This window comes from Sphingomonas limnosediminicola (assembly GCF_039537965.1).
GTDB lineage: Bacteria > Pseudomonadota > Alphaproteobacteria > Sphingomonadales > Sphingomonadaceae > Sphingomicrobium > Sphingomicrobium limnosediminicola.
This window is the reverse complement of record NZ_BAABBM010000001.1, coordinates 2,007,989-2,060,376: the sequence shown is the minus strand read 5'-3', so window position 1 is coordinate 2,060,376 and position 52,388 is coordinate 2,007,989. Positions and strand designations below refer to the sequence as shown.

Annotated in this window: 64 protein-coding genes (2 of these 64 running past the window's edge); 31 read left to right on the top strand and 33 right to left on the bottom strand. The window is 63.4% G+C overall.

The genetic code is table 11. The features are described from left to right. The 3 genes from ABD704_RS10440 to ABD704_RS10430 all read left to right on the top strand — a co-directional run. Positions 1-494, top strand: the 3' portion of a protein-coding gene (locus ABD704_RS10440) for a hypothetical protein (protein ID WP_344699617.1). 193 nt of this gene lie to the left of the window's left edge; only the last 494 of its 687 coding nucleotides appear in the window; the start codon falls outside the window, past its left edge; it ends in the stop codon at positions 492-494. 204 nt (positions 495-698) lie between these two features. Beyond that, complete coding sequence (locus tag ABD704_RS10435) at positions 699-1,442, top strand: Crp/Fnr family transcriptional regulator (RefSeq protein WP_344699616.1); 744 nt, start codon at positions 699-701, stop codon at positions 1,440-1,442. A gap of 144 nt (positions 1,443-1,586) precedes the next feature. Beyond that, entirely contained in the window at positions 1,587-2,270 is a 684-nt protein-coding gene (locus tag ABD704_RS10430; protein ID WP_344699615.1) for a DUF3313 family protein, read from the top strand. 147 nt (positions 2,271-2,417) lie between these two features. Here ABD704_RS10430 and ABD704_RS10425 read toward each other — a convergent pair whose 3' ends face one another. After that, positions 2,418-2,795, bottom strand: coding sequence for a hypothetical protein (locus tag ABD704_RS10425; RefSeq protein ID WP_344699614.1), 378 nt, complete (start codon positions 2,793-2,795; stop codon positions 2,418-2,420). Between the two features lie 186 nt (positions 2,796-2,981). Here ABD704_RS10425 and ABD704_RS10420 point away from each other — a divergent pair, with 186 nt between their 5' ends. Beyond that, positions 2,982-5,288 carry a bifunctional salicylyl-CoA 5-hydroxylase/oxidoreductase gene (locus ABD704_RS10420; protein ID WP_344699613.1) on the top strand — a complete coding sequence of 769 codons (2,307 nt, stop codon included), beginning with the start codon at positions 2,982-2,984 and terminating at the stop codon, positions 5,286-5,288. On the opposite strand, the gene ABD704_RS10415 is transcribed toward ABD704_RS10420, so the two are convergent. The 4 genes from ABD704_RS10415 to lepA form a co-directional block, all read right to left on the bottom strand. Beyond that, positions 5,285-5,563 (bottom strand): PilZ domain-containing protein, encoded by a 279-nt coding sequence (locus tag ABD704_RS10415; protein WP_344699612.1) that lies wholly within the window; start codon positions 5,561-5,563, stop codon positions 5,285-5,287. The two genes, ABD704_RS10420 and ABD704_RS10415, sit on opposite strands and share 4 nt — an antisense overlap. Positions 5,564-5,765: 202 nt before the next feature. Next, on the bottom strand, positions 5,766-6,065 hold the full coding sequence (locus ABD704_RS10410; RefSeq protein WP_344699611.1) for an EF-hand domain-containing protein: 300 nt from the start codon (positions 6,063-6,065) through the stop codon (positions 5,766-5,768). A gap of 33 nt (positions 6,066-6,098) precedes the next feature. Then, complete coding sequence (locus tag ABD704_RS10405) at positions 6,099-8,540, bottom strand: PAS domain-containing protein (protein WP_344699610.1); 2,442 nt, start codon at positions 8,538-8,540, stop codon at positions 6,099-6,101. A 135-nt stretch (positions 8,541-8,675) separates the two neighbouring features. Beyond that, complete coding sequence (gene lepA, locus ABD704_RS10400) at positions 8,676-10,496, bottom strand: translation elongation factor 4 (RefSeq protein ID WP_344699609.1); 1,821 nt, start codon at positions 10,494-10,496, stop codon at positions 8,676-8,678. Positions 10,497-10,630: 134 nt separating this feature from the next. On the opposite strand from lepA, the gene ABD704_RS10395 reads away from it, so the two are divergent. Next, positions 10,631-11,419 carry a CsgG/HfaB family protein gene (locus tag ABD704_RS10395; protein WP_344699608.1) on the top strand — a complete coding sequence of 263 codons (789 nt, stop codon included), beginning with the start codon at positions 10,631-10,633 and terminating at the stop codon, positions 11,417-11,419. Positions 11,420-11,503: 84 nt separating this feature from the next. Here ABD704_RS10395 and ABD704_RS10390 read toward each other — a convergent pair whose 3' ends face one another. Then, positions 11,504-11,947 (bottom strand): hypothetical protein, encoded by a 444-nt coding sequence (locus tag ABD704_RS10390; RefSeq protein ID WP_344699607.1) that lies wholly within the window; start codon positions 11,945-11,947, stop codon positions 11,504-11,506. A 122-nt stretch (positions 11,948-12,069) separates the two neighbouring features. Between ABD704_RS10390 and ABD704_RS10385 the strand changes: the two genes are divergently transcribed. The 8 genes from ABD704_RS10385 to ABD704_RS10350 all read left to right on the top strand — a co-directional run bounded on the left by ABD704_RS10385 (position 12,070) and on the right by ABD704_RS10350 (position 18,318). Next, the gene (locus ABD704_RS10385) at positions 12,070-13,269 is read left to right on the top strand and encodes a pyrophosphate--fructose-6-phosphate 1-phosphotransferase (protein ID WP_344699606.1); all 1,200 of its coding nucleotides are present in this window, start codon (positions 12,070-12,072) and stop codon (positions 13,267-13,269) included. Between the two features lie 150 nt (positions 13,270-13,419). Further along, a complete protein-coding gene (locus ABD704_RS10380) occupies positions 13,420-13,620 on the top strand; it encodes a hypothetical protein (protein ID WP_425565427.1) in 201 nt (66 codons plus the stop codon). 62 nt (positions 13,621-13,682) lie between these two features. After that, positions 13,683-13,985: a hypothetical protein gene (locus ABD704_RS10375; protein ID WP_344699605.1), complete on the top strand. Its 303-nt coding sequence runs from the start codon at positions 13,683-13,685 to the stop codon at positions 13,983-13,985. 28 nt (positions 13,986-14,013) lie between these two features. Beyond that, positions 14,014-14,283 carry a hypothetical protein gene (locus ABD704_RS10370; protein ID WP_344699604.1) on the top strand — a complete coding sequence of 90 codons (270 nt, stop codon included), beginning with the start codon at positions 14,014-14,016 and terminating at the stop codon, positions 14,281-14,283. A 136-nt stretch (positions 14,284-14,419) separates the two neighbouring features. Then, a complete protein-coding gene (locus ABD704_RS10365; protein WP_344699603.1) occupies positions 14,420-15,817 on the top strand; it encodes an epoxide hydrolase family protein in 1,398 nt (465 codons plus the stop codon). A 25-nt stretch (positions 15,818-15,842) separates the two neighbouring features. Further along, positions 15,843-16,865, top strand: coding sequence for an alpha/beta fold hydrolase (locus ABD704_RS10360; protein ID WP_425565426.1), 1,023 nt, complete (start codon positions 15,843-15,845; stop codon positions 16,863-16,865). An 88-nt stretch (positions 16,866-16,953) separates the two neighbouring features. Next, positions 16,954-17,859 (top strand): PilZ domain-containing protein, encoded by a 906-nt coding sequence (locus tag ABD704_RS10355; RefSeq protein ID WP_344699602.1) that lies wholly within the window; start codon positions 16,954-16,956, stop codon positions 17,857-17,859. A gap of 12 nt (positions 17,860-17,871) precedes the next feature. Then, a complete protein-coding gene (locus ABD704_RS10350; RefSeq protein WP_344699601.1) occupies positions 17,872-18,318 on the top strand; it encodes a PilZ domain-containing protein in 447 nt (148 codons plus the stop codon). Positions 18,319-18,322: 4 nt separating this feature from the next. Here ABD704_RS10350 and ABD704_RS10345 read toward each other — a convergent pair whose 3' ends face one another. After that, positions 18,323-18,958 carry a L,D-transpeptidase family protein gene (locus ABD704_RS10345; protein ID WP_344699600.1) on the bottom strand — a complete coding sequence of 212 codons (636 nt, stop codon included), beginning with the start codon at positions 18,956-18,958 and terminating at the stop codon, positions 18,323-18,325. A 1-nt stretch (position 18,959) separates the two neighbouring features. Continuing rightward, the gene (locus ABD704_RS10340; protein WP_344699599.1) at positions 18,960-19,586 is read right to left on the bottom strand and encodes a PEPxxWA-CTERM sorting domain-containing protein; all 627 of its coding nucleotides are present in this window, start codon (positions 19,584-19,586) and stop codon (positions 18,960-18,962) included. A gap of 296 nt (positions 19,587-19,882) precedes the next feature. On the opposite strand from ABD704_RS10340, the gene ABD704_RS10335 reads away from it, so the two are divergent. Both ABD704_RS10335 and ABD704_RS10330 read left to right on the top strand, forming a co-directional pair. Continuing rightward, positions 19,883-20,182 (top strand): hypothetical protein, encoded by a 300-nt coding sequence (locus tag ABD704_RS10335; RefSeq protein ID WP_344699598.1) that lies wholly within the window; start codon positions 19,883-19,885, stop codon positions 20,180-20,182. Positions 20,183-20,304: 122 nt separating this feature from the next. Beyond that, on the top strand, positions 20,305-23,106 hold the full coding sequence (locus ABD704_RS10330; protein ID WP_344699597.1) for a M16 family metallopeptidase: 2,802 nt from the start codon (positions 20,305-20,307) through the stop codon (positions 23,104-23,106). 4 nt (positions 23,107-23,110) lie between these two features. Here the strand turns inward: ABD704_RS10330 and ABD704_RS10325 are convergent, their stop codons facing one another. Beyond that, positions 23,111-23,908: a LytR/AlgR family response regulator transcription factor gene (locus ABD704_RS10325; protein WP_344699596.1), complete on the bottom strand. Its 798-nt coding sequence runs from the start codon at positions 23,906-23,908 to the stop codon at positions 23,111-23,113. Then, a complete protein-coding gene (locus ABD704_RS10320) occupies positions 23,905-25,017 on the bottom strand; it encodes a sensor histidine kinase (protein WP_344699595.1) in 1,113 nt (370 codons plus the stop codon). The genes ABD704_RS10325 and ABD704_RS10320 overlap by 4 nt, the downstream gene beginning before the upstream one ends. 173 nt (positions 25,018-25,190) lie before the next feature. Here ABD704_RS10320 and ABD704_RS10315 point away from each other — a divergent pair, with 173 nt between their 5' ends. Further along, positions 25,191-25,697 (top strand): hypothetical protein, encoded by a 507-nt coding sequence (locus tag ABD704_RS10315; RefSeq protein WP_344699594.1) that lies wholly within the window; start codon positions 25,191-25,193, stop codon positions 25,695-25,697. 7 nt (positions 25,698-25,704) lie between these two features. Next, positions 25,705-26,562 (top strand): class I SAM-dependent methyltransferase, encoded by an 858-nt coding sequence (locus tag ABD704_RS10310; RefSeq protein ID WP_344699593.1) that lies wholly within the window; start codon positions 25,705-25,707, stop codon positions 26,560-26,562. Here ABD704_RS10310 and ABD704_RS10305 read toward each other — a convergent pair. After that, a complete protein-coding gene (locus ABD704_RS10305; protein ID WP_344699591.1) occupies positions 26,559-27,620 on the bottom strand; it encodes a 5-(carboxyamino)imidazole ribonucleotide synthase in 1,062 nt (353 codons plus the stop codon). The genes ABD704_RS10310 and ABD704_RS10305 overlap by 4 nt on opposite strands. Beyond that, positions 27,617-28,099, bottom strand: a complete 483-nt coding sequence (gene purE / locus ABD704_RS10300; RefSeq protein WP_344699590.1) for a 5-(carboxyamino)imidazole ribonucleotide mutase — start codon at positions 28,097-28,099, stop codon at positions 27,617-27,619. Before purE ends, ABD704_RS10305 begins: the two co-directional genes overlap by 4 nt. Before the next feature lie 178 nt (positions 28,100-28,277). Between purE and ABD704_RS10295 the strand changes: the two genes are divergently transcribed. Next, positions 28,278-28,856, top strand: coding sequence for a GGDEF domain-containing protein (locus ABD704_RS10295; protein ID WP_344699589.1), 579 nt, complete (start codon positions 28,278-28,280; stop codon positions 28,854-28,856). Here the strand turns inward: ABD704_RS10295 and gpmA are convergent. Continuing rightward, positions 28,853-29,539: a 2,3-diphosphoglycerate-dependent phosphoglycerate mutase gene (gpmA, locus tag ABD704_RS10290; RefSeq protein ID WP_344699588.1), complete on the bottom strand. Its 687-nt coding sequence runs from the start codon at positions 29,537-29,539 to the stop codon at positions 28,853-28,855. The genes ABD704_RS10295 and gpmA overlap by 4 nt on opposite strands. Beyond that, positions 29,539-30,702 (bottom strand): M14 family metallopeptidase, encoded by a 1,164-nt coding sequence (locus ABD704_RS10285; protein WP_344699587.1) that lies wholly within the window; start codon positions 30,700-30,702, stop codon positions 29,539-29,541. The genes gpmA and ABD704_RS10285 overlap by 1 nt, the downstream gene beginning before the upstream one ends. 206 nt (positions 30,703-30,908) lie before the next feature. Between ABD704_RS10285 and ABD704_RS10280 the strand changes: the two genes are divergently transcribed. Next, positions 30,909-31,679 (top strand): Crp/Fnr family transcriptional regulator, encoded by a 771-nt coding sequence (locus tag ABD704_RS10280; RefSeq protein WP_344699586.1) that lies wholly within the window; start codon positions 30,909-30,911, stop codon positions 31,677-31,679. On the opposite strand, the gene ABD704_RS10275 is transcribed toward ABD704_RS10280, so the two are convergent. The 4 genes from ABD704_RS10275 to ABD704_RS10260 form a co-directional block, all read right to left on the bottom strand. Further along, on the bottom strand, positions 31,662-32,759 hold the full coding sequence (locus tag ABD704_RS10275; protein ID WP_344699585.1) for an AraC family transcriptional regulator: 1,098 nt from the start codon (positions 32,757-32,759) through the stop codon (positions 31,662-31,664). The genes ABD704_RS10280 and ABD704_RS10275 overlap by 18 nt on opposite strands. Positions 32,760-33,201: 442 nt before the next feature. Then, positions 33,202-33,438, bottom strand: a complete 237-nt coding sequence (locus ABD704_RS10270; RefSeq protein ID WP_344699584.1) for a hypothetical protein — start codon at positions 33,436-33,438, stop codon at positions 33,202-33,204. A 106-nt stretch (positions 33,439-33,544) separates the two neighbouring features. Continuing rightward, on the bottom strand, positions 33,545-34,432 hold the full coding sequence (locus ABD704_RS10265) for a universal stress protein (protein WP_344699583.1): 888 nt from the start codon (positions 34,430-34,432) through the stop codon (positions 33,545-33,547). A gap of 331 nt (positions 34,433-34,763) precedes the next feature. Next, a complete protein-coding gene (locus ABD704_RS10260; protein WP_344699582.1) occupies positions 34,764-34,892 on the bottom strand; it encodes a hypothetical protein in 129 nt (42 codons plus the stop codon). Here ABD704_RS10260 and ABD704_RS14690 point away from each other — a divergent pair. After that, entirely contained in the window at positions 34,851-35,009 is a 159-nt protein-coding gene (locus ABD704_RS14690; RefSeq protein ID WP_425565459.1) for a low affinity iron permease family protein, read from the top strand. The two genes, ABD704_RS10260 and ABD704_RS14690, sit on opposite strands and share 42 nt — an antisense overlap. A 27-nt stretch (positions 35,010-35,036) precedes the next feature. On the opposite strand, the gene ABD704_RS10255 is transcribed toward ABD704_RS14690, so the two are convergent. Beyond that, positions 35,037-36,026, bottom strand: a complete 990-nt coding sequence (locus ABD704_RS10255; RefSeq protein ID WP_344699581.1) for a sensor histidine kinase — start codon at positions 36,024-36,026, stop codon at positions 35,037-35,039. A gap of 222 nt (positions 36,027-36,248) precedes the next feature. Here ABD704_RS10255 and aqpZ point away from each other — a divergent pair, with 222 nt between their 5' ends. The 3 genes from aqpZ (at position 36,249) to ABD704_RS10240 (ending at position 38,646) form a co-directional block, all read left to right on the top strand. Beyond that, a complete protein-coding gene (aqpZ, locus tag ABD704_RS10250; RefSeq protein ID WP_344700534.1) occupies positions 36,249-36,983 on the top strand; it encodes an aquaporin Z in 735 nt (244 codons plus the stop codon). An 85-nt stretch (positions 36,984-37,068) separates the two neighbouring features. Then, positions 37,069-38,070, top strand: a complete 1,002-nt coding sequence (gene galE / locus ABD704_RS10245) for a UDP-glucose 4-epimerase GalE (RefSeq protein WP_344699580.1) — start codon at positions 37,069-37,071, stop codon at positions 38,068-38,070. Positions 38,071-38,124: 54 nt separating this feature from the next. After that, entirely contained in the window at positions 38,125-38,646 is a 522-nt protein-coding gene (locus ABD704_RS10240) for a retropepsin-like aspartic protease family protein (protein WP_344699579.1), read from the top strand. Here ABD704_RS10240 and ABD704_RS10235 read toward each other — a convergent pair. Beyond that, the gene (locus tag ABD704_RS10235; RefSeq protein WP_344699578.1) at positions 38,643-39,674 is read right to left on the bottom strand and encodes an ion channel; all 1,032 of its coding nucleotides are present in this window, start codon (positions 39,672-39,674) and stop codon (positions 38,643-38,645) included. The two genes, ABD704_RS10240 and ABD704_RS10235, sit on opposite strands and share 4 nt — an antisense overlap. A 140-nt stretch (positions 39,675-39,814) precedes the next feature. On the opposite strand from ABD704_RS10235, the gene ykgO reads away from it, so the two are divergent. Then, positions 39,815-39,940, top strand: a complete 126-nt coding sequence (gene ykgO / locus ABD704_RS10230) for a type B 50S ribosomal protein L36 (RefSeq protein WP_006833921.1) — start codon at positions 39,815-39,817, stop codon at positions 39,938-39,940. 142 nt (positions 39,941-40,082) lie between these two features. Continuing rightward, the gene (locus tag ABD704_RS10225) at positions 40,083-40,358 is read left to right on the top strand and encodes a hypothetical protein (protein WP_344699577.1); all 276 of its coding nucleotides are present in this window, start codon (positions 40,083-40,085) and stop codon (positions 40,356-40,358) included. Positions 40,359-40,362: 4 nt separating this feature from the next. Here the strand turns inward: ABD704_RS10225 and ABD704_RS10220 are convergent, their stop codons facing one another. Further along, complete coding sequence (locus ABD704_RS10220; RefSeq protein WP_344699576.1) at positions 40,363-40,797, bottom strand: hypothetical protein; 435 nt, start codon at positions 40,795-40,797, stop codon at positions 40,363-40,365. Between the two features lie 10 nt (positions 40,798-40,807). Beyond that, positions 40,808-41,980, bottom strand: coding sequence for a formate-dependent phosphoribosylglycinamide formyltransferase (purT, locus tag ABD704_RS10215; protein ID WP_344699575.1), 1,173 nt, complete (start codon positions 41,978-41,980; stop codon positions 40,808-40,810). A 64-nt stretch (positions 41,981-42,044) separates the two neighbouring features. On the opposite strand from purT, the gene ABD704_RS10210 reads away from it, so the two are divergent. Then, positions 42,045-42,935: a peptidylprolyl isomerase gene (locus tag ABD704_RS10210; RefSeq protein ID WP_344699574.1), complete on the top strand. Its 891-nt coding sequence runs from the start codon at positions 42,045-42,047 to the stop codon at positions 42,933-42,935. On the opposite strand, the gene ABD704_RS10205 is transcribed toward ABD704_RS10210, so the two are convergent. The 3 genes from ABD704_RS10205 to ABD704_RS10195 all read right to left on the bottom strand — a co-directional run bounded on the left by ABD704_RS10205 (position 42,932) and on the right by ABD704_RS10195 (position 43,929). Continuing rightward, positions 42,932-43,174: a hypothetical protein gene (locus ABD704_RS10205; protein ID WP_344699573.1), complete on the bottom strand. Its 243-nt coding sequence runs from the start codon at positions 43,172-43,174 to the stop codon at positions 42,932-42,934. The two genes, ABD704_RS10210 and ABD704_RS10205, sit on opposite strands and share 4 nt — an antisense overlap. A 115-nt stretch (positions 43,175-43,289) precedes the next feature. Then, positions 43,290-43,598 carry a PilZ domain-containing protein gene (locus ABD704_RS10200; protein WP_344699572.1) on the bottom strand — a complete coding sequence of 103 codons (309 nt, stop codon included), beginning with the start codon at positions 43,596-43,598 and terminating at the stop codon, positions 43,290-43,292. Between the two features lie 25 nt (positions 43,599-43,623). Beyond that, positions 43,624-43,929 carry a PilZ domain-containing protein gene (locus ABD704_RS10195; protein WP_344699571.1) on the bottom strand — a complete coding sequence of 102 codons (306 nt, stop codon included), beginning with the start codon at positions 43,927-43,929 and terminating at the stop codon, positions 43,624-43,626. Positions 43,930-44,097: 168 nt separating this feature from the next. On the opposite strand from ABD704_RS10195, the gene ABD704_RS10190 reads away from it, so the two are divergent. Next, positions 44,098-45,522 carry a L,D-transpeptidase family protein gene (locus tag ABD704_RS10190; RefSeq protein ID WP_344699570.1) on the top strand — a complete coding sequence of 475 codons (1,425 nt, stop codon included), beginning with the start codon at positions 44,098-44,100 and terminating at the stop codon, positions 45,520-45,522. Here ABD704_RS10190 and ABD704_RS10185 read toward each other — a convergent pair. After that, positions 45,519-46,040 (bottom strand): PilZ domain-containing protein, encoded by a 522-nt coding sequence (locus ABD704_RS10185; RefSeq protein ID WP_344699569.1) that lies wholly within the window; start codon positions 46,038-46,040, stop codon positions 45,519-45,521. The genes ABD704_RS10190 and ABD704_RS10185 overlap by 4 nt on opposite strands. 187 nt (positions 46,041-46,227) lie before the next feature. On the opposite strand from ABD704_RS10185, the gene ABD704_RS10180 reads away from it, so the two are divergent. Then, positions 46,228-46,566 carry a hypothetical protein gene (locus ABD704_RS10180; protein WP_344699568.1) on the top strand — a complete coding sequence of 113 codons (339 nt, stop codon included), beginning with the start codon at positions 46,228-46,230 and terminating at the stop codon, positions 46,564-46,566. A 25-nt stretch (positions 46,567-46,591) separates the two neighbouring features. Next, positions 46,592-46,777 carry a PEPxxWA-CTERM sorting domain-containing protein gene (locus ABD704_RS10175; protein ID WP_344699567.1) on the top strand — a complete coding sequence of 62 codons (186 nt, stop codon included), beginning with the start codon at positions 46,592-46,594 and terminating at the stop codon, positions 46,775-46,777. Positions 46,778-46,852: 75 nt separating this feature from the next. Here the strand turns inward: ABD704_RS10175 and ABD704_RS10170 are convergent, their stop codons facing one another. Further along, positions 46,853-47,524: a murein L,D-transpeptidase catalytic domain family protein gene (locus ABD704_RS10170; RefSeq protein ID WP_344699566.1), complete on the bottom strand. Its 672-nt coding sequence runs from the start codon at positions 47,522-47,524 to the stop codon at positions 46,853-46,855. Positions 47,525-47,815: 291 nt separating this feature from the next. Here ABD704_RS10170 and rpsU point away from each other — a divergent pair, with 291 nt between their 5' ends. Both rpsU and ABD704_RS10160 read left to right on the top strand, forming a co-directional pair. Then, on the top strand, positions 47,816-48,022 hold the full coding sequence (rpsU, locus tag ABD704_RS10165) for a 30S ribosomal protein S21 (RefSeq protein WP_155265546.1): 207 nt from the start codon (positions 47,816-47,818) through the stop codon (positions 48,020-48,022). Positions 48,023-48,041: 19 nt separating this feature from the next. Further along, positions 48,042-48,602 (top strand): FKBP-type peptidyl-prolyl cis-trans isomerase, encoded by a 561-nt coding sequence (locus ABD704_RS10160; protein WP_344699565.1) that lies wholly within the window; start codon positions 48,042-48,044, stop codon positions 48,600-48,602. Here the strand turns inward: ABD704_RS10160 and ABD704_RS10155 are convergent. The 6 genes in view from ABD704_RS10155 to ABD704_RS10130 are tightly spaced (each overlapping or abutting the next) and all read right to left on the bottom strand, a layout consistent with a single transcriptional unit that may run on beyond the window. Continuing rightward, entirely contained in the window at positions 48,599-49,696 is a 1,098-nt protein-coding gene (locus tag ABD704_RS10155) for an AI-2E family transporter (RefSeq protein WP_344699564.1), read from the bottom strand. The two genes, ABD704_RS10160 and ABD704_RS10155, sit on opposite strands and share 4 nt — an antisense overlap. Then, positions 49,696-50,571: a signal peptidase I gene (lepB, locus tag ABD704_RS10150; RefSeq protein WP_425565425.1), complete on the bottom strand. Its 876-nt coding sequence runs from the start codon at positions 50,569-50,571 to the stop codon at positions 49,696-49,698. The genes ABD704_RS10155 and lepB overlap by 1 nt, the downstream gene beginning before the upstream one ends. Further along, positions 50,572-50,979, bottom strand: coding sequence for a holo-ACP synthase (gene acpS / locus ABD704_RS10145; protein WP_344699563.1), 408 nt, complete (start codon positions 50,977-50,979; stop codon positions 50,572-50,574). Further along, positions 50,976-51,257 carry a hypothetical protein gene (locus tag ABD704_RS10140; RefSeq protein WP_344699562.1) on the bottom strand — a complete coding sequence of 94 codons (282 nt, stop codon included), beginning with the start codon at positions 51,255-51,257 and terminating at the stop codon, positions 50,976-50,978. The genes acpS and ABD704_RS10140 overlap by 4 nt, the downstream gene beginning before the upstream one ends. Next, positions 51,254-51,976, bottom strand: coding sequence for a pyridoxine 5'-phosphate synthase (locus ABD704_RS10135; protein ID WP_344699561.1), 723 nt, complete (start codon positions 51,974-51,976; stop codon positions 51,254-51,256). Before ABD704_RS10135 ends, ABD704_RS10140 begins: the two co-directional genes overlap by 4 nt. Next, positions 51,973-52,388: the 3' end of a serine hydrolase domain-containing protein gene (locus ABD704_RS10130; RefSeq protein ID WP_344699560.1), read on the bottom strand. It continues 667 nt past the right edge of the window; the window shows 416 of its 1,083 coding nt (coding positions 668-1,083); its start codon lies off the right edge, out of view — the gene reads right to left on this strand; the stop codon is at positions 51,973-51,975. Before ABD704_RS10130 ends, ABD704_RS10135 begins: the two co-directional genes overlap by 4 nt.

Genomic DNA, 52,388 nt, shown 5'->3' with positions numbered 1-52,388 from the left:
GGCTGGCGCTCGCGAAGGCGGTGAAGGCGGCTCTGTGGGTGACGGACGCCCGCCTCAACGCCGCCGTCCCTGAATTGCTGCGAATGGCGCAGCTTTGGGCCGGGAAGTCGGACGCCCGCGGCGAGAAATGGACGCCTCCGAATGGGGTGACCGACATCGAAGGACTTGATCATCCCGCGAAACCCTGGGCGTCGTGGAGCTTCGATGGCCATCACTGGCGCATCGACGCTTTATTGCAGCCCTCCGCCCTACCGGAAGAGATCGAAGGGGACGTCGGCACCTACAAGGTTCTCGTCGATCGGCAGCTCGTTCTCGACATGACTATCAGCACCGAGGACCCGCAGCTCCTGTGGGTCGACGCGCTGACGGTCGGGCCCTGGGTGTCAGATTTGCTCGCCTTTTCTGGGGCAAGGACCTCGGACGCGAAGGCGCGGTCAAGCGCACGATCGGCAACCAAGAACCAAAAGCGCGCCGACAATATCCACTGGTCGTAAACTGGCGCGCTTTGTCCGCTTTCCATGCCGCCGAAGCGCGTGCTCAGCGATAGGCCAAGTCTGAATTCCACGTCCCGACACACTCGCAACGCAGATTAGCCTTGCCGTCTAAACAGGTATAAAGAGGAACCATCACCAGGCGTCTAATGCGGCTAACTGGTGGCTGAGAGACAAGCGTAAGCGCTCCCGCCTAGCGAACGCACGATGTCAGACAGCAGAACCCACCCTCTGAACTTACTCGTCCGCAAGCTCGACCAGTGGAATCCGCTGAGCGACGACGACTGCAATGCCGTCCGGGCGCTGCCGTTCACGCGCCGACAACTCAAAGCCGGCGAGCATGTCGTGTGGGACGGAGACCGGCCGCAGAATGCGTGCCTCATCCTTTCGGGGTTTGCCTATCGCTACAAGGTTGCCGGCAACGGCGGCCGGCAGATCATGTCGATCCACATGAAGGGCGACATCGTCGACCTCCAGAACTCGCTGCTCGGAGTAGCCGATCACAACGTGCAGATGCTGAGCGCCGGCCACATTGCGCTGATCCCGGTCGAAGCGGTGCGGGACATTGCGTTCAGCCGTCCGGCCGTCGGAATGGGGATGTGGTACGAAACCCTGGTCGAAGGCTCGATCTTCCGCGAATGGATCCTCAACATCGGCCGCCGCAACGCCATCGTCCGCGTCGGCCATCTATTGTGCGAATTCGCCATGCGCATGGAAGCGTCGGAGCTTGGCAAACAGACGGAATATGAGCTGCCGATCACGCAGGAGCAGCTCGCGGACGCCGTCGCGCTGACGTCGGTCCACGTGAACCGCACGCTGATGAAGCTCGAGGAGCTCGGCTATATTTCGCGAACCAGACGGCGGATCACGATCAACGACTGGCACAAGATGGCCGTGCTGGCTGACTTCCAACCGCGCTATCTGCACCTGCGCATGGACGCACGGAACTGAGCTGCACGGCTTAAGAAGCTAGGTACAAGTTCCCGTTGCATCCGAGGCATTCGAGCGGGCCCCATCCGGCATTACCCCGATCTCGTATTTCGACGGCAGGCGGTATTCCGCGCACAAGGGAAATCCACGCCGGAGGAAACAAGCATGCACGTTGCCAGATCGCTGCTTGCTGCCACACTCATCGCAACGTCCTGCCCCGCCGCGGCCGCGCCGCCCCCGACCTGGCAAGGCCTGGTTCTGGTGAAGTCCAAGAAGATGGACGTCGTCTATCTGTTACCGAACGCCGACTTCCGATCCTACACCCAGATCATGTACGACCCTGTCCAGATCGCCTTCCAAAAGGACTGGCTGCAGAACTACAACGACCAGGCCATCGGCCTGTCCGACCGCATTGACCCGGGCGAGCTGCGAACCGCGATCACGCAGGCCACCAAGCAGTTCGACAACTATTTCGCGGCCGCGTTCACCAAGGCTGGATATCCCATCGCCAGCGTCCCCGGACCCAACGTGCTTCGCGTGTCGACCGCGGTCCTCAACGTCAGCGTGACCGCACCGGACACCGGTTCGTCCGCTGGCACCACGGTCGCCGCGAGCGCCGGGCAGGCGACGTTTGTCGTCGAGCTCCGGGATTCGGTGTCGAACCAGCTGCTCGGACAGGCAATCGATCCGCAGATCGCAGGCGACTATGGGGGCTCGATCCGGACTTCGGCGAGCAACTGGAGCGACTTCGACGATGTATTCAAGGCGTGGGCCCAGCTCAGCGTGGCCGGCCTGACCAAGCTCAAGTCGCTTTCTCCGGTCGATACGAACGGTATTCAGAAGAAGTAGGGTTTGGGGTCAATGAGAAGGCGGGGAGCTGTTCTATGCAGAGTCCCAAATCAAATGGGCGTGACGCCGCGAGCTTAGCTTCTTTCCGTGCGCACCTGCGCACTTCCTCCTGAGCGACGACGCGCGATACATGCTCCTCATGAGCCTCTAGATTGGCTTCGTAGCTACCAGGGCGAACAGGGGCCGCAGCGCAAAGAGTCTCATGTTCAATGGCCGAAACTCGATGCCGTTGAATAATCGAAGTGGCATCTTTCGGAAAACGTGCCGCAACTGCACTTTGAAGCCGGCCTCTTTCAGGAGGCGCTTGAGTTCGAATGGATTGAGCAGCCGTTCGGAATATTCGCCAGTTTCAGGATTGCGGCACCAACCGAACTCATCGCGTTCCGGAAGGGCGCCGGTCTCTTTATAGGTGCGGACTGCCTGCTCAATCTCAGGCCGGATCATGCCAGCTGTTTGGTGTCGCAATTGTGCGACTTCATCGTCCGAGAGCGATGACGAGGTCGCTCGGATGATTTCCTCACGCATCAAGGCAGCTTTCCACCAAAGCCGACATTCCATCTGTCCTACAGTCGCACTGCTGTGCCATGATGCGGGAATGCGGGCCTGCCGTCTTGAGCTGAGCGACATCGACGCCCCCGTTCGACAGCGCACCCAGGGTGCCGGAAAGTTGCTCGTCACCCTGAACGTTGGGAACATTCGAGGCGGCGGCCGATGAAGATCGCCTGCGTCGGCGCCGGTCCAGCCGGGCTCTATTTCGCCGTCTCGATGAAGCTGCGCGACCCGGCGCACGAAATCGAAATCTTCGAACGCAACGCACCCGGCGTCACCTTTGGTTGGGGCGTCGTCTTCTCCGACCAGACGGTGGAGAATCTCAACGCCAACGACCCCGCATCCGCGAAGATCATCGCCGATGAATTCGCGCATTGGGACGACATCGACGTGCACATCCATGGGCAAACGATCACGTCGTCGGGACACGGCTTCATCGGCATCGGCCGCAAGCGCTTGCTCGAAATCCTGCAGGACCGGGCGAAGGAGCTCGGCGTCGTCCTGCATTTTAATGCCGAGTGCGATCCGGGCGATGCGAAGTGGCGCGACTACGATCTCGTCATTGCGTCCGACGGCGCCAACTCGCGTTTCCGCGACGCGATGCCCGACGCCTTCGGCGTCGATATCGACGTGCGCCGCAACAAGTTCGTCTGGCTCGGCACGTCGAAGGTCTTCGACGCTTTCACCTTCGCCTTCGAGGAAACCGAGCACGGCTGGATCTGGGCGCACGCCTACCGCTTCGCGCCCGACTGCTCGACCTTCATCGTCGAATGCGACGAGGCGACGTGGGCGAACTTCGGCTTCGACCAAATGGACCAGGCGGAAACGATCGCCGTCTGCGAAAGATTGTTTGCCAGATATCTCGACGGCCACAGCTTGATGTCCAACGCCGCGCATCTGCGCGGCTCCGCGGCCTGGCTCAATTTCCGCCGTATCAAGTGCGAACGCTGGTCGAGCGGCAATGTCATCCTGCTCGGCGATGCCGCGCACACCGCGCATTTCTCGATCGGCTCCGGCACCAAGCTCGCGCTCGAAGACGCGATCAAGCTGGCCGACGTGCTCAACCGCAAAGGCCTCAGTCTTGAAGCCGCTATGGACGAATATGTCGCCGAGCGGAATCTCGAAGTTCTCAAGCTCCAGAACAGCGCGCGCAACTCGACCGAATGGTTCGAGACGTTGCACCGCTATCTGCATTTCGAGCCGCTGCAATTCGCCTATTCCCTGCTCACGCGCAGCCAGCGCATCAGCCATGAGAATTTACGCGTCCGCGACCGCGAGTGGCTCGAAGGCGTCGAACGCTGGTTCTGGAAACGCGCCACCGACGGCGCCACGAACAAGACTGCGCCGCCAATGTTCGCGCCGTTGAAGCTGCGCGAGATGACGCTTGAAAACCGCATCACGGTGTCGCCGATGGCGATGTATTCCGCGGCCGACGGAACGCCCAACGACTTTCATTTCGTCCATTATGGGGAACGCGCGATGGGCGGCGCCGGCCTTGTCTTCACCGAGATGACCTGCGTCTCGCCCGAAGGCCGGATCAGCCCCGGCTGCACCGGTATGTGGAACGGCGACCATGTCGCCGCGTGGAAGCGCATCGTCGATTTCGTGCATGCGAATTCGAAGGCGAAAATCTGCCTCCAGCTCGGCCATTCCGGCGCCAAGGGCTCGACGCGCGTCGGATGGGAAGGAAACGACGTCCCGCTCGCCGACGGCAACTGGCCGGTCATGTCCGCGAGCGACATTGCCTGGTCTCCCGTCAACCAGAAGCCGACTCCAATGACCCGAGCCGACATGGACACGGTGCGCGATCAGTTTGTTGCGGCGGTACAAATGGGCCTCGAAGCAGGCTTCGACATGGTCGAGCTGCACGCCGCGCACGGCTATCTGCTGTCGAGCTTCCTCACGCCGCTGCAGAACAAACGCACCGATGAATATGGCGGCCCACTTGATAATCGACTTCGCTACCCGCTCGAGGTCTTCGCCGCGATGCGCGCCGCTTGGCCCGGCGACAGGCCGATGTCGGTGCGCATTTCCGCCACTGATTGGGCTGGCGAAAACGGCATCACGCCGGACGATGCCGTGCAGATCGGCGAGGCGTTTGCGCGCGAGGGCGCTGACTTGATCGACGTTTCCGCGGGCCAGACCTGGGCCGACGCGCAACCGACCTACGGCCGCATGTTCCAGACGCCGTTCAGCGACAAGATCCGCAACGAGGGCCGCCTCGCGACCATGGCCGTCGGCAACATCTACGAGCCCGACCACGCCAACTCGATCCTCGCCGCCGGCCGCGCCGACCTGGTCGCGCTGGCCCGCCCGCACCTGATCGATCCCTTCTGGACGCTGCGCGCCGCAGCGCAGCTCGACTACCGCGACATCCACATCCCGCCGCAATATCTCAACGGCATGAGCCAACTCGTCCGCAACCTGAAACGGGACGCGGAAGCAGCGGCAGCAGCGCTTAAAGTCTAGAGAGCAATCGCCTCCAGGAACACGCCGCCGGCTTCGTCGCCGCAGCTCCAGCGGATGAGGCCCTTAACCGGGTCGAGCTTGTCGACATGGATGGTGACTTCAGTGCCCGGCTCGAACGCCGCCTCGCTGTGAAAGCTGAAGCCGCGGCTCGAAACGTTCAGGATCTGCGCTTCGATGGCGCCCGTCGCGATGCGCACCATCGCGTCATATTGCACGGCGATGCGCGTTGCCCGCGGTTGCAGCTCGCGCCCTTCAAGCCTGCCTTCGTATTTCATCTATTGCCCATCCTCGGAACTGGATTCGCAGTCGCCGGTGCCGGGGCACGAACGAACGCGAGATCCTCATGATGATGAAGGCGGCGTCCACTCCGCCCACACGGGTCCCACTGGGGCAGAGAATGCGCCCGTTCTGTTAAGCGCCGTCTAAAGCAAGATGGTTTCGGAGACCTTTACGCTAGAAAGGCGCGAGTCTGGGCGCTCAGTAGCGCGCGAGGATGAAGGCGCGGGCGGCGCGATATTCTTCGGGCGTGACGCGGCCGTCGTTATTGGTGTCGGCCATTTTGCGAAAGTCGTCGGCCGCGGACTTGGCCTCGCTTTCGCTGATGAGGATATCGTGGTCGCTGTCGTGGAATTTCAGCGCCCAGTTCATCAGCACCCAATCGCGCTCGAACAGGTCGCGGGCATGCGGCGCGACGCTGACGCTGGCCGGAGTCGATTGCTGCGCGATGACGGGCGCCGCCGCCGCGGCAAGGCATAAAGGCAAGAGCAACCGGACCATCGCGCGCATCAACGCGCGAAACGGGCGGTCGGTTCAGGCCTTCGCGGCGATGGCGGCGCGGACGGCTTTTTCGAGCGTCTCGGCGCGGAAGGGTTTGGCGAGGATCGGCGCCTGCGGGGCGACGCTTTTGACGGCGTCGGTCTCGCTATAGCCGGAGACGAACAAGATCGGCTGTTCCGGGCGGTCGGCGAGGATGAGTTTGGCGACTTCGGCACCCGACATGCCAGGCATGATGAAGTCGAGGATGACGAGCTCAGCAGGCGCGCGGGCGAGCTGCTTGAGGCCTTCGGCGCCATCGGCTGCGTCGCGCACCGAATAGCCCTGCTCTTCCAGGCTGGCGACGATGAATTCGCGGACGTCGGGGTCGTCGTCGATCACGAGGATGGACAGCGGACGTGGCCCTGCGGCGGGACTCTCGGCTTCCACGGCGACTGCTGGGGCCTCTGCGCCCGGGCCGTCGGCGCAGCGGAAGTAGAGGCGGACGGCGGTGCCTTTGCCGGGCGTGCTTTCGATGCGGGCGGCGCCGCCCGACTGGCGCGCCATGCCGTAGACCATGGACAGGCCGAGACCCGTGCCCTTGCCGACTTCCTTGGTGGTGAAGAAAGGCTCGAACGCGCGCTCGGCGACGTCGGCCGGCATGCCGACGCCGGTATCGCTGATGATCAGCTCGATATAGTCGCCGTCCTCCAGGTCGGGATCGCCGGTGACGTGGACGGGGCGGCTTTCGAAGTTGAGGATGCCGCCATCGGGCATCGCGTCGCGGGCGTTGATCGCGAGGTTGAGCACCGCAACTTCGAGCTGCGTCGGATCGGCCATCACGGGGATCATCGCGTCGTCGAGGTCGAAGCGCTTTTCGATTCCGGGGCCGAGCACGTTGCGAAGCAGCGGCCGCATGTTCTGGATCAGTGGCGCGACGAACGTCGGCGTGACTTCCAGCCGCTGGACACGGCTGAACGCCAGCAGCTGCCCCGTCAGCCGCGCGCCGCGCTCCGCCGCCGCAAGCGCATTCTCCGCATAGCGCTTCAGCTTCTCGTCCTCGGCGCGCTTGGTGATGATATCGAGGCCCCCAACCACAACCGTCAGTAGGTTGTTGAAGTCGTGGGCGATGCCGCCGGTGAGCTGGCCCAGCGCCTCCATCTTCTGGCTCTGGCGCAGCTGTTCCTGCGCGGCCTTGAGCTCAGTGATGTCGCGCGCTTCGAACAGCAGATAGATGACCTTCCCGTCGGGCCCGCGCACCGGCTGGACGGAAACGTCGAGGTAGGACGTCGGAACGCCCTCCCGCTCCATGTTGACCTCGGTCGTGAAGACCTCTCCGCGCGCGGCCGTGGCGATGCCTTTCTTCATCACCGCGGCGTGCTGCGGGTAGGCGCGCATCGTCGGCGCATCCCACAATTTCTCGCCGAGCGCCTTGCTCGGGTCGGGGTTGCGCCACGCCTCGCGCCGGTTGTTGACGGCGAGCACCGTGCCGTCGGGCTTCAGCAGCACCATGACTTCCAGCGCCGCTTCGAACACGGCGCGGAACTGCGCCTCGCTCGCCGCGAGCTGCGAGGTGCGCTCCTCGACCTGGCGGCGAAGTTCCAGCTCCGCTTCCTTCGCGAGGGTGATGTCGGTACCGACGCCGATGAAGCCGACGATCTCCCCGTCGGCGCCGAAGCGGGGCTGCGAGACCGTGCGCAGCCAGCGATATTCGCCGTCGTACCGCATGTACCGCCCCTCGAGCGTAAAGCGCTGCCTGGACGCTTCGCCGGCAATACTTTCGGCAACGATGCGGTCGACGTCGTCGGGATGGATCTGCGCCCGCCAGTCGAGCGTCCGCGCCTCCTCCAGGTCGAACCCCGGCCCCAGCGCGAACTCGGCATAGGCCTCATTGACGAAGTCGCGCACGCGGTCGAGCCGGGTCACCCACATCAGCGCCGGCGCACTGTTGGCGATGCGCCGGAAGCGCTCCTCGCTTTCGCGGATCGAGCGTTCGGCAAGACGCTGCTCGGTGACGTCGGTAATGACGATGACGACGCCGTCGACCTCGCCCGTCGCCGGATTGACCCACGGCACGTAATCGCTTTGCGCCGCAAGCACGCCGCGCGTCGGATGCTCCCAGGTGGCGGCGAACAGCTTGCGCTCCCCGGCAAGCGCGGCGGCCAGCAATTGCTCACGCTCGGCAAAGGCCTCGTCGCCGATGACCTCGCGCATGTGCCGCCCGATCATGTCCTTACGCGGCCGCTCCAGCCATTCGGCAAGCGGCTTGTTCATGAAGCGATAGTGGAGCGTGCGGTCGACGTAGGCGGTCATCACCGGCACGAGGTCGGCAAGCGTCAGCAGCCCCGGCCCGGTGAACATGGCGGCGGGAAGCTCGATCGGCATCGGCAACGGGTCGCCGCCCTCCGAACCCAGCGGCTGGTCGAGCAACAGCTCCGTCAGCGGCGGCGCCGCGGCGCTGCGCTTGTCACGTCCCGACCCTCCGCTGCTTTCCGCCATGTGCTTAGGATTACCCCCTTTCCTGGCGGAGTCGATGCGGCACTTTGCCGTGTCAGCGGCTCAGCTTGCGCGGATGCAGGGCCGTTCCGGAGGAGGTTGGTTTCACTAAGGCCGCGAATATCGAGCGCGAGCGGGTTACTCTTCCCCCATCCTCAGCGCAGCAATAAACGCCTCCTGCGGGATGCTCACGTTGCCGTATTCCCGCATCCGCGCCTTGCCCTTCTTCTGCTTCTCGAGGAGCTTGCGTTTGCGGGTCGCGTCGCCGCCGTAGCATTTGGCGGTGACGTCCTTGCGCATCGCGCTGATCGTTTCCCGCGCGATGACCTTGCCGCCGATCGCCGCCTGGATCGGGATCTTGAACAGGTGTCTCGGGATCAGCTCCTTCAACCGCTCGCACATGCCGCGGCCGCGCGCTTCCGCGGTGCCGCGGTGGACGATCATGCTCAGCGCGTCGACCGGCTCTTCATTTACCAGGATGCTCATCTTGACGAGGTCGCCCTCGCGGTGCCCGATCTGCTCGTAATCGAAGCTGGCATAGCCCTTCGAAATGCTCTTCAGGCGGTCGTAGAAATCGAACACCACCTCGTTGAGCGGAAGCTCGTACTTCAGCAGCGCGCGGGCGTGGCTGCCGCTGCCGACATAGGTCAGCTCCTTCTGGATGCCGCGGCGGTCCTGGCACAGCTTGAGGATGCCGCCGAGATATTCGTCGGGGGTGTAGATGGTGGCCAGGATCCACGGCTCCTCGATGCTCTCGATCCGGTTGGGGTCGGGCATGTCCGCCGGGTTGTGCAGCTCGATCGTCTTCGCGTCCTCGTTCTTCGAATGGGTGAGGTGCATTCGATAAACGACGCTCGGCGCGGTGGTGATGAGGTCGAGGTCATATTCGCGGGTCAGCCGCTCCTGGATGATCTCGAGATGGAGAAGGCCGAGGAACCCGCAGCGGAAGCCGAAGCCCAGCGCCGCGCTGCTTTCGGTTTCAAAGCTGAATGACGCATCGTTGAGGCGCAGCTTGTAAAGGCTGTCGCGCAGCTTCTCGAAGTCGTTGGCGTCGACCGGGAACAGGCCGCAGAAGACGACGGGCTGGACCTCCTTGAAGCCGGGCAGAGCCGCCGCGGCCGGCCTTTTGGCATCGGTGATCGTATCGCCTACGCGGGTTTCGGCGACTTCCTTGATCTGGGCGGTAATGAAGCCGATTTCGCCGGGGCCAAGTTCGGATAGCTGCTCGATCTTCGGGCGGAAGCAGCCGACGCGGTCGACCAGGTGCGTCGTGCCGGCGGCCATGAACTTGACCTGCGCGCCCTTCTTCAGCGTGCCGTCGATGACGCGGACGAGGATGACGACGCCCAGATAGGGGTCGTACCAGCTGTCGACCAGCATCGCCTTCAGCGGCGCGGCGGCGTCGCCCTTGGGCGGCGGGATTTTGTCGACGATCGCCTGCAGGATTTCCTCGATGCCGATGCCGGTCTTTGCGCTGGCGAGGACGGCTTCGGAGGCGTCGAGGCCGATGATCTCCTCGATCTCCTGCCGCACGCCTTCAGGGTCGGCGGCGGGGAGGTCGATCTTGTTGATGACGGGGACGATCTCGTGGTCGTGCTCGATCGACTGGTAGACGTTGGCGAGCGTCTGCGCCTCCACGCCCTGCGCGGCGTCGACGACCAGCAGCGCGCCTTCGCAGGCGGCGAGGCTGCGGCTGACCTCATAGGCGAAGTCGACGTGGCCGGGCGTGTCCATCAGGTTGAGCTCGTAGCCCTTCCACGCGAGGCGGACGGTCTGCGCCTTGATGGTGATCCCGCGCTCGCGCTCGATGTCCATGTTGTCGAGCACCTGCGCGTTGCCGGTCATCTCGCGGTCGGTAAGACCGCCGGTCGCCTGGATCAGCCGGTCGGCAAGCGTCGACTTCCCATGGTCGATATGGGCGATGATCGAAAAATTCCGGATATGATCAATTCTCTGCATTTGAAGCGGGCGCTAGCAGGGCGGCGCGAAGCTGTCAGCAATGGCGCGAAAAACGCAGGAACAGCCGCAAAGTCCACCTTCCGACTCCATTAAATCCCTGATAAACATCGGCCATCCATCAAGGGGGCTTGATCATGACAAAGTTCGCGTTCCTCGCCGGCGCAGCGCTGGCGCTTAGTTCCACGCAGGCATTGGCAGGAATTCTCGGCGGCGGGCAGGCAAAGCCCAGCTCAGGCCGCAACGAACAGACGGCCGGCCAGGCGCAGATACCGGTTTGCACGCACAGGATCGGAACGCTGGCGATCGTCGAGCCCGACAATCAGTGGTGGCGCGAGCTGAACCTCGGCAGCCCCGAAGCGATTATCAAGGTTTTCGTGGCGCAGTCCGGCTGCTTCACCATGGTCAACCGCGGCGGCGCGATGCGCAGCCGGGCGATGGAACGCGCCATGGCCGAGCAGGGTGAGCTGCAGAAGGGCTCCAACATGGGCGCGGGCCAGGTGAAGGCAGCGGATTATTTCCTGCAGCCGGATATCGTGACCGCCAATCAAAATAGCGGCGGGAGCAGCGTCGGCGCGGCCGCCGGCGCGATCGGCGGCCTGTTCGGCGGATGGGGTCACACCGTCGGGTCGTTGGCCGGCGGAATCAACGTCAAGAAGGGCGAAGCCAACGTTACGCTGTCGCTCGTCAACGCCCGCACGACCGAGGAAGAAGCGCTGACCGAAGGTTATTTCCGCAAGCGCGACCTGAGCTTCGCTGTCGGCGGCGGTGCCGGCTGGTGGGGCGGCTTCGCAGCCGCCGGCGGCGGCGGCTACGAGAATACGGAGATCGGCCAGATTATCGTCCTCGCCTATCTCGACGCCTACAGGAAGCTGGTCACCCAGCTCGGCGGCGTATCCCCCGTCCCGCCACCGCCTACGCGCTGAGCTTTGCACTTTGGAACGAAGGCCTCGGCTCAATGGCGGGGCCATCTGTTTTGGCCGGCGCGAGTCAGCGGTACAAAGTCGAAATTAGAGCTCTACCGTGAACGAGCCGTTCAGCGGCACCGCAGCCCATTTTTCCGATAGGTCGTCGAGCCTCGCGCGGATCGCTTCGACGTCCGCAACCGACACAGGCGCGGCCGGATGGCCGCGAGCGTCGCAGGCCAACTCGTAGCTCGCGAGCAACTCCTCCGCCGGCACGCGCCCGCCCCACATCTCCGCCTGGAAGTTCTCGACCAGCCGCTCGACCGCTTCTTCGGCGTCGCCGCCGGTCGTTGTGAAGCTCGCAGCCTCTCCTTCCGCGACCATCGTGAGGAAGCCGCGATGGGCGAGCGTACTTTCGATGGCATAATGAATCATGTCGTGCGGGATGATGCCCTGCTTCGGGCATTTGATCGTCTCGGTCAGCCGCCCCTCGCGCTCGATCGCGAGGTCGTCATATTTTCCGCCGCGCTTGGTGAAGATAAGCTTCATTGGCCTCTCGCCGCTTCGATCGAAGCCGCGTTCGAAGCGGAATTGCGTTTGTCGTCAAGAGTCGCGGAAGAAAGACGAACGACGCTCTGGCGGCGAACGCGGCGAGTTGGCAGAGAGGCCGCATGTCAGTGACGAAAGTAGCCATGCTCACGGCGGGCGGTCTGGCGCCTTGCCTGTCTTCCGCCGTCGGCGGATTGATCGAACGGTACAGCGAGATCGCGCCGGACGTGCAGATCATCGCCTATCGCAACGGATATGCCGGCCTTCTGACCGGCGACAGCGTCGAGGTAACCGACGCTGTGCGAGCCGTGGCGGGTCGGCTTCACGCCTTCGGCGGGAGCCCGATCGGGAACAGCCGGGTCAAGCTGACGAACGTCAAGGACTGCGTGAAGCGCGGGTTGGTGAAGGAAGGCCAGGATCCGTTGCACGTGGCCGCCGAGCAGCTGAGCCGCGACGGCGTTCACGTTCTTCACACGATCGGCGGCGACGACACCAACGGCACGGCCGCCGACCTTGCCGCCTACCTGCGCCGCAACGGTTATCAGCTTACGGTCGTCGGACTGCCCAAGACGATCGACAATGATGTCGTTCCGATCCGTCAGTCACTCGGCGCGTGGACGGCCGCCGAGCAAGGCGCGATCTACGCGCGCAACATCATCGCCGAACATTCGTCTAACCCGCGCATGCTGGTCGTGCATGAGGTCATGGGACGTCACAGTGGCTGGCTCACCGCGGCCACCGCGCTTGCCCACCACCGGTGGGTCAAGGGCGCGAACTTTGCCGAATGGCTTGAGAACAGTGCCGCACGCTGGGATGCGCATGCGGTGTTCGTTCCCGAGCGGCCGTTCGACATCGCCGAGGAAGCGAAGCGGCTGCGCACGATCATGGACACGCAGGACGGCGTGAACCTGTTCATTTCGGAAGGCGCCGGCGTGAGTGAGATCGTCGCGGCGATGGAGGCTGCGGGCGAGGACGTGCCGCGTGACCCGTTCGGCCACGTCCAACTCGACAAGGTCAACCCTGGCCAATGGTTCGCCAAGCAATTCGCGGCCGAGCTCGGCGCCGACAAGGTGCTGGTCCAGAAGAGCGGATATTTCGCGCGGTCGGCGGCCCCCAACGACGCCGACCTGGCGCTGATCCGGGAATGCACCACGCTTGCGGTCGATGCGGCGCTGCGCGGTGAGTCCGGCGTGGTTGGTCAGGACGAGGAGCGCGGCGATGAGCTGCGCGTGATCGAGTTCGAGCGCATTGCCGGCGGTAAGCCGTTCGACCCAACCGTGAGCTGGTTTACCGACCTTCTGCGGGAGCTAGGCCAGGCCTGAGCGCGTTGGGGTCCGGTGCCAGCCGAGCCTCCCCGTACGCCTGACAAGCGTTACATCGTTGTTGAGGGCCGTGCCGGGCCCCGGCTGTGGCGCGCTTCCATCCCAAGTCTGTCGGCGGAAACTCGCGAGGCTTTAGTGAAGAAGCTAATGTTGGCGCGCCGTGCGATCCGGCACGCCCGTGGCGATGGGGAGGCACTGGCGCAGGCACGCAATGACGTCGACGAAGCGAAGCGCGCACTAGGGGAGCGTGGGTCGGTTTGGTGGGACGACGGTGCCCCCGACCTCAATCGCCGGCTCATTCGCAATTCACCGTACCGTGATTGGTATGCCGAGCTCGTGGGCAAGTCCTAAACTGCATCATTGTGCTGCGTTTCGTGATATTGCGGGCCTCCCTAAAACGAGGGAGTCGGCCCATGATGCGTACCGTCTTTGCGGCTATCATCCTCTGCGCGCCGATTGTGGCCACGGCGCAAACCGTCAGCATCGAAAATGCGAATGCTTCCGTGAAGCCGCCGCCGCTGCCGGAGAACGATCTTAACAAGATCATCTGCGAAAAGGTGGAGCGAACGGGCAGCAGGCTCGCCATCGAGAAAGTGTGCCTCACAGTGCTCGAGTGGCAAGAGCGCCGCGAGGTTCAGCGGCACGATTTCGAAAGCGTGCAGCGCATCGCCAACCAGGAGCCGTCCGACCCGGGAGCGATGGCGTCGCCCCGCTGATCGACAACGCAAAGAAGGAGAGAAGGTCATGAACCATAAGCTTCCGCTGATCACTTTGGGCATCGTCGCCGCAAGTTCGCCGCTCAGGGCGCAGCCAGAAGTGGCGCCAGCGTCAGTTGCGCCGAGCGCGCCCGCGGACGCGCGCTATTGCCTGCGTGTCGATCCGATCATCGGCAGCCGGATGGAAACCATCCAATGCCGCACCCGCGACGATTGGGCATCGCTCGAAGTCGACGTCGACCAGGAGTGGGCCGACAATGGCGTCAGGGTCATCGGCCCAGGCGGCATGCCCGCCTAATTAAAGCAGTTTAATTTGATTTGACCGACTCGGACGGCGCGGAGCAATGGCTCCGCGACCGCCAGTATGTTGCGTACGGCGTTCTCCTGCGGCCGATTACAGCGTCCTTCCCCGCTCTATCGAACAGGAGACCCCTATGCCCGGGCCATGTCCGTCGGTCGTCCGTCGCCACCTTCTCTCCTCCGCTTTCGTCGGCGCATTGATGTTGATGCTTCCGGCGACCGCCGCTGACGCCGCGCCGGGTTCGCCGGGCGGGCCGAGCGGGGAAACCCTGAGCCCGGCGCCGGCACCAAGCGATGCCAGTTCAGCAGCGGGCTCGCGCGCCATCATCGGCGCAGCCGCGAGCTTCGCACCTGCGGACGATCCGTCGATCAGGCCGTTCAAATATCATGCCTCCGACGCGGAGCTCGCCGACCTGAAACGACGCGTACGCGCGACCCGATGGCCGACCCGGGAGCTGGTGCCGGACGACACGCAGGGCGTGCAGCTTGCGACCATGCAAAAGCTCGCAGCTTATTGGGCGGACCAATATGACTGGAGGAAGGTCGAAGCGCGGCTGAACGCGCTACCGATGTTCGTTACCAACATCGACGGCGTCGACATCCATTTCATCCACGTGAAGTCGAAGCTGCCAAATGCCCTTCCGATCATCATCACGCACGGATGGCCGGGGTCGATCATCGAAGAGCTCAAGATCATCGATCCGCTCACCAATCCCACCGCGCACGGCGGCAAAGCGGAAGATGCTTTCGACGTCGTGATCCCGTCGCTGCCCGGCTACGGCTTTTCCGGAAAGCCGACCGAGCTTGGTTGGGAGCCGGTGCGCATTGCGCGGGCATGGGCGGCGCTGATGGACCGCCTCGGCTACAAGAAGTTCGTCGCGTCCGGCGGCGATTGGGGAGACCCCGTCACCGAACAATTGGCGGTCAATCACTCCGATCACGTGCTCGGCGTCCATCTGAACATGCCTTCGGCGGTGCCGCCAGAAATCTTCGCGGCCATTCAGGGCGGCCCGACGCCGGCCAACTTGTCGCCCGACGAGAATTATGCACTCGACCAGCTGAAATTCTTCTTCAGCAAGGGCCTGGGATACGCGCAGGAAATGACCCTTCGGCCGCAGACGCTATACGCGCTGGAGGATTCGCCGATCGGACTGGCGGCCTGGATCCTCGACCATGACAAGGAAAGTTACGAGCTGATTGCGCGGGTGTTCGACGGCACGCAAGAAGGCCTGACCCGCGACGATATTCTCGACAATATCACGCTCTACTGGCTGACGGGAACGGCCGTGTCGTCCGCGCGGCTTTACTGGGAAAACAAGCTGGCATTCTTCAAGCCGCAAGGGATCAGGATCCCGGTCGTCATCAGCGCGAACCCGACGGAACTTTACCAGGTTCCGGAGAGCTGGGCCAAAGCCGCCTTCCCGAAGCTGATCTATTACAAGCGTCATCCGAAGGGCGGCCACTTCGCGTCATGGGAGCAACCGCAATTCTGGACGGAAGACGTTCGTGAAGGCTTCAGGTCGCTGCGTTGAGTCAGGCTTGGGCTGCAGTCGTACCGTGATCCGTCGTGTCGGAATGTTCGAAATTGCGGGGCAGGCAATGGATCGAAGACTGTTCGTTGTCGCCGCCGCAACGGCGGTTAGCACTGGCGCAATCGGTCGAACGGTGACTGTATCCCCCGCCCTACCGGCCGCGCTGAAACAGGTGAAAGCCGGCGACCTCGACGTCGCTTTCGGGGACGCCGGCCCGACTGACGGCCGACCAGTCGTGCTGCTTCATGGCTGGCCGTACGACATCCACAGCTTCGACGAGGTGGTGCCGCTGCTGACAATGCAGGGGTTCAGAGTGATCGTGCCCTATTTGCGCGGATACGGCCCGACGCGATTCCTATCGGCGGAGACCATGCGTAACGGACAGCCGGCTGCGCTGGCGAGCGATCTCGTGGCGCTGCTGGACGCATTGAAGCTGCAGCGCGCGATTCTGGGTGGGTTCGATTGGGGCGCGCGTACGGCGGACATTGTTGCGGCTGTGTGGCCGGAGCGCGTAGCGGGACTGGTGGCGGTCAGCGGTTATCTGATCGGGAGCCAGGACGCGGGCAAGCAGCCGCTGCCGCCGAAGGCCGAGCTGCAATGGTGGTATCAATTCTACTTCGCGACCGAGCGCGGGCGGCTCGGCTATGAGCAGAACCGGCGCGCTTTCTCGAAGCTGATATGGACGCTGGCATCCCCGCAATGGCGGTTCGACGACGCCACATTCGATCGTTCGGCGGCGGCGTTCGACAACCCGGACCACGTCGCAGTCGTCATCCATAATTACCGTTGGCGGCTTGGCCTTGCAGATGGCGAGCGCCGGTTCGACGAGATCGAGAGCAGACTTGCGACCTCGCCGACCATCGGCGTGCCTGCAATCACCATGGAAGGCGATGCCAATGGCGCGCCGCATCCTGCACCCGAGGTATATCGCGCGAAGTTCACGGGTAGGTACGAACACCGGACGGTGACGGGCGGCATCGGACATAATCTTCCGCAGGAAGCGCCGCGCGATTTCGCGAAGGCGATCGTCGACGTGGCTAACGCCTGACCAACACGGCGATTTACCGTCCATAGTGCACCATTCGGTAACGATGTTTGCGCCATAAGCGCCGTGCGTGATCACGGAGCGTGTGTGCATGAATATTCGTGCGAAGATTTTCGGCGGCTCGCCGCTTGTAGAAGACCCGATTTTGGGGACCAAGAAGCCCAAGGGCGCCAAGGCCGGCAATCTGGACAGCGTGGAGATGCCGCGTGAGGCGGGTCATCGCATCAACTCGCGCGGCGAAGACCGCCATCGCGTTATCGACAAGAGCGCGCGTGTCACGCACAAGAACAAGTCGCGCGAGGTCCAGTTGGTCAACGTTTCAGGCGGCGGCGCGATGATCTCTACGACCGTCAAGCTGGTGCCGTGGGACCGGCTGGAACTGCACCTGGGACCGAACGGTACGATCGAATGTTCGGTGCTGTGGGTGAAAGACGGACGCGCAGGCCTCGAATTCGCGCATGAAACTCACCTCGATTGCTCGGCCAACGAGCAGGCACAGGTTCTCCGCGAAGTGATCAAGCAGAACTTCCCCGAAGTTCAATACCGGGCGTGCGAAAAGCAGGACGAGGTCAAACCCGCTGAGACGATCGACGACCAGCGCAGCGACCGCCGCCATCCGCTGATCTGGTCGGGTACGCTCCACTACGATTACGAAAGCACGCCGGTCAGGCTACGCAATATTTCGCAAATGGGCGCTACGATCGAAACGTCGCTGAAGATCGAGCCGGGCGCGGAGCCTTTGCTCGACCTTGGTGAAGCCGGCACCGTGTTCGGCGTCGTCGCATGGTCGATCGGCGACCAGGTCGGCCTGACTTTCAAAGAGCCGTTCGACCTGTCGGCGCTCGCCAAGTCGCGGCCGCGCGTTGCGCCGTCCAAATGGCAGCCGCCGTCGCATATTCTGAAGAGCATGCGCGCTGGCGCGCCCGAACCCGACCGCTGGGATCGTTTGTCGCTCAACGAGCTCAATGACGAGCTCGAAGGCTTCCTCAAGCACTAGAAGAACCAGGCGATGGATTGGAGCAATCAGTTCGAGAAGCAGGCGGAAGCCGACAGCAGCGAGGGCGCCGCGCCCGATCGCCGCTCGCACCGCGCGCCGGTTCTCCTTGCTGGAACGGTCGAGGTGCTTCGCCGCCGGAAGCAGGTGAAGATCCGCAACTTCTCTGAAGATGGCGCCCTGATCGAGGGCGATTGCCTGCCGAAGGAAGGCACGATGACGCGGTTCGAACGCAACGACCTGAAGCTGTCGGCCCAAGTCGTTTGGGTCCAGGGCCGCTATGCCGGGCTGAAGTTCGAGCGTCCGCTGGGTCCCGAGGAAGTGCTTCGCTACGTCCCCGCGCCGCGGGCCAAGATGGAATCAAGCTACAAGCGGCCCGGCCTCGCCTGCCGGCCGCTGTCGTCTTACGAACGCAAGATGATCGAGAGCTGGATGGTCACGGCGCCGATGGTGCCGGACTGAACGCCTACACCTTCGCCGGCGCCTTGCCGGGAAGGATCACGACATCGTCACCGGCCTTCACCACGCTGAAGAGCTTCGCCGCGAAGGCGAGTGGGACGCCAATGCAGCCGTGGGTAGCATAGCCCCAGCGGACGTTGCTGCCGTGGATCGAGACGCCGTCGCCGGTCAGGCGCAAGGTGTAGGGCATCGGCGCCTGGTCGTATGTCGCCGAATGATGGTCCTTCAGCTTCGCCTGGATCGGGAACTTGCCGACCGGCGTCTCCTTCGATTCCGCGCCGTAGAGGATGACGGCTGTACCGATTTCATGCCCTGAACGGAAGACGGAGATGATTTGCGATTTGAGGTCGATGCGCACCCAGGTCGGGCCGGCAGGCACGCCTTTCTCGTCCCAGCGGAACTCGCCGTAGGTCAGCGGGGAGCGGACATCGAGCATTGTCTTGACCGGGCGATCGAGCAGACCCGAGGCCATCGCCTGATGCAGATCGGCCGGCGTTACAACAACGCGCCCGGGCATCAGCGCGGGCGCGGTAACAGCAGCATGGACGGGCATGGCTGGCTTCAGCGCCTGAGGCAGCGAAATTGCGGCCGCGCCGCCGCCGGCTAAGCCGAGGACGGCGATGAGGACTGCCTCTAAGCGCATCTTAGCTCGTCGCGAACTGGGCCGCGCGCGACCGAGTGCGGCGCGATGCCCAGCCGATGAAGCCGAAGCCGAACAGCATGGTCAGCCATGTGCCCGGCTCGGGAACTGCGGGGATCACGGGCGGCTTCTCTGGAGGTGTGTCCGGCGGGGTCACGGTGCCGCCTCCGCAGCAACCGCCGCCGCCAGGGACGATGACGTTGCCGCCGGGCGTCGACAGGATCGGCAGCCCGATCGGCGGAGCCGCAAACGCCAGCAGTTCTGGAGTTGGCACCGGTGCCATCGCCGCCTGCACGATCGGCGGCGGCGCGGGCGTCGCGAGGACGGCCGACAGCACCTTGGGAACCTCGGGCGTCTCACGCTCGGCGAGGACACGGTGATGCTTTGTCTTGGTCAGTTGCGCTTGCGTGCGTTCCCCCGGCGAACGGTCGCTCAGCATTTCCATGAAGCTCTTCGCGCGATCGGTCGCCGCGTCGGCGAGATCGACGCGGGCGAAAGTGGCCAGCGACAGCGCGGATCCGAAAGCGAGCAATAACGCGCCGGCAGTCGTCATCACGAGCGGACGACGGCCGCGCAGGATCGGCTTTCGGCCGACTACTGCCTTTCGCCTGTGCGTCCTCACGCTCTTCATCTTTTGCGTCGCCCCTGTGGTCAAACTCGGCGCGGGCGCCAATCCTACGCGTTACGACGATTAACTACTGATTAAGGTTCCGCATCAACTTCCGATTAAACGCTGCCCCAATGTGGAGCAGCGGAATCAGCGGAATTGCTTCACCAGCACAGGCAAGGCAGCCAATATGGGTAACCAAGCGTTGACCATGTTGGCGTTCGATTTAAGTTAAGGCAAGCAGATCCGGGAGGATTTGCATCGTGCGGAGGCAGATTTCGGTGGCGAGAAAACATCTTTGCTTAACCATTATTGCAGCCATGGCTGGACCGGCGTTCGCTGCTCCTGCGGGAGGCGATATCCGGACCACGACCAAGGCCGCTGACCCGCTGATACGTTGCTTCGCCGAATCTCAGGATCGCGCTTCGACGCCCTGGTCGTTCATTCCCAAGGAAAGCGGCGGCGGCACCTTCTCCAACGCTGGCGCGCCCAACGTGCGTTCGCCTTATTACGTCGATGTCGCGGATCGCGGCGTGACGCGCGTGATCCGTGTCGAGGCCGCGTCGGACGACGACGCTGCGCGCACCCGTCTGCTGTCGGCAATCGACAGCTGCATCTAAGCCTGGCCGCTTCATTCATCGAAAATCCATGCCGGCAGGCGCACCGCCGTTGCGCTAAGCGGCGGCGCGGCTAAGTTCTCGCGTCGCCACGGGAACTGATTTCGCCGGAGAAAAGCCAAAACATGCACGGATTTGGACGCGTCGCCCTGCTGGTCGCGGCGACATCGCTGACCGCCCCTGCCCTGTCGGCCCCAACTCTTGCACCGGGGAAGTCGGTCCCGATCCCGACCCTCGTCCGTCAGGTCTCGATTCCGCATTCCAGCTTCAAGCTGGCGAACGGCCTCACTGTCATCGTCCATGAAGACCATAAGGCGCCCGTCGTCTCGGTCGCCGTTTGGTATAATGTCGGGTCGAAGGACGAGCCCAAGGGCAAGACCGGCTTCGCTCATCTGTTCGAGCATCTGATGTTCAACGGCAGCGAGAATCTGCCGGGCGACTATTTCACCTATCTGCAGCAGGTCGGCGCCACGGATTACAACGGCACCACCTCCTACGACCGCACCAACTATTTTGAATCGGTCCCCACCGGGGCGCTCGAGCGCGCGCTGTTCATGGAAAGCGACCGCATGGGCCATTTGCTCGGCGCGGTGACGCAGGGCGTGATCGATAACCAGCGCGGCGTCGTGCAGAATGAGAAGCGCCAAGGCGACAGCCGCCCGGGCGGGCTCGTGCAGTACGAATTGTTCGGAAAGCTCTTCCCGCCCGGACACCCCTATCACCACACAACCATCGGCTCGATGGCCGACCTCGACGCGGCGAGCCTTGAGGACGTGAAGCAGTGGTTCCGCGACCGCTACGGACCCAACAACGCGGTGCTGGTGCTTGCGGGCGACGTCACCGAGGCGCAAGCGCGGCCGCTGGTCGAGAAATATTTCGGCGCGATCCCCGCTGGGCCGGTCAATCACCCGGCGATGGCAAGCGTCCCCCGGCTGACCAAGCCGGTGTCGGTCGCGATGAAGGACCATGTCGCGATGACAATCATCCAGCGCTACTGGCCGGTGCCGGGCTTGCTGGACAAGCAACTGGCCGCGCTCGACATCGGTGCGTCGGTGCTTGGCGGACTTGCCAGCTCGCGCCTCGACAAGATGCTGGTGCGCAACGAGAAGATCGCCGTTGCGGTCAGCGCAAGCCTGTCGCCGCTTCAGCGCGCGGGCATGTTCAACGTCAGCGCCTATGTGACGCCCGGCGTCGATCCCGCAAAGGTGTCGAAGCGGCTCGACCAGATCATGGCCGATTATATCGCAAAGGGGCCGACGAAGGACGAAGTCCAGCGCGCGGTAATGAGCGAAGTGTCGGGCCGTATTCGCGGGCTCGAGAAGGTCGGCGGTTTCTCGGGCAAGGGCCAAACGCTCGCCGAGGGACAGGTCTACGCGGGCGACAGCGACTTCTACAAGAAGACGCTTGCTACCTATGCCGCGATCACGCCGGAGGCAGTGCGGACGGCGATGCAGCAATGGCTGCGGCGGCCCGCACTGACAATCACGCTCGCGCCCGGTGAGCGGCCTGCCTACGACGAAGCCAAGACGGCCGAGGTCAAGCCGGCGCCGAAGGAAGCGGGCGTCGTGAAGGGTAATCGCCAGATCCCGCCGGTCGGCCAGCTTGCCGCCCTCGACTTCCCGCCGATCGTTCATACGCAACTGTCGAACGGGATGCCGGTCGTCTACGCGCAGCGCACGACGGTTCCGGTGACCCAGATTTCGATGTCGTTCGATGCCGGGTCGGCGTCGGACTCGCCTCAACAGCGCGGGCTCGCGTCGATGGCGATGGACCTGCTCGACGAAGGAACGTCGAAGCTGACTTCGCAGGAAGTGGCAGAGACGGAAGAGCGGCTGGGCGCCGATGTCAGCGCGACCAATGCTGGAGACCGGTCGTACGTCATGCTGAATGCGCTGACGCCAAACCTCGCGCCGTCGCTCGACCTGATGGACGATGTCGTGAAGGACGCGGCATTCCGCGATGACGACATCGCCCGGCTTCGCACGCAGTGGCTGACCGGCATCGCGCAGGAGCAGAAGGACCCGACGCGCGTCGCCAACCGGCTGCTGCCGACGGTGCTTTATGGCGCCAACCACCCTTACGGCGGTCCGCCGGGCGACCCCAAGGCGATCGAGAAGTTCAGCCGGGCGGACTTCGTCAACTTCGAGCAGCGCTGGCTGCGTCCCGACGCGGCGAAGATCTTCATCGTGTCCGACAAGCCGCTTGCCGAAGTTCAGCCTCTGCTCGAGGCCCGTTTCGGCAAATGGGCCCCACCCGCCACGCCGAAGGGTGTGAAGACCTTCATCGCCACACCTGCGCGCGCGACGGCGCCGAAGATCCTGCTGATCGACCGTCCGGGTTCGCCGCAGTCGAGTATCGTCGGCGGACAGTTGCTGCCGATCGATCCGCGGGCGGACGTCGTGCCGTTCGATACCGCCAACGACGTGCTCGGCGGCACATTCCTGTCACGCCTCAACATGGACCTTCGCGAGACCAAGGGATGGTCATACGGCGTCAGCGGCGACTCCTCGGTCGTCGAGCATGCCGTGCCTTATGTCGTGTCGGCGCCGGTTCAGGCGGATCGTACCGGCGAGGCGCTTGCCGCGATGAATGCCGACATCGTCTCGTTCCTGACGACTAAGGGTATTACCGAGGAGGAGCGCGACCGCACCATCGCCAACAACATCAACCGCCTGCCTGGCCAGTTCGAGACCGCCGGTTCCTTGCTGAGCGCGATGATGAGCATGGATGTGCTGAAGCGACCCGATAATTATTACGAGACGCTCGCTGCGCGTTATCGCGCGCAGACCGTCGCTTCGCTCGACCAGGCCGCGCGCGCTGCACTCGACCCAAAGGGCTTCACGTGGATCGTCGTCGGCGACGCGGCCAAGATCCGGCCGCAGCTCGACAAGCTCGGCATGCCCATCGAGGTGGTGGAAGCGCCCTAAGCGATCAGTTGCGGGCGGCGCTGCCTTCGATCAGCTGGCGCAGCTGCTTTACGTAGACGCGGCCGGCAGGGAGTCGCTTGCCGTTGCGAAGCACGACCTCGGCGCTGCCGAGCTTCGCCTTGCGCACCTCGGCGATGGCTGACTTGCGGACGAGCCAGCGGCGATGGATGCGGACGAAAAGGTCGGGCTCGATGCGATCCTCGAACCGGCGGATCGATCCGCGCATGAGGTGCGATCCAGTCGCCGTATGGATCGCGACATAATCGTCTTCGCTGCTTACGAAATCGATGGCGTCGACCGGTACGCGAACGATGCCTGCCGAGCTCTTGAGCCAGAATTCGGTGTCGAAGGGACTGTCGCCGCTCTCCGCGCCGGAGCGGAGGTTGCGGATGATCTCCTGAAGCTCGGCGACGCGCTGTTCGGCATCGGTGGCGCGGAGTTGCTGCCCGGCGCGGGCGAGCGCTTGCGACAGGCGCGCGCGCTCGACGGGTTTCAGCAAATAGTCGGCGATCGCGCTGTCGAAGGCGCGGACCGCGAAATTCTCGAAGGCGGTGACGAAGATGACGGCCGGCGGATTGGCGCGGCGGCTGATCGCCTCGACCACCTCGAACCCGTTGCCGTCGCGCATCTTCACGTCGAGCAGGACGACGTCGGGGCTGAGCAGATCGATCTTTGTAAGCGCCTCGGCACAGCCGCCAGCTTCGCCGACATGGTCGATGTTGGGGATGGCGCGCAGCAAGAGGCTGAGCCGGCGAAGCGCGAGAGTCTCGTCGTCGACGCTGAGAACGCGCAGCGGGCTCACGCAAGCTCCAGCGGCAGGGTAAGCGCGACCTCGAAACCGCTGTCTGCGACGGGACCAGCGTGCAGATCCGCGTTCTCCGCGCCGTAGATGAGCTGGAGACGTTGGCGAATGTTGGCGAGGCCAATCCCCGTGCCGGTCTTGCCGCCGCCCTTGCCGCTGTCGCGCACCTTCAGGATTAACTGTGAGCCTTCAGCGCTAGCGTCGATCGCGATGGTCGCCGGCGGCGGTGCTCCGGCGACGCCATATTTCACCGCGTTCTCGACGATTGGCTGCAGTATCAGCGCGGGGACGCGCGCGCCCTCGAGTGCATCCGGCACACTGATATCGATGCGGAGGTCCGAGTATCGGAGTTGCTCGATCTCCAGATAGGCGCGCTGCAGCCCGATCTCCGCGGCGAGCGCGATCTTCTCGGTGGGATCGGCGGCGAGGCCGAGGCGCAGGAAGCGCGCAAGCTTTCCGACCATTTCCTCGGCCTGTTCGACCTTGCGGTCGAGGATCAGCGCGGACACCGAGTTCAGGCTGTTGAATAGGAAGTGCGGGTTGATCTGGCTGTGCAGCGCGCGGAGCTGCGCGACATGCTCGCGCTCGCGAAGGTCGGCGGATCGCTGCTGCTCCTCGCGAAGGTCGAAGCTGTAGGTCACGGCGAGGTAGAGACCAGACCAGGCGAGGAAGAACCAGGTCCAGAAGGAGATGGTGCGGATGACTGCGCTGCCGGTGATCTGAACGCTTCGCAGGGCCGGCTCCACGGACGCTTCGGCGAAAAAGCTGGTCCAGGCGAACGTTTCCGCGGCGATTGGCGCGACGATGACAAGGGCGATCAGCCGCTTGCGCGTCGTCGACAGGCCGGGACGCCGCAACAGCAGGTGGATAAGGAAGCACAGACCGAGGCCGGCGACGGTCGCGACGACCCGCATTCCCGTTAGCTCGAGCAAATGCGGGTTGCGGGACAATGCGGTGCCGAGCGTCAGTAGAACAAGATTCGAGCCCCAGAAGATCAGCGTCAGCCACAGCAAGGCACGTGTGCGCCGCGTCCTGAGACCACGCGCGCTATCGTCGAGCGCGAACTTGTCGGCCACGTGAACAGCAGGATCGACAGCCAGGCTTTTCATGCGCCGCAATTTGCGCTGCCGCCGAGCCGCTGTCGATTGCCATTCGGCTGCTAAGAACCGACGTTCGGCGACATCAGGAACGTTTAGCTGCGAGCATTTGCAGCCCGACAGCAAGCCGGTTCATCCGCGCTCCTCTCAGTTGGACACTGGCCGCCTCCCAAGGAGGGCAGCCGATGCGAAACATTGCCGGATCAACGGGCCCCCGCGTGATCCGGGCTGCCCTCATTGGGGGAGTCGTGGCGGGCGCGATCGACATCACCTACGCCATCGTCGCAAGCGCGGCGAAGGGCGTCAGCGCAGCAAGGGTGCTTCAGTCGGTCGCCAGCGGCCTGTTCGATCGCGCAGCCTTCGAGGGCGGGACAGCGACGGCCGTGCTTGGAGCATTGCTCCATTTCGCCATGACGATCGTGATGGCGGTGCTGTTCATCGCAGCCGCGCGGTCCCTCCGACAGGTGCGGCAGAACCTTGTCGTCGCGGGCCTGCTGTACGGCGCCGCCATCTACTTCGCGATGCGCTGGATCGTCGTTCCCGCGTCGAATTTCCCCGGCGACCTACGGACGGTGCGCTGGACGGAACTGATCGTGCATATGGTCGGCGTCGGGCTGGTCATCGCGCTTGCCGGCCGGTGGCTGGGCGCGATCCCCGACGAGCCGCGTACCGCGTCTCTCCGCCGCGCCTGAACAGCCAATGGGAAGTTTCGCCAGCATCAGGAAGGGCGACCACGCCGACGCCTGGACGGCATTCTGGGACGAGCAAAGTCCGGATTCGCGCTGCCTGCAGGGTGCGTCTCCCGCCGTCCGGCAAGCCCTCAGCAATCATTGGCAGGCTTTTGCGGCCAAGCTTCCCCTTGCCGCGACGGTCCTGGACATCGGCTGCGGCAAAGGTGCCGCGGCGCGCAGCCTAGCCAGCGCCCGCGGCGATATTCGGGTGGTGGGGATCGACACCGCGCGCGTGCAAGGATCGCCGCATCCCCAGATCGAGATTTGGGGCGAAACGCGTGCCGAAGAGCTCCCGCGCGCGGACGCGAGCCTGGACGCGGCGATCAGCCAGTTCGGCTTCGAATACAGCAACGTCCCGATCGCCACGAAGGAACTCGCCCGCGTTCTTCGCCCCGGCGCGCGCATGTCGTTAGTCGTGCACCATTCGGCGAGCGTCATCGTCCGCCGCGAGCGAGCGCATGGCGAAGCGCTGGACGAGCTTGGCAGCGCGCGAGCCCAGCGTGCGTTCCTGGCCCGCAACATTCCGTGCCTGGTCCGTATTCGCGATAGCTTCCCGGACGACCAGACCGTCATGTTCGCGGCCAATTGCCTGGCGTCCCGTTCAATGGGGACGGACGACCAGCGCCGTCAGATATGGAGCGCGGTGATGGATGCACTCGCGCCTGACAGGACGCTGTCGGCGGCGCTCGAGGGAAGTTGCGTTGCTCCGGCGGCGATTGACGATTGGCTGGAGCCGCTGCGCGAGCAATTCAGGCTTGCGCAGCCGGAATTGCTGCTCGCTGCGGGCGAAGTACTGGCGTGGAGGATCGAAGGGGTGCGCGTTTAGCGGCGGACGAGGGTGACGTGGCCCATCTTTCGGCCGGGTCGCGCTTCGCCCTTGCCGTAGATATGGACGTGCGCGCCTTCTTCCGCGACCAGTTGCGGCCAGCGGTCGAGGTCGCCGCCGATAAGGTTGTCCATTACTGCGCCGCTGCCGGAGAGATCCGTCGCGCCTGGCGGAAGGTCGCAGATCGCGCGGATATGCTGCTCGAATTGTGAGGTGATCGCACCTTCGATCGTCCAATGGCCGCTGTTGTGAACGCGCGGAGCGATCTCGTTGACCACCGGTCCGTTTTCGCTGGCGAAGAATTCCACCGTGAGCACGCCGATGTGGCCAAGCGCTTCGGCGATCTGCAGCGCAGCCTCGCGCGCCTCGGCAATTTGGAGCGCGACCGTTTCGCTGCTTGGGACGGTGGAACGGCGCAGAATACCGTCGCGATGCTCGTTCTCCGCCGAATCCCAGAACGCGTATCGCCCATCTTGCCAGCGGGCGATGATGACGGAGAATTCGGCCGCGAAATCGACGCCGGATTCGGCCACCGCGGGCTCTTCGCTGATCGATTTCCAGGCTTCTTCGGCTTCGTCGACCGCACGGATCCATGCCTGCCCCTTGCCGTCATATCCGTAACGGCGGGTCTTGAGGACAATCGGCAAGCCGAGCTCACCAACCGCCGCGTGGACTTCTTCTAGTGACAAGACCTCGCGCCACGACGCGACGCGCCCCCCACACTTCTCGATGAAGCTCTTTTCGGATCCGCGGTCCTGCGCCACAGCAAGCGACTTGGCTCCGGGCCGCAGCTTGTCGCCGAGGCCTTGCAACGGCTCCACGGCGAGGTTTTCGAATTCGTAGGTGACGACGTCGACGCTCTGCCCGAAGCGCTCAATCGCCTCCCGGTCGTTGAAGGCGGCGCGGGTGAAGTGCGCCGCGACGTCGGTCGCACAGGGCGCGTCATGCGGGTCGAAAATGTGGCATTTGTAGCCGAGCTGGGCGGCCGCGACGCTGAGCATGCGGCCGAGCTGACCGCCGCCGATGATGCCGATCGTGCTGCCCGGAGGAATCGTCATTCAGGTGCTTCGACGACCGATCCCGTTTGCTGTTCCCGCCACGCCTCCAGCTTCGCCGCAAGCGCGTCGTCGCTCGTCGCGAGGATGGCCGCGGCGAGCAGCGCGGCATTGATGGCGCCCGCCTTGCCGATGGCTAGGGTTCCGACCGGTACGCCGGCGGGCATCTGAACGATCGACAGCAAGCTATCCATGCCCTTCAGCGCCTGGCTTTCGATCGGGACGCCAAGCACCGGCAGCGAGGTCATCGACGCCGCCATTCCAGGTAGATGCGCGGCGCCACCCGCACCGGCGATGATCACCTTCAGGCCCCGCTCCTTCGCCGAGGAGGCATAATCGTAAAGCCGCTGAGGCGTCCGGTGAGCCGAAACGACCTTCTTTTCATGCTTTATTCCGAGCGCGTTCAGGGTGTCGGACGCATGCCGCATGGTTTCCCAGTCGGAGCTGCTTCCCATGATGATCCCGACAGGCCCAGCCGTCATCGTCCCGCCTTGAAACAATGGAAGAGTGGAGGCTCGTTTAGGGGGGCGAATCGGGCTAGGCAACGCGGCTATCAGGCCCGTGCCGGCTTTTCGTCCAAACGGGCCCTTGAAGGTGCTGCATTTTCAAGGCTTTGGAATCGCGCTATGACCATCATCACAACGGGGCAGGCTGGGGGCAATGTCTGACCAGGTAAGTGATGACGCGGATGTGCAGCGGTTAGTCGATGAGATCAGCCGTCTGCGCGGTCAAGTGGCGCAGCTGCAGGAGCGAGTCGAGCAACTCGATCGCCTGGCGCATCAGGACAGCCTGATCGACCTTCCGAATCGGCGCGGGTTCCTGCGCGAACTGGAGCGGCTGATAGCCCGCGTCAGCCGCTACGGCGCCACGGCAGCAATGCTTTATGTTGACGTCGACGGCCTCAAGGTCATCAACGATACGTTCGGTCACCGGGCGGGCGACCAGGCGCTGATCCAGGTCGCGGACCTGCTCGCCTCCGGCGTTCGCAAAAGCGACGTGGTCGCGCGTATCGGCGGCGACGAATTCGGCATCCTGCTCGAATGCGCCGAGGAGCAGAGCGCGCACGAGACCGCCGCGCGCCTGATCGACCAGATCGCGGCGTGCGAGGTCATCCACGAGGGCTTCTCGCTGCCGATGAGCGTGGCGATCGGCGTCGGCATGATCGAAGCGACCGACACGGCCGAGTTGGTCATGTCCCGCGCCGACGAGGAAATGTACCGCCGGAAAGCGGCGGCCTAAGCTTCGTCGAGGTAGTAGCGGCGCTCGACGCTCAAATCGTCGCGCAGATCGTAGACGATCGGCTTGCCGGTCGGGATTTCGAGGCCGACGATCTCGTCGTCGCTGATGTTCGACAGATATTTGATGATGCCGCGCAGCGAATTGCCGTGCGCAGCCACGAGCACCCGCTTGCCGGCGGTCAACGCGGGCGCGATCTCCTGCTCGTAATAAGGCACGGCGCGGGCGATGGTGTCCTTGAGGCTCTCGGTCAGCGGAGCGTCGATGCCGGCATAGCGACGGTCGTTCGAGACGTCATACTCGCTGCCGAGCTCGAGCGGCGGCGGCGGAATGTCGTAGGAGCGGCGCCAGACCTTCACCTGCTCGGCCCCGACCTTGTCGATCATTTCCTGCTTATTGAGGCCGGTCAGTCCACCGTAGTGGCGCTCGTTGAGGTGCCAGTTCTTGGCGACGGGAAGCCAAAGGCGATCCATCTCGTGCAGCGCGAGGTGAAGCGTGCGGATCGCGCGCGTCAAAACACTCGTGAAGCAGCAGTCGAAGTCGAGGCCCTTCTCGCGCATCAGTGAGCCTGCCATGCGCGCCTCGGTGACGCCGGTCTGGCTGAGGTCGACGTCCCACCAGCCGGTGAATCGGTTTTCGAGATTCCACTGCGACTGGCCGTGCCGCAGCAGCACCAGCGTCGGCATTAGGCGGTGACCTTCTCGCGAGTGTCCTGCTTCGCGCCCTTCGTCAGCTCGGGCAGGATCGCGTGGAGCGCGTCGAGGCAGGCGTAGGCCAAATATTTCGACCGCTGCGGCGACCAGCCATAGACTTCGTCGGGAAGGTCGAAATTGTCCTTGAATGGCATTTCCAGCGTCATCGACACGCAGCCGTAGCGCTCGGCCAGCTGGGTCGTGGACATCGACATGTTGGCCTGCCCCGGCGCCGGGATCTCATAGCCCTGGCTGCGCTGGAAATCAGGCGACAGGCGCTCGAGCGTTTCCCCGAACTTGCCGAACAGCTGCAGCTGGCGGTTCGTCAGCGACGGTATGCCTTCGAATCCGGCGAGGAAGTTGGCGGGGATCGCCTCGTCGCCGTGGACGTCCATCGCGAAGTCGACGCCGGTTTCGTCCATCGCGTTGCGGACGCACAGAACTTCGGGGCTTTTCTCAACCGAGGGCGCGTGCCACTCGCGATTCAGGTTCACGCCGGCGGCATTGGTGCGTAGGTGGCCGCGACGCGACCCGTCCGGGTTCATGTTCGGAACCACGTTGAACGTGCATTCCTTGCGGAGCACGCGCGCGACCGGATCGTCCTCGTCAGTCAGCTTTTCGAGCGCGCCTTCCATCCACCATTCGGCCATGGATTCGCCCGGGTGCTGGCGGGCGTAAAGCCAGACGGTGAGCGGCCCATTGCCGATCGTCAGGCAGTCGATGTCCTGCCCGTCGAGGCTCTTGCCGAGCGAACGATATTCGACGCCCGGGATGCCGGCCGTCTGGCTGACGAGGTCGTGGTGACGTTCCATTGAGTAAGGCGCGAAATAGGCGATCCAGACTACGTCCTGCGGCGGCGTCAGCTTCATAGTCAGGACGCCATTTGCGTAGCTCGTTTCAGTGATCCGAACCCACTCCTCGCGATCGAGGCTCATCACGCCTTTGTAGTCGGGCCAGCCATTCGGATAGGCCGAGCCGGCGCAATTGGTGATGCGCAGCGTGACCTCACGCCCCGCCGCGCCGGATACGCGGAAGTAGAACCATTGGTAGAAATCGCTGAGGTGATCCTTGACGATCTCCAGGTCGACGCTGTCGCCGTCCTGCCTGACGACGCTGATATTGCCCGCGTCGAACGAGCTGGAAATGTTGAGTGTCATGCCCTGTTACTCGGAACTGGTGAAGTTTGCGCGGCTGATAGTGCGCTGCCGCCGATTGGGCAAACCGGGGGGCAGCGCACCGCGACGCGATTCCCTGAACTGCTGACGTGAAAGGACGAATGCGGGCGACGCGCAGCTGCTAGGAAGCGCGCAACTGCACGTGCTCGCCCAAGGGAGGCTGAGCCGGCGAACCGAAGGTGCTCAGAATGGACAAGATCAACGGTTACCCGAGGGGTGACCGAATATTATCGGCGACCCTCAATGGCAGTCGAGAGGCTGAATGGGTCGAATTGCTTCAGAAGAGACTGGGCCGCAATAGCCTGGGACTGATCGAGCGATCGGAGTTGGCGGAAGCATATCAACGCACCCAGATCTTTCGGCGTGGGCAGACTATCGTCGACCATGCTGACGGCCAGTCCCTGCACATCCTGATCGAAGGCTGGGCGGCTCGGACCAACATTCTTGAAGACGGCTCTCAGCAAATCACGGACATCATCCTGCCGGGGGATTTTTGCGATCTGTCACGCCTCACCGGCGGCACGTCGATGAGAGCCGTCGCGATTACCAGCGGCCGCGTCGCTCTTTTAGACCGTAAGGCGCTCCTGGGCGTAATCGAGCGCCAGCCGAAGCTCGGACTAGCCTTGATCCGCCTTGCACTCAGTGAGCAATCCATTTTGCGCGAATGGCTGACGTGCACGGGCCGGCGGGACAAGCGCCAGCATCTCGCCCATCTGTTGTGCGAACTCCATCAGCGTTTGCGACAAGTTGGCCTGGCAGATGGCGACGAGTTCGATTTTCCCCTGACGCAAAGCCAACTTGCTGACGCAACGGGGATGACTCCAATCTACGTGAACCGCCTGCTCCAGGGATTGCGCGACAAAGGTATCCTCAGCTTGGAGCAGCATTATTTGTCGATCCACGAGCCGCGACGGCTCAGGGAAATTGGCGGTTTCAGCGGTTCATATCTCGCGGACTAGTCGCACCTCTGGCGATCTCGGAGGCGCGCGCTGGCGTCCTTTGCCGTCCTTCGGGGTTCTGATCGGCGACGACCGGGAGCGAGCGAGGATCTGGGCGTTGCGCCGGTATTGCGTAGGGGTCAGTCCAAATTCCTCGAGGAACCAGCTGCCAAAGGTCGCAAGCTGTGAATAGCCGAGCAGCTCGGCAACTGCCGTCACCGATAGTGTAGAGTTAGCGAGGTAGCGCATCGCGAGTTCTCGCCGCGCACTCCGGCACAATTGATTGAATGATGTGCCTTCAGCTTTCAGCCGGCGCTGCAGGCTCCGCGCCGTCAGACCGAGACATTCAGCTGCACGGTCCAGCGAAACGTCTCCCTCGTCGAGCATCAGAAGGATCGCGCTGTTGGTCTTGGCCGTGGCCTGACCCTTCAGATTGCCGGGCAGAAGATCGAGTAGTTCGCGAGCGTACGCAGCCAGCTTTGGATCGGCGAACGGGTTGGGCGTGCGAAGGTTAACCGATGAACACGACATGCCGTCGAAAGCACTTTCGAATTCGAGGCGACAGCGGAAGAAGCGCTTGAACGTTGCCAGATTTTCGGGGGTGCCGTCTCGAAAATGCATGCAGTCAGGATCCCAACTGAATTCAAGCGCTTCCGAAATCGCTTTGTAAGCTATTGCAGCAGTGAGCGTCGACGCAGGCCGGCTGCGGAGCCCGGGGACCAAATTCCACTCGACGATCGCTGACCGCCCGTCATCTTGGACGCTTAAATGCAGCAGGTCATTGAGCAGGTAGCTATATTGCTCCGCGGCAAGAATGATCTGACCGATGGTCGCTTCGTGCTTAAGCAGAAGCGAAACCGGCCCTAAACTGGTGAAGGTCCGGCACTTGCCAAGCAGGATTCCGAAATCGTCGCGGCCCGATTTTTCTGCCGACTGATCGAGCAGCGCGATCACTTTCGCAGCCGGCAACCAATTCTCGGGGTTTCGGAGGTCGCCTGGCCGAAGCCCGGCGCCCCGGATCATTGCGGAAGGATCCAGGCCAACGAAACGCGCGACCTCGTCGTAATTCGTCAGCGTTACCGCACGGGCTTGCAGGAGCAATCCCAGTCTCCCGTATAAAAAAGGTAGTCAAAGAGAATAGGCTACGCGCCTCCGCCGTGCAGCCTATCGGGAGAAGTCCGCAGAACGTCGCCGCCCGCTTGTTCGAACCGTTTCTCCGTATTCGATAGGCAGTCGTGCAACAGCTAGCCCCGGGGCGCGGCGGCTTTCACCATTCTTTGGTCGATAAGGCCAAACGCAGATGGTGTTGGCCAGACGTATCTGACTGAGATCATTGCCCATTCATTATTGGCACGACGTTTGCAAACCCTCTCCCTGACCAACAAAGTTAGCGATCAAAACGGAGAGCGAAGGATGACGGTGTCGAGGCTATTGGACAAACTTGCTGCACGCCCCTGGGCGCTCTCATGCACCAGCTTCGTGCTGACAGCGCTTCTCATCATTCCGAAAGGCGTGATCATCTTCTGACAGGCGAGTTTCCGCTTCAGTCGCTCCGCAGAAGTCCCTTGCGAGCGGGCAGCTCGTCGATCTGCGTACCGCTTCCCAGCCAATTCCAGACGATCGCAAACATCAGCCCGAACATGGCGCCCAACACGAAGGTCAAGACGACCAGCGCTCCTGCCGTCATCAAGGAGTAAGGCATCAGTTCATGCTGCAACTCGACGAAGTGCAGGTTGAGCACGAAGTCCATGAACGGCTTGGCTACGCCGAACGCGACCATCACAGCTCAGATGAGGTGGAAAAGCGCGGTGACGGTGCCGACGGCGAACGAGCTTCGCACAAGGCTAAGATGCCGCATCATTCTCTCTCCTCACGCAGGAAGTGTTTCAGTGGGCCATCACCAGGTTCTCGGAGCAGGCGCCCAGGAGGTCGCGTGTCACTCCGCCGAACAAGAATTCCCCGACACGGCTGCGGCTGTAGCCGCCAATCACCAGATAGGCGGCGTTGTTTGCGCCTGCATAACTGACGAGGTCGGAGGCGATCTCGCGGGTCGCGCCTTTCTCATCAAGAGGCGCCGCGATACCGTGATGCGCCAGATATTTGACCAGACGCGTGTCCGGAAACGCGAGGTCCTTGTCTTCGCTGTAGCGCACGACCCGAACTTCGGACGCCATGCTGAGCAGTCCAAGGGACATTCGAACGGCGTTTGCTGCCTCGACGCTTCCGTTCCACGCAACGACCGCGGTACCGAACGGATCGAAAGCGTCCTTGCTTCCTCCTGGAATCAGCAGCGGAGTGCGCGCATTGCACACGAGTTCGCCTAGGAGGCTCGGGCCAGTGGAGCCGAATTCGCGAAAGCTCGGTTGCCGGCCGATGACGAGCAGGTCCGAGAGCGCCGCTGCCCGAAGTAACTCGGGAGCCGTTGCTGCGGTCGTGTCTCTGTAGGACCAACTGACGTCTTCGTTCCGAAGGCGCTCTTCCAGGCGCGAGCGGGTCGTCGCCGCCTGCTCTTCCAGCGCTTCGACGATCTGGCCACTGACAAAGGTGCCGCCGTAGCAGTCGACTATGGAGTAGGCCTCGATCGGGACAATCTGCACCAGATCCAGGTGAGCCGAGCATGCGCGTGCCAATGACAGCGCCGTTTGCAAGCGCTGCTCCATCCCGTCGTCTTCATGAACGTGGAACAGGATCGACTTTATGCCGACGTTCGTCGGCCGCTGGGCCGAGGAGGTTGCCGGTCGATGTTCCATTACGAGGTCGGTTGCACTGACCATCTTGGGTCTCCCTTCCGGACTGGTCGGGATTGATCATCTGCCGCAGGGACACCCAGGGAAATGCGGGATTCTGCGTAGTGCGGAGGGATCGATGGTGACGGGTAAACTTCGACCCAGGTTGGGAAGTTGTCATCCGGTGCGCTGATGAACTCGCTTCTGCTATGCGCCGTTCATGAGCCGAAGCGTCTCACAGACCATTTCTGACTTGGGCCATCGTGTATCGGTTTGGGCGGCCGATGCCGCTGCGCACCCGCTCACGCAACTAGGAGTAATCCTTTTCTGCTTCGTTTGGTAGGCTTCGGGACTGCCGACCGATGTTCTTGTCGCGACCCTATCGATCCTCGCCATCACGCTGACCCAGATGGTGCTCAACCGCCAACGACTTCGAGAGGAGGAGGCCCGTTACCGGGATATCGCGATGCACGCGAAACTCGATGAGCTGCTCAGGTCCGAGGAGCATGCCAGTAAAGACCTCGCGGGGATCGAAGAACTCGAGTGGGAGGAGCTCGCTGCACTGAAGCGACGGCTGGCGGAGTCCCGAGCGACCGACACAATGTCGCAAGAAGAGTCGAAATAGAACCCGGCCCAAAGAACCGCCGGCAACTTAGGCGGCCAACTTCTCCGTGCGCATCGCGATTGTCACGACGAGGCCGGTTTCCTGCCAGTCATAGGTGAGTTCGCCACCGAGCTGACCCGCCACGGTTCGAGCGATCAGGCGGCTGCCAAAGCCTGTCAGCTCTGGATGACCGACGATTGCGGGTCCTCCAGTCTCTGCCCAGAACAAGCACATCCTATCTCCGTCCGTGCGGCTTGAGAGATCCAAGAACCCCTCGGCAGAGGACAACGCGCCGTACTTGACCGAGTTAGTGGCCAGCTCGTGAACCACCATCGCCAAAGCAGAGGCGGTCCGCTCCCCGATGCCCATCCGTGGAACGGCGACGCGGATACGCCCGGAGAAGGCCGCCGTTTCGTCGTAAGGAGCGAGCAACACCGACAGAAGGTCACCAAGAAGCGCTGCCTTGCCTTGCTCTCCTGGTAGCGGTCGGACGATGTCGTGAGCGCGGCCGAGCGCGGTCAGCCGCTCAGTCAGTTCGCCAGTCATCTGCGCCACGGAAGAGGCGGATCGTCCTGTGAGCTGCGTCAGCCCCCCAGCGATGGACAAGAGATTCTTGACGCGATGGCTCATCTCGCCGGCGAGTAGTTCGCTTCCCTCTTCGGCCTGCTTTCGACCAGTCACGTCGAGGAAGATGCCAAACATCTCGCCATCGACAATCCCTGCGTCGGCTCCCTGCCCTCGGGCCGAGATCCAGCGGACTTCCTCTCCAACGAGAACCCGGAAATCGATTTCGTAGGAGCCCTCAACCGAGCGCGTTGCGTTGAACGCGGCACGGACCCTGTCCCGGTCGGCGGGGTGAATGTTTGCCGAAAGCTCCTCGAAAGTCACTTGCTCTGACCATGGCAAGGCCCAGAGTTCGAAGCCACGCTCGTCCATCGCGAACTGATCATCGTCGACGTGCCAGGACCACAGGGCGACACAAGCTGCCTTAACCGCCAGCCGGAGGTGATCCTCGTGCCACGCTGCAGTTTTGTCCAAGCCCAATCACGCGCCCTGTCGAATGATATGCTGAGACCGACCCTGTGCCACTAAGCGACTGCCCGCAAGCCGCTAATCGGACGGGGACGCGGATAGTTCGCCTGATGGGTCGATCTACATAGATATCCCTAATGGCTGTGCGCTTTCGCGCGGCTACGGAAGCCGGACCTCCTTTTTGGCGAGCCCGATCGCACTCTCTGCTGAAGGAACCGACATATGCAGATGCACCGCCGCGCTACTGCCGAGCTTTTGGGCACTTTCTGGCTGGTGTTTGGAGGGTGCGGCAGTGCGGTCCTGGCCGCTGCGTTTCCCGACGTGGGCATCGGGCTGCTCGGCGTCGCGCTCGCTTTCGGCCTTACGGTGCTGACGATGGCCTATGCGGTGGGCCACATTTCCGGGGCGCATTTCAATCCTGCCGTAACGGTCGGGTTATGGGCCGGTGGCCGCTTCCCGGCGCGAGATATCCTTCCTTACGTCCTCGCGCAGGTCGCAGGAGCGATTGTCGCTGCGTATGTTCTCTATTTCATCGCGAGCGGCGCGCCGTCGTTCGACCTGGCGCAAAGTGGATTGGCACAGAACGGCTTCGGCGACGCCTCGCCCGGCCATTACTCGATCGCCGCAGCGCTCACGATCGAAGTGATACTCACCGCGGGGTTTCTAATTGTCATCCTCGGATCGACAGACGGCCGGGCGCCCGCCGGCTTCGCGCCGATTGCCATCGGGCTCGCACTCACCCTTATCCACCTGGTCAGCATTCCGGTGACCAACACGTCTGTGAATCCCGCCCGGAGCACCGGCCCGGCGCTGGTTGTCGGCGGACTGGCTTTGCAACAGCTGTGGCTCTTCTGGGCCGCGCCTATCGCGGGCGGAATTCTGGGAGGAGCGCTGCACCGCATCCTGTTCGCTCGCGGAGAAAACCCTGACGTGGCCGGAGACGCTGGCGCACAGCATCGCTGACCATTCCTCCTCTGCAGTGGGTCGAACGGCGGCCGTTAGCGCGCGCCTGCTGGCATTGACCCGCGGCCTCCGCTAGCTCCTCCACATGAGCAAGGTCCCCGTACTCGTCACCGGCGGCGCCGGTTATATCGGTAGTCATGCGATGCTCGCGTTGAAGGATGCGGGCTGGAGTGTTTCGGTCATCGACAATCTTTCGAACGGCGTGCGCGAGGCGGTGCCGGAAGACGTCCCATTCTACGAGGGATCGATCGCCGACCAGGCGCTGGTGAAGCGCATCTTCGCCGAGCAGGGCATCCAAGCGATCATGCATTTCGCGGGATCGATCGTCGTTCCGGAATCGGTCGAGAAGCCGCTCTTTTATCACTGGAACAACACGATCGCGACGCACGCGCTGCTGAGCGCGGCGGTCGAAGCGGGCATCAAGCACATCCTCTTTTCGTCGACTGCGGCAGTGTACGGCGCTCCCGAAACGGTCCCGGTCGACGAGGATTCGCCCAAGGAGCCGATCAATCCCTACGGCGCGTCGAAGTTGATGACCGAGCGCATGCTCGCCGATGCGTCGGCGGCCTATGACTTCAACTATGGCGCGCTCCGCTATTTCAACGTCGCCGGCGCCAACCCGCAGCGGCGTAGCGGGCAGCAAGGCAAGGGATCGACCCACCTGATCAAGGTCGCGGTGGAGACGGCGGTCGGCCTGCGCGACCATATCTCCGTCTATGGCACCGACTATGACACGCCCGACGGCACCTGCATTCGCGACTACATCCACGTAAGCGACCTCGCGGCGGCGCATGTCGCGGCGCTGGAATGGCTGATCGCTCATCCCGATGAGAATCTGACGGTCAATTGCGGCTACGGACGCGGGCTGTCGGTGCTCGAAGTGCTCGACGCGGTCGACCGTTTGACCAACCAGCCGATCAAGCGCGTGATGGAAGGCCGCCGCGCAGGCGACCCGCCGGCGCTCGTGTCCGCCAACCAGCGCATTCTCAAAACGCTTGAATGGCACCCGCAATACCAGGAGATCGACCGTATCGTCGGCGATGCGCTGGAGTGGGAGCGGATATTGAAGGCGCGGCGCGGACTTTAAGGTTTTCGCGCACGCTTAGACGATTCTTTACCGCGCCGGGCTTATCCCGGCACGATGCGCGAGTTGATCTTCATGATTGTGGCGATCGGGTTCCTTGGCTCCATGGCGAGCCACGTCCCGTCGCGCCGGTCTTCGTCCTCGACCCAGCAGATCATGGTGGGCAATCCGCCGGGCGACGATGCGTCCCCCAAGGAGCAAGCCCCTTCACCTATGGACGGCAGCGTGCAGCTGCAGCGCGACCCGAATGGCCATTTCTACGCCGACGTGCAGATCAACGGGACGCCGGTGCATATGTTGGTCGACACGGGCGCAACCGAGATTGCGCTGTCGCGTGAGGACGCTCGCTCGGCGGGCATCGCGACCTCGATCGGCATGAACGACGTCGTCGGCGAAGGCGCCGATGGCAGCGTCCACGGCGAATATGTCGCGATCGACCGGATGAGCCTCGGCCAGAAGAACGCCGAGAACATGCACGCGGTAGTCCTCAACAGCGGCGGACAGTCGTTGCTCGGGCAGAGCTTCCTCAAACAGTTCGCGTCGGTAGAGATCCACGGCGACACGATGACGCTGCGCTAAGCCGCGGCCGGTCCACCAATTAGCGAGGCTGGCGGCTTGCCGAGATGCTCGGCGAGCGCTTCGACGCAGGCACGATATTCGGCTCGGCGCGCGGCCATGGCAGCATAATCGCAGTCGGCGCGGACAGGGTAGCCAGCAAGCGAGAGCCGTTCGGCAGCTTCGCGGAGTTGTCCTGGGCCTTCGGACACGCCCTCCTTCGGGGGGATCGATATGACTGCCGCCAGTTCGCGAGCCATCCTCGTGCCGTCCTGGTTGAGCAGGACCGCCGGACCGAACAGGTCCGGCTCGTCGAGGCAAAGCTCGAAGTACAATGCGGCATCCAGCAGGGCTCCCAGCGCGGCGGGCCAGCCGGCGCCGGTCCCGACCGACTGGAAGTAGATGAGCGAAGGATGGGTGGTATGGCTTTGCCGGACGGTGGCGCACCAGTTGCGCCCCTCCTCCAGCAGCTCACGAATGGCCTGACGATTATTGATCGCCGCAAATCGCTCGAGCAGGGTGATGGCAGAAGGCGGCTCTCCCGCAGATGTGTTGAGCTTGATGATGCCGGTATCGCGCCGGGCGATGCTGCTTTGCACCTCAAGCAGATAGGTGACTGCCATGGTCATCACGGCAAGACCGCAGAAGCCGGCGCCGAGAATCACCCAGCGCGCGTTACCTGCGGGATTTAGCTTGCTGAGGCCGACAGTGACCAAAGAGCTGCCAGCGAGATAAACGGCGTCGCCAATACCACGCAGGGGCGGCTGGAAATCGTGGCGCAACGCATAGTTCATCAGGCCGAAGGCGATCGCCAGCAGGCCCATCCAGGTAATGAAGCACGCAACCAGGACGAAGGGCGCGAACGTTGTGGAGAGACCGCGGCGCCTGCCGCGCATCGCTTTCCACAGCGGCAGCAGTAGGACGACAAGCCGATGCGCGACGCGCAGCGAGGTCCGGCTTCCACCCGGCACGACGACGGTATCGAACACGTCGCGCAGCGTCAGTCCGGCGAGTGTCAGGCCAAGAAGGAAGTAGATGATTTCCAGCGCCATCGCGCCTGAACGGCCGTAAGTGTGCTTTAGTGCCGCGAACGGCTGCTCCTTGACTTACGCGAGTGCTCTATCTAGGTGGGCGCGCGGTTCGAAAGAACCCTTCCGACAATCAGACACGAGACACGAGCAGGCGCCCGGCCATGAAGATTCGCAATTCACTGAAGTCGCTTAAGTCGCGCCACCGGGACTGCCGTGTGATTCGTCGCCGTGGGCGCACCTACGTCATCAACAAGACGAACCGTCGCTTCAAGGCGCGCCAGGGCTAAGCCTTCGGCCCCCCGTTGCGATTCGGGGAAAGTCACACGACATAGCTGTCCAGGCCCGCGGGAAGACGTTCCGGGGGGTGAACAAATTTCACCCTCGGTTCACCTCCTCCAGGCTATTTAGGTCGCAAGGAGTGTGGTCGAAATGCGCAAGTCTTCGAAATTTCTGGTGCTGGGCTCGGTCGCGGCGTTGGCCGCGGGCGGCTGTGCGTCGGTTGCTCTTGCGCAGAGCCAGCAGCAGACGCCGCGCGGCTGGAATTACGAGATCAAAGACGGCAAGCGTGTGCCCAAGGGCGGCAACCGCGTAACCAACCCCGACGGCAGCTGGCGGGAAGAGGTCAAGCAAGGCAATTGCGTGACCATCAAGGAAATGTCGAAGAACGGCGAGTACAAAGAGACCCGCCAGTGCAACCCCGGCTAAGCCTTTAGTCGGCGGCGTTTCCGACCGGACTGGTCGCGGTCTCGTCGAATGAGCCCGCCGGCCGTTTCTGGATTTTGCAGATCGGCAGTCCGCTGCCCGGCACGTCCTTGCAGTCGCGAACCTGCGCGCTACCGTCCGGGCCGGTGAAGATAGCCCAGTCGCGCTTGGACTTCCCGTCAGTGCAGGTCGCCATCCACATGTCGAGATTCTGCCAGGTACCGACGTAACCGGCGTCGCTGACGCGTTTGCAGAAATAGCCGGCGGAATAGATTGCCCGCTTGAGCGCGATGGCGAGATTGAAGGCGTCGAGCTGGTGCAGCTTGTCCTGGTCCGGCCCGCGAACCTTGATCTGCGTCCGATTTGCCTGTTGCTGACCCTGATCGCCGCAGCTCGCCAGCGCTAGCCCGGTCATCAATGCCATCACGATCTTGCCGCGCATTGGACTCTCCTCAGGACTTATAACGAATTTTGACCCGCGAGGCTGCAGCCTTGGCACGGCCGACCGCCTCTTCCGCATTATCGCTGCGGGCGATCGCGATGCCCATCCGGCGATTCTTGAGTGTCTTGGGCTTGGCGAAGATGCGCAAATCCACGGGATGGCGCGGTGAGCCGAGCGCCAGCGCGTCGTCGAGACCTTCATAGGAAACGGTTTCGCTCTCCTCGGTGGCGAGGATAACGGCCGACGCGGAGGGAGCGATCAGCTCGATCGACGGGATCGGCAGGCCGAGAATCGCGCGCAGGTGCAGCTCGAACTGGTTCGGAAATTGCGAAATCAGGGTGACCATGCCGGTATCGTGCGGGCGCGGGCTTAGCTCAGAGAAAATTGCCTGGTCTCCGCGAACGAAAAATTCGACGCCGAAAATGCCATGGCCGCCGAGCGCATCGACCACTTTTCGCGCCTGGAAGCGGGCGGAATGGAGCGCTTCCTGCGGGATGCCGGCGGGTTGCCAGCTCTCGCGATAGTCGCCGGCCTCCTGGCGATGGCCGATAGGCGCGCAGAAAATGACGCCGTCCTTCGTCGCGACCGTGAGAAGCGTAATCTCGCTGTCGAACTTGATGAATTCCTCGACGATGACGCGCGGCCGATCGCCGCGCATGTTCTCGACCGCGTAATCCCAGGCCGGGCCGACTTCCTCGAGCTTCTTCGCGGTGCTCTGGCCCTTGCCCGAACTCGACATCACAGGCTTCACGATGCAGGGAACGCCGACTTCCTGGGAGGCGGCAATCGCTTCCTCGCGGCTTTCGGCGAAGCGGTAATTGGATGTAAGCAACCCAAGCTCGCGGGCGGCAAATTCGCGGATGCCGTCGCGGTTCATGGTTAGCTGCACCGCCTTAGCCGACGGGGCGACCCGCCATCCTTCCTTTTCGAGCTCGGCGAGGGTGGCCGTATCGATCGCCTCGATCTCCGGAACGATGACGTCCGGCTTGTGCTTCTCGACCGCAGCCCGAAGCGCCTTGCCGTCGAGCATGGAGAAGACCTCAGACGCGTCTGACACCTGCATCGCCGGAGCATTTTCGTAGCGGTCGCAGGCGATCATCCGGCAGCCAAGCCGCTTGGCGGCTATCGCGAATTCTCGGCCAAGTTCTCCGGAACCCAAAAGCATCAAGGTGGCGGTGTACATGCACTCGCGATAGCGGTGCCGCTAATGCTCGGCTAGACCGACTATTTCGAGGGGGGAGATGCACATGCGTTCACTGCTTTTGTTGGCTTCGGCGGCCCTGCTGATCGGCGCTGCCCCGGCGAAGAAGAAGCTGCTGACGCCTACCGACGTCGTGACGTCGTCTCCTGCAAGCGCGTGGAAGACGATCCCGGCCGACGACCTGCTCGTCATGGATCTCGCCAATGGCGGAAGAGTGGTCGTACAGCTCGCGCCGCGCTTTGCGCCGGTTCACGTGGCAAACATCCGGGCGCTTGCCCGCGCGAACTATTGGGACGACGCGTCCGTCTACCGCGTGCAGGACAATTACGTTGCGCAATTGGGCCAGAACGAGAGCGAGAAGCCGTGGCCGGCGGGCGTCCAGCCCAAGCCGCCGGAAGAATATATGCGACCGACAAAGGGCCTGGCGATCACCCCGCTGGGCTCTCCTGACGCCTATGCGCCAAATGCCGGTTTCGCCGATGGCTGGCCGGTTGGGTATAGCCCGAAGGCGGGCTGGGCGACGCTTGCACACTGCTATGCAACCGTGGGGGTAGGCCGAAATCTGTCGCCGGACACAGGGACGGGCGGCGAGCTCTACGCAATCATCGGCAACGCAACGCGCCATATGGACCGCAATATCGCGGTCGTCGGCCGGGTCATCGACGGGATCGAAAAGCTGAGCTCACTTCCGCGTGGGACCGAGGCACTCGGCTTCTACAAGGACAAGGCGCAATATATGCCGATCGCCAAGCTGCGCCTGGCGAGCCAGATCGCGCCCGGAGAGCGACCTTCCTACGAATATATGGATACAGGGAGCGCGAGCTTTGCGCAGTACCTGCATATCCGCGCCAACCGCCACGACGACTTCTACATCCGGCCCGCGGGCGGCGTCGACCTCTGCAACGTGCAGGTCCCAGTACGGAAAAAGACCGCCTAAGCGGCCCAGGCGTCCACGTCGCGGTTGCGATGCTGAATGACCACGGGACCGTGGTGAGAACGCATGCTTGCTTCCGCCAGCGGAAGCGCCGTGGTGCAAAACGCGCACTCCGCTGAAACGCGGCCGATGAGCCAATGCGTTCGCCCGCAACCCGGGCAGTGGTTAACCTCGTGCTCGCGGTAAACGACATGGTATCCCCGCTCCTGGAGATTGTCGCTCGTACCGGTAATGGTCGGCATGATTTCCTTCCTTCCGGCGCCGCCAACGAGCGAAAGCGCGAAGCGGTTGCAACAGCAGTGGCCGCAATTGGGGAGGCCAGTTGAAAGAAAGGGATGAAACGGCCCTGACCGGGGATCAGCCGTGCGCGGGGATTCCATAGTCGCCGAGCGTGATCGGCTCGGAGAATTCGGCGCCGAGCTTGTCGCCGGCCGTCCATTTGACGACGGCATTGGCGCGGTCCCGGCCGGGGAGTATCAGCCAAACGCGCGATCCGACCTCGAACGCTGCGTCAGACTCAGCCATGAAGCCGCGCTCGGAAATATTCAGCACGTTGGCTTCGACACCATTGGCGCCAAGCTCTCGCATCTTCACCTCGAGTTCGACCGGGAGCCGCAGCTGGCTGCGCCGATCCGTTTCGTCCTCGGCGATGCGCGCCCTGATCATTCCGAAATTCATTCCCACGCCGATTTTACTCCCGCGGCGACGCGAAGGACAGGCCGATGCGGCCCGCGCGAACCCAGCGCACCTGTGCGGACACGACCCCATGGTCAAGCAATTGCAGTGCCAGCCGTTCACCGATGTTTGGGGTGTGGGGAAAAAGCACCATGGCGCCTGATCGCGACACGTTGATGAGTCGGACGACGTGCTTGCGGCCGCGAAATTCGAGGACACCCGTGCTCGACGACGCCGGCGCGCGCAGTTCGGTGCGCTCGTCGATTGTGCGCTTCTCGGAGCGCGGGATCATCGATCCGTCGAGAATGAAACTGGATGCCACGCCACTTGCCTCCACCTTGGGCGAGACCAGCTTAGCCAGCCTCGCTTAAGGATTGGTTTGCAAAGGAAATAGGCGGCAGGAAGGTGCCTAGTGTGGCCGCCAGGTGACTGGCGAGTTCTACGCATCGCGTGTATGGGAAACGACAGTGGGTGGGAGTCTTCGTTTAAAATGAACGGGTTGATGCTGCCGAAGGCGAAAGGTGCGACTGCACTGATGTTGCTTGCGGGGGTTGCGGCGTTTGCGTCGCCGGCCTTCGCCCAAGTGAAGACGGGTCTCGCGACTCAGGTGAAGCCGGTGGCGCCCAAGCCCGCTGCTTCGACACCTGCGACCAGCCGGGGAACGCAAGAAGCGCCCGTGCCCGGCAATCCGGATTATGCGCCGACGCCCGGCGCGGCCGTTCCGCCACCTCCTCCGCCGCCTCTGCCGCCGGTCGTGTGGGACCTCGTGAGTGCGGAAGACCTCCTCTCTTACATCCAGCAAGTCGGGAAGGACGGACTGAACCCGGCCGACTACGATCCCGCCGGCCTCGCGTCCGCGATCCAGAGCGGCAATCCGGCAGTCGTTTCGCCGATCGCCACCGACCGCTTCAATCGCCTTTCGAACGACCTGGCGCTCGGCCACGTAAGGAAGCCCGCACGGATCGATTGGTGGATCGTCGACAAGGACATCGACCCCGCAAAGCAGGATGCGTTGCTGCGTTCGGTGATGGCGCAGCATAATCTGCGTCAGACGCTGGATGGCCTGTTGCCGACGCACCCGCAATATGCGGCCCTGAAGGCAGCGCTCGAGATGACGCCGGCCACCGACACGGCAAAGATCAACCGCATTCGGCTAAACATGGACCGCTGGCGCTGGCTGCCCCGCGACCTTGGGCAGAAGTATATCATCGTCAACGTCCCCGGCTTCCACGCGACGTTGGTCGAGAACGGCGTCAACCGCTGGAAGCAGCGCGCCATCGCCGGCAAGCTGTCGACCCCGACGCCGCAACTAAATGCGACGGCTGTTGGCGTAATCCTCAATCCGGCGTGGAACGTGCCCAAGAGCATTGAGAAGGAAGCCGCGGGCAAGAAGGGTTTCATCCCGATCAAAGCCCCGGACGGCAAACGCGTCCTTTACTGGCAGCAGCCGCCGGGACCGACGAATGCGCTCGGTCAGGTCAAGTTCGTGATGCCAAACTCCAAGGCGATCTACCTTCACGACACCAATGCGCGCAGCCGGTTCAATGATTCGACCCGCGCGCTGAGCCATGGGTGCGTTCGCACTCAGCACATTCTCGACCTCGCGACCGAGTTGCTTGGCGACGACGGCGGCCAGTGGACACCGGACAAGATCCAGGCGACGCTCGACAGCAAGAAAACGGTGCAGGCGAACTTCGTGAAGCCCCTTCCCGTCTACATCGTCTACTTCAGCGCCGCCGCGCTGATCGACGGCAAGATCGTCGACTACAAGGACCTGTACGGCCGCGACTCAAAGGCGATGGCAGCGATGCAGATGAAGGACGGTGGAGCGAGCCTCACGCCGCCCAAGGTCAAGCCGGAAGATCAGGCTAGTGTTCCGGCGAAGCCCAAGAAGGAAGTCGCGACCCGTAATTAGTTTCGCGGCGCTTTCGAGCGGTCGAGGATGACGGGGTTGATGAACGCCAGCCCGACGAGGCCGTCTTCCGCCCACTTCACTTCGGCCGGGACGAGGATCCCGCCTTCGAAGCGGACGTGCACCTGCGCGCCGGGCACCAGTTCGGTAACGCTGTCGCCCATCGCGCCGCCTTCGGAGATGTTGTGAAGCGCAAACTTGGTCGGCGACCCGTCGATCAAGAGCTGGAGCTTCCGGCCGTTTGCTGACATTCGGGGGTGGCGGCGCAGGTCGGCGGAAGGCGCCGGCTTGGTCGAACGCGCCTTGGGCAGCGAAGCTTCCTGGCGATAGGTTTCCGCGAGCGGCACAGCGGTGCCACAGAAGCCGCACTCGGCGCTGATCCGCCCGATATACCATTGCGAGCGGCCGCAGCCCGGGCAGTGGTTCGATTCGTTGGCGCGGTAGACAATGTGATGCCCGCGCTTCGCGAGGCCCGCCGCGAAGGATGGCGCCGCCCGTTGGAACAACATCACATCCGACATCTTCGCACTCCCTGCTCCCGCATCGATCGCGAGAATATCAAGTTAGGCGCGCCGCCTTGCCGAATGGTTACCGAAGGCAACTTAACTCTGTGCCAATACTTGAAGATTAACGAAAAGTTAATTTCGGGGGCGTCGTTGGAGTCGGTCTCTGGCGGGTTGGCGTACTTCTCGCAAAAAGGGGGATCCAATGTTTCGCAAGTTTGGAATGGCGGCAGTCGCTGCGGGCTGTCTGTTGGCATCGACGCCTGTTGCAGCATCGCCGATTTTGACGGGCACGTGGTACGAATTTCTGTTCGGGGGAGTGGGCAGCGCGCTGACAGCAGGCACCGGGGGAGTGCCGGGCACCAATCCCGACTCGACCTTCGCGCCAGATGCGCCTCGGACTTTCACGCTAGTCGATCCTGCGGAATTGGTCGTCACCGACGCATTCGCTTCCGTAGACCAGTTCGAGCTTTTCGCTGGGATCAACGTCGGCGCCTACCTCAGGCGGAGCCTGCGGCGGCGATATTACTGCCTGCCTGGCTGACCCCAGCTACAGCCACGGGACGTTCTTGCTGACGGCTGGCGATCACTCGATCACCGGGTCAACGCTGCTGTCCGGACTTGGGAGTGGTGCGGCCTTCTTTATCGTTCGCGCGGTTCCGGAGCCGGGCACCTGGATGATGATGCTGTTTGGCTTCGGCGCCATTGGCCTCATGCTGCGCCGCAGTCGCAAGACGATCGCTCAGCTGGCGTAGTTCGCTTCAGGCAATAGAGAAAAGCCCGGCCGTTTCCGACCGGGCTTTGCTTTTGCCTTCAACTCAAACCAATCGTTAAGCGAGCTTATCCGCGTAGATCATGCGGCCGCCCGCGAGCTTGCGCATTACTTCGTACTGGCTCTTGCGGGACATCGCGAAGCACCCTTCCGAGCGACCAAGCTTGCCGTGGATCGGAATCATGTCGTCCTCGGCATACCAGGCGTTGTGGATGACGATCGCGCGCGGTTCAGCGTTATAGTTCGACCAGTCGAGGCCGCGGACCTTCATCGAAAGGCCGTACTTGCCGTCGTAATAATCGCCCGTGACATAGGTTCCGTTCGACGAGGCGTAAGAGCCGAAGTCGTTCGAGAAACGCTCGACGAAGCCGCTGTGATCGGGATCGGAGCCGCGGCCATGTGCGACACGGTGCGATTCAACCGTTCCGTTCATGAGATCGACGACGTGGAAACGCGGATCGCCTGACGGCTGCGAGAAATCGACGATGGCCATCGAATCGCGCGGCGCAATCTTGTGCTGGTCGAGCGCGGCCTTCGCGCGGGCGAACAGCTGCGGATCGATGCCGGCAGGAGCCTGAGCAACAAACGCCAGCGGATCAGGCGTACGCGGCAGCGGCTGAGCCGGAAGAACGAGCGATGGTAGAGCGTTCGAGCTTGCGGAAGACGACAGAAACGCCCCCGCCGCGCCCATGGCGCCAAGCCGCAACATCTCCCGCCTATTCAAAGTCACCCCAGGCCCTCCGCCCACAAAAACGAACGATGCTTGTACCATTCAATGGGTTAACCGTGGATAACCCATATGTTCATGTTGCGCGGCCCGTCGTTCTACTTCATCGGTTCATCGCAGAGTTCGCGCATTTGCAGCGGGTTGAACCGATTTGCAGGCGCTGCTAAGGGGCCGGCGCCGCCGCGGTATTCCTCGGAGGCCGCTACACTATTGCTGGCGATTCTGGGCCAGAAGGCCATTCGCTGAATTTATGAGGGCCGAAGGCTTGGCTCCAAGGGAGAGTGACGGGAATTTATGCAAATCATCGTTCGCGACAATAATGTCGAGCAGGCGCTGCGCGCGCTCAAGAAGAAGCTGCAGCGCGAGGGCGTCTACCGCGAGATGAAGCTGCGCCGTCACTACGAGAAGCCGTCGGAAAAGCGCGCGCGAGAACGTGCCGCCGCCATCCGCCGCGCCCGCAAGCTCGAGCGCAAGCGCGCCGAGCGCGAAGGCGCCCGCTAAGCCTTAGACGAACCCAATCGTGTCCGTCGCCGAAGCCGCCCATCGACCCGCCAGGACTGGCCGGGCCGCGGGATTGTGGCTGGGCTTCCTGATCGTTATCGGCGCCGCCGTTTCGCTCGCCTGGTACGGCGCTGGCTCCCTGCGCCCCGAGGTGACCAAGAGCGGCCTGCAGTTCCGCACGATCAAGGCCGGCACGGGCAAGAACATTACGCAGACCGACGCGGCGTTGATGGACTATGTCCTGACCGCCAATGACGGCACCGTCTTCGACAGCAGCCAAAAGCATAATGGCGCCCAACCGTTCGCCATGGGCCACGTCTATCCCGGTTTTGCCGAGGCGATGAGCCGCATGCAGGAAGGCGGCGTCTACCGCTTTGTTCTTCCCCAAAATATCGCCTGGGGCGCTTCCGGCGAACCCGAAGGCTGGCCCAAGGACAGTCCGCTGACCTTCGACGTGCGCGTCCAGAAGGTCGTGCCGGGCGGCGCGGCGTTGCTTGAGCAGCAGATGCAGCAGCAACAAATGCAGCAAATGCTCCAGCAGCAGCTGCAACAGCAGCAACAGCAGGGCGGCAGCCGCTAGGTCTTCCCGGCCGCGACGAGCTCCGGCCCTTCCCGCTCCTTTTCCGCCTGCTGATTGCTAAGGTCGACCAGCGCGACCTTGAGCGTTGCGAGGATCGGATCGGCGAAAAGGACGCCAAGGACCCCGAAAAGCGCCGCCATCAGCAACTGAAAGGCGAGCACCATGGCCGGCGCCAGGTCGACCGTGCGGCGGGCGATGTAGGGCACGACAAGATAGCCATCGATATTCTGCACGAAGAAATAGACGAAGACCGCGTAAAAGCCCTCGTGCGTGCCGGCACTGAAGCCGACGGCGACCATCAGCACGCCCGACGTGATTGCACCGATGTTCGGGATGAAGGCGAGGACGCCGGTCACTAGCCCGAGAAGCGCTGCCATGGGCACGCCGCCCAGACTCAGCATCGCCCAGGTGAAGACCCCTTCGAACAGCATGCCGACGAGCCGCCCGAACAGAAGGCGGCGAAGCGTGTGCCCAGCGTGCGCGGCAATCCGGTAGAAGCCGGCGCGATGGCCCAGCGGCAGCATCCACGCGATGCCGCGATCGTAGATGCGCGGTTCGGCGGCGAGGAAAATGCCGATGACGATCATGGCGATAACGCTGGTGACGGCGCCGATCGCGCTGCCGACCGCGCTGGTAAGACGGCCTACTGACCCAAGGATCTGGGTCCCGAAATCAGCCGATTCACCCTTCGGCACGAGGCCGAGCGATGAAGCAAAGGCCATCAACCGATTGAACTGCGCCGTGACGACTTCCCGCAGCGCCTCGAACTGCGCCGCAATGGTGGTCCCGGCGAACCAGAACACCCAGCCCAGGAAGCCGAAGCCCAGCACCAGCACGAGCAGCAGGCGCCATCCGCGCGGAATCGGCAGCCAACGGCCGAGCAGCCGGATGCCGCCATCGAGGAAGACCGCGAAAATCGCGCCGCCGACAATCAGCAGCAGCGGCTGGGCGAGGAAGATGACGCCGGCGATCCCGAGCGCGACTCCGAACCACACGACCGCCTTTTGAATTTCGCGGCGGACCATGGGGTCCCGGAACTCCACCGGACCGGGCCTCTCGATATGCGGCTCGGTGGTCGGCGGACGCGTGCTCATCAGCTGTTACGAAGCGACCGTCCGGCGCGGCCGGAACGAAGGGATTCGAACCAGCTCAGCGGATTGTACCATTTGGTCGAACCGTTGAGCGAGAAGGTGATGAACTCGGCGCGGCCGCCGATATTCTCCCACGGCACCGGACCGCCCAGCCCGCCATTCCATTCGGGCACGCGGCTGTCAGCCGAATCGTCGCGATTGTCGCCCATCAGCCAGAGGTGCCCGGCGGGAACGAGCTCCGGCCCGAAATTGTCCTCGGGGGATTGGCCCAATTCGACCGTGTCGTAGGAGCGGCCGTTAGACATGGTCTCGCGGACGATCGGCACGCGGCAGTACATCTTGCCGTCGGCACCGCGGACGCGGAAATCGTAGAGCGCGGGGTCCTTCTCGGAACCGCAAGGCGAGTTTACGTCGATCGGGATCATCTGCGCCGCGAGCGGTTGCCGCTTCACCGGCTTATCGTTGACGAACAGCTGCCCATCGACCATCCTCACGGTGTCACCGGGAAGACCGATGACGCGCTTGATGTAATCGGTGCGCGTGCCGGGCGGCGTGACGATGACGATGTCGCCGCGCTCCGGCAGCTTGCCGAACAGGCGGCCCTGCACGGCGGGGAAGACATGGAAGCTCGGCGATACCCACGACCAGCCATAGGGATATTTGCTGACGACCAAGCGGTCGCCGGTCAGCAACCCCGGCATCATCGATTCCGACGGGATGTAGAAGGGCTTGGCGATGAAGCTGTGGAACGCCAGCACGGCGAGCAGCACCCACAGGAGGCCCTTAATCTCGCGCCACAAAGCGGAGCCTTTGGCTTCCTTTTCGGCGGCCGGCGCGGCTGGTTCTTCAAACTGCGCCTCGGGAACAGTATCGCTCAATCAGGGCTCCAACTTACGAGCGGTCAGGATCACGAATGCCTGCGCCCAAGGGTGATCGTCGGTCATCGTCAGATGTATGTCGATGGCGTGGCCTTCCGGCGCAAGGGCGTCAAGACGCGCCTTCGCGCCGCCGGTCAGACTTAATGTCGGCGCCCCAGACGGGAGATTAACGACGCCGATGTCTTTCATGAATACGCCGCGCTTGAACCCGGTGCCGACGGCTTTCGAGAAAGCTTCCTTCGCGGCAAAACGCTTGGCGAGCGTGCCAGCAATAGTGTGGGGACGGGATGCGGCCTTCCTGCGTTCGAGGTCCGTGAAGACCCGGTTGAGGAAGCGCTCGCCGAAACGGTCGAGCGAATTCTGGATCCGCTCAATGTTGCACAGGTCGGAGCCGATGCCGAGGATCATCCCGCAGACCTCGGCAGCAGATGCGAGAATATGAGTACGAGAATGAGCAAGACGAGCGCTGCCGCCGAATAGGCCGTCGATCGACGCTCGTAGCTCCAGGCGCGCCAGCCAAGCGCAAAGGCGATCAGGGCAGGCGGTGGAACGATCGCGAAATAGTAGGGCGAATGGCGCGCCGGTCCCAGCGTGCCTACGACTAGGAACAGGATGGCCCCGATCATGACCACGCCGGCGAGATAGCGCCTACCCCTCCGCTGCTTCTCGCGCACGCCCATCGTCATCGCGCGGCGTCCATCAGTTCGCGCATGCGGCGCACGCTGGCTTCGAGGCCGGTAAAGATCGCCTCCCCGATCAGGAAATGGCCGATGTTGAGCTCGGCGATCTGCGGGACGGCAGCGACGGGCACGACATTGTCGAAGGTAAGGCCGTGGCCCGCGTGGGGCTCGATCCCGTTCTTGGCGGCGAGCGCGGCGCAGTCGGCGATTCGTTTGAGCTCGGCTGTCCGCTCTTCGCCGTCAACGTGTGCATAGCGGCCGGTGTGTAGCTCGACGACTGGCGCGCCAAGTCGCACTGCCGCGTCGATCTGGCGCTCGGACGGCTCGATGAACAGGCTGACGCGGATGCCGGCATCCGTGAGTTCGTCGACGAAGTAAGCGAGGTGATCTTGCTGGCCGGCGGCGTCCAGCCCTCCTTCGGTCGTCCGCTCCTCACGGCGTTCGGGGACGATGCACGCGGCGTGCGGCCTGTGCCGAAGCGCGATGTCGAGCATCTCCTCGGTCGCGGCCATCTCCAGGTTCAGCGGCAGGTCGATCTCGGCCATCAACCGGTCGATGTCGTTGTCGGTGATGTGGCGGCGGTCCTCGCGCAGGTGCGCGGTGATGCCGTCGGCACCCGCCGCGGCGGCCATGATCGCGGCGCGCACGGGATCGGGATGATCGCCGCCCCGCGCATTCCGGATCGTCGCGACATGGTCGATGTTGACTCCGAGCCGCAGCTTCATCGGCAGACCACCGCCGACAACAAGTCGTAGGCGAAGCCCTTGCCTTCCCATGGATCGCCAAGGTTGGTCGGGCGATGGCGGCTGAACATGATCAGAGCGCGGCCGCTCTCGGGCATGATGAAGTTGCGAAGCTCAATGCCGCCGACCAGGCCCTGCCGCTCGACGATACGGACCGGCTTCGAACAACCCTTCAGCGCAGCGGGATAAATCCATTGGAAAAAGCCGTAATAGCCGTTGTCGCGGCTGCTCGCCCACATCTTCTCTTTCAGGTCGGCGGTGAGGAGCTGCTTCCCCATCAATGCGTGGTCGAATTTCCACAAGTCGCCGATCGTGCCGTAGGCGCCGCCCGAAGCGCCATAGACACCGAGGTTCAGGAGGCGATCCTTGTCGCTGAACTCGCCGGTCGGCTGCA

Bases quoted from the DNA above. Each gene is read 5' to 3' on its own strand.
- ABD704_RS10140 (WP_344699562.1), bottom strand. From the start codon at position 51,257: ATGACGATGGGCGTGCGCGAGAAGCAGCGGAGGGGTAGGCGCTATCTC.
- galE (WP_344699580.1), top strand. From the start codon at position 37,069: ATGAGCAAGGTCCCCGTACTCGTCACCGGCGGCGCCGGTTATATCGGT.
- ABD704_RS10370 (WP_344699604.1), top strand. From the start codon at position 14,014: ATGAACCATAAGCTTCCGCTGATCACTTTGGGCATCGTCGCCGCAAGT.
- ABD704_RS10355 (WP_344699602.1), top strand. From the start codon at position 16,954: ATGAATATTCGTGCGAAGATTTTCGGCGGCTCGCCGCTTGTAGAAGAC.
- aqpZ (WP_344700534.1), top strand. From the start codon at position 36,249: ATGCACCGCCGCGCTACTGCCGAGCTTTTGGGCACTTTCTGGCTGGTG.
- ABD704_RS10435 (WP_344699616.1), top strand. From the start codon at position 699: ATGTCAGACAGCAGAACCCACCCTCTGAACTTACTCGTCCGCAAGCTC.
- ABD704_RS10405 (WP_344699610.1), bottom strand. From the start codon at position 8,540: ATGGCGGAAAGCAGCGGAGGGTCGGGACGTGACAAGCGCAGCGCCGCG.
- ABD704_RS10320 (WP_344699595.1), bottom strand. From the start codon at position 25,017: ATGAAAAGCCTGGCTGTCGATCCTGCTGTTCACGTGGCCGACAAGTTC.
- ABD704_RS10410 (WP_344699611.1), bottom strand. From the start codon at position 6,065: ATGGTCCGGTTGCTCTTGCCTTTATGCCTTGCCGCGGCGGCGGCGCCC.
- purT (WP_344699575.1), bottom strand. From the start codon at position 41,980: ATGTACACCGCCACCTTGATGCTTTTGGGTTCCGGAGAACTTGGCCGA.
- ABD704_RS10385 (WP_344699606.1), top strand. From the start codon at position 12,070: ATGTCAGTGACGAAAGTAGCCATGCTCACGGCGGGCGGTCTGGCGCCT.
- ABD704_RS10375 (WP_344699605.1), top strand. From the start codon at position 13,683: ATGATGCGTACCGTCTTTGCGGCTATCATCCTCTGCGCGCCGATTGTG.
- ABD704_RS10390 (WP_344699607.1), bottom strand. From the start codon at position 11,947: ATGAAGCTTATCTTCACCAAGCGCGGCGGAAAATATGACGACCTCGCG.
- ABD704_RS10305 (WP_344699591.1), bottom strand. From the start codon at position 27,620: ATGACGATTCCTCCGGGCAGCACGATCGGCATCATCGGCGGCGGTCAG.
- acpS (WP_344699563.1), bottom strand. From the start codon at position 50,979: ATGATCCTCGGCATCGGCTCCGACCTGTGCAACATTGAGCGGATCCAG.
- ABD704_RS10335 (WP_344699598.1), top strand. From the start codon at position 19,883: ATGGCTGGACCGGCGTTCGCTGCTCCTGCGGGAGGCGATATCCGGACC.
- ABD704_RS10220 (WP_344699576.1), bottom strand. From the start codon at position 40,797: ATGCGCGGCAAGATCGTGATGGCATTGATGACCGGGCTAGCGCTGGCG.
- ABD704_RS10240 (WP_344699579.1), top strand. From the start codon at position 38,125: ATGCGCGAGTTGATCTTCATGATTGTGGCGATCGGGTTCCTTGGCTCC.
- ABD704_RS10295 (WP_344699589.1), top strand. From the start codon at position 28,278: ATGTCTGACCAGGTAAGTGATGACGCGGATGTGCAGCGGTTAGTCGAT.
- ABD704_RS10210 (WP_344699574.1), top strand. From the start codon at position 42,045: ATGCGTTCACTGCTTTTGTTGGCTTCGGCGGCCCTGCTGATCGGCGCT.
- ABD704_RS10135 (WP_344699561.1), bottom strand. From the start codon at position 51,976: ATGAAGCTGCGGCTCGGAGTCAACATCGACCATGTCGCGACGATCCGG.
- purE (WP_344699590.1), bottom strand. From the start codon at position 28,099: ATGACGGCTGGGCCTGTCGGGATCATCATGGGAAGCAGCTCCGACTGG.
- ABD704_RS10260 (WP_344699582.1), bottom strand. From the start codon at position 34,892: ATGCTCCTCGGACCTGAGCAGCTCATCGAGTTTCGCGTGCATCGCGAT.
- ABD704_RS10280 (WP_344699586.1), top strand. From the start codon at position 30,909: ATGGACAAGATCAACGGTTACCCGAGGGGTGACCGAATATTATCGGCG.
- ABD704_RS10415 (WP_344699612.1), bottom strand. From the start codon at position 5,563: ATGAAATACGAAGGCAGGCTTGAAGGGCGCGAGCTGCAACCGCGGGCA.
- ABD704_RS10330 (WP_344699597.1), top strand. From the start codon at position 20,305: ATGCACGGATTTGGACGCGTCGCCCTGCTGGTCGCGGCGACATCGCTG.
- ABD704_RS10350 (WP_344699601.1), top strand. From the start codon at position 17,872: ATGGATTGGAGCAATCAGTTCGAGAAGCAGGCGGAAGCCGACAGCAGC.
- ABD704_RS10205 (WP_344699573.1), bottom strand. From the start codon at position 43,174: ATGCCGACCATTACCGGTACGAGCGACAATCTCCAGGAGCGGGGATAC.
- ABD704_RS10155 (WP_344699564.1), bottom strand. From the start codon at position 49,696: ATGAGCACGCGTCCGCCGACCACCGAGCCGCATATCGAGAGGCCCGGT.
- ABD704_RS14690 (WP_425565459.1), top strand. From the start codon at position 34,851: ATGCACGCGAAACTCGATGAGCTGCTCAGGTCCGAGGAGCATGCCAGT.
- lepA (WP_344699609.1), bottom strand. From the start codon at position 10,496: ATGCAGAGAATTGATCATATCCGGAATTTTTCGATCATCGCCCATATC.
- rpsU (WP_155265546.1), top strand. From the start codon at position 47,816: ATGCAAATCATCGTTCGCGACAATAATGTCGAGCAGGCGCTGCGCGCG.
- ykgO (WP_006833921.1), top strand. From the start codon at position 39,815: ATGAAGATTCGCAATTCACTGAAGTCGCTTAAGTCGCGCCACCGGGAC.
- ABD704_RS10180 (WP_344699568.1), top strand. From the start codon at position 46,228: ATGTTTCGCAAGTTTGGAATGGCGGCAGTCGCTGCGGGCTGTCTGTTG.
- ABD704_RS10365 (WP_344699603.1), top strand. From the start codon at position 14,420: ATGCCCGGGCCATGTCCGTCGGTCGTCCGTCGCCACCTTCTCTCCTCC.
- ABD704_RS10420 (WP_344699613.1), top strand. From the start codon at position 2,982: ATGAAGATCGCCTGCGTCGGCGCCGGTCCAGCCGGGCTCTATTTCGCC.
- ABD704_RS10425 (WP_344699614.1), bottom strand. From the start codon at position 2,795: ATGCGTGAGGAAATCATCCGAGCGACCTCGTCATCGCTCTCGGACGAT.
- ABD704_RS10270 (WP_344699584.1), bottom strand. From the start codon at position 33,438: ATGGTCGCGTTCGGCGTAGCCAAGCCGTTCATGGACTTCGTGCTCAAC.
- ABD704_RS10395 (WP_344699608.1), top strand. From the start codon at position 10,631: ATGACAAAGTTCGCGTTCCTCGCCGGCGCAGCGCTGGCGCTTAGTTCC.
- ABD704_RS10225 (WP_344699577.1), top strand. From the start codon at position 40,083: ATGCGCAAGTCTTCGAAATTTCTGGTGCTGGGCTCGGTCGCGGCGTTG.
- ABD704_RS10200 (WP_344699572.1), bottom strand. From the start codon at position 43,598: ATGATCAGGGCGCGCATCGCCGAGGACGAAACGGATCGGCGCAGCCAG.
- ABD704_RS10315 (WP_344699594.1), top strand. From the start codon at position 25,191: ATGCGAAACATTGCCGGATCAACGGGCCCCCGCGTGATCCGGGCTGCC.
- ABD704_RS10265 (WP_344699583.1), bottom strand. From the start codon at position 34,432: ATGGTCAGTGCAACCGACCTCGTAATGGAACATCGACCGGCAACCTCC.
- ABD704_RS10430 (WP_344699615.1), top strand. From the start codon at position 1,587: ATGCACGTTGCCAGATCGCTGCTTGCTGCCACACTCATCGCAACGTCC.
- ABD704_RS10340 (WP_344699599.1), bottom strand. From the start codon at position 19,586: ATGAAGAGCGTGAGGACGCACAGGCGAAAGGCAGTAGTCGGCCGAAAG.
- ABD704_RS10185 (WP_344699569.1), bottom strand. From the start codon at position 46,040: ATGTCGGATGTGATGTTGTTCCAACGGGCGGCGCCATCCTTCGCGGCG.
- ABD704_RS10285 (WP_344699587.1), bottom strand. From the start codon at position 30,702: ATGACACTCAACATTTCCAGCTCGTTCGACGCGGGCAATATCAGCGTC.
- ABD704_RS10235 (WP_344699578.1), bottom strand. From the start codon at position 39,674: ATGGCGCTGGAAATCATCTACTTCCTTCTTGGCCTGACACTCGCCGGA.
- ABD704_RS10345 (WP_344699600.1), bottom strand. From the start codon at position 18,958: ATGCGCTTAGAGGCAGTCCTCATCGCCGTCCTCGGCTTAGCCGGCGGC.
- ABD704_RS10190 (WP_344699570.1), top strand. From the start codon at position 44,098: ATGAACGGGTTGATGCTGCCGAAGGCGAAAGGTGCGACTGCACTGATG.
- ABD704_RS10310 (WP_344699593.1), top strand. From the start codon at position 25,705: ATGGGAAGTTTCGCCAGCATCAGGAAGGGCGACCACGCCGACGCCTGG.
- gpmA (WP_344699588.1), bottom strand. From the start codon at position 29,539: ATGCCGACGCTGGTGCTGCTGCGGCACGGCCAGTCGCAGTGGAATCTC.